Origin of the sequence: Thioalkalivibrio sp. AKL12, from assembly GCF_000377925.1 — a bacterium.
In the GTDB taxonomy this organism is placed as follows: Bacteria; Pseudomonadota; Gammaproteobacteria; order Ectothiorhodospirales; family Ectothiorhodospiraceae; genus Thioalkalivibrio; species Thioalkalivibrio versutus.
Window position 1 is genome coordinate 1 of record NZ_KB898904.1, and the last position, 55,715, is coordinate 55,715.

Here is a 55,715-nt window from a genome sequence, read left to right on the forward strand (position 1 = left end):
ACGTGCGCATAGTGACGAAGGTCGGATTCGTACTCGACGTGCGCGGTCGCAATCGTAATACCGCGCGCCTTCTCTTCCGGCGCGTTGTCGATCTGGTCAAATGCACGGGCTTCACTACCGTACTTCTTCCCCAACACCGCCGTCATCGCCGCCGTCAGCGTCGTTTTCCCATGGTCCACATGACCAATCGTACCCACATTCACATGCGGCTTCTTACGCTCGAACTTTTCCTTGGACATCTCTCGCTTCCCCGGATCGTGACGCTAAAACTCAACAGCGACGCAGGTTGTACGCTGACATTAATATGGAGCTCATGACCGGATTCGAACCGGTGACCTCTTCCTTACCAAGGAAGTGCTCTACCGACTGAGCTACATGAGCCGAACTACCGCCAGGGCCTCGCCCGACATCTTGCGGGCCAAATCTGGAGCGGGTGATGGGGATCGAACCCACATCATCAGCTTGGAAGGCTGAGGTTCTACCATTGAACTACACCCGCAGAACCCTGGCTTGCCGCACCACCGTCCGCTTCTGGCCGCTGGCTTGAAAAACCCGATGGTGGAGGGAGGAGGATTCGAACCTCCGAAGGCTGAGCCAGCAGATTTACAGTCTGCCCCCGTTGACCGCTTGGGTATCCCTCCTCGATCAAGCCGCGTATTCTGAACCAGCGCGAAGCACAGCGTCAAGCACCCGCTGAATTACCCCTCGAGGGGGCGAACCACAGCCTTGTCATTTGCAGGGTTGATTCCTATGATCGGAGCTCAGCAAGGGGCTCTCGGCTGCCTGGCAGCGCGTTTCCCTTCCGCCGCGGACGCACGTAGAGTGTGGCCCATCACTAGGTTTGTATACGCAGAGGCCCATGGCGAATACCACTACGGCACCGCGGCTACCCGGGCTGGCGAAGCGCCTGGTCGAGGCCGGCCTGATCGCGGAGGACATCGCCTCCCAGCTGGTCGAGGAAGCCCAGTCTCAGCAGACGCCGCTGATGACCCTGCTTGCCAGCAAGGGCCAGGTGGCGGAAGCCCGCCTGGTCGAGGCCGCCGCCGAGGAGTTCGGGCTCCCGGTATTCGACCTGGGGAGCTTCGATGCGGAACTGCTGCCCAAGGATCACCTCAACGAGAAGCTGATCCAGAAGCACCATGCCCTGCCACTGATGGCACGCGGCAATCGCCTCTACATCGGCGTCTCCGACCCGACCAACCTCGGCGCCACCGACGAGTTCAAGTTCGCCACCGGCATGCCCGTCGAGGCCGTCCTGGTCGAGCCACACAAGCTCGACCGCCTGATCGACACGGCACTGAGTGCCGCCTCGTCGCTGATGGACGACCTTGGCGACGACGGCCTCGACGGGCTGGCCATCGAATCCGGCGGGGAGGATGACAAGGATTCCTCCGACACCGCCGAGGGCGCGGATGACGCCCCGGTGGTGCGTTTCGTCAACAAGGTCCTGATGGACGCCATCAATCGCAAGGCGTCGGATATCCACCTCGAGCCCTTCGAGAAGGACTTCCGCGTGCGCTTCCGCATTGACGGGGTGCTGCACGAGGTCGCCCACCCACCCAATGCCCTTGCGCCGCGCATCACTGCGCGCGTCAAGGTGATGTCGCGCATGGACATCGCCGAACGCCGCGTGCCGCAGGACGGGCGCATCAAGCTTAAACTGTCGCGTACACGCGCGATCGATTTTCGTGTCTCGTCCCTGCCGACGCTTTACGGCGAGAAGATCGTGATGCGTATCCTCGATCCCAGCAGCGCGGCGATGGGCATCGACCAGCTGGGGTACGAGGAACATCAGAAGGAAGCCTACCTCAAGGCGCTCAGCCGCCCGTACGGCATGATCCTGGTCACGGGCCCCACCGGGTCGGGGAAGACCGTGTCGCTGTACACCGGGCTCGGCATCCTGAACACCGCCGACCGCAACATCTCCACTGCGGAAGACCCGTCGGAAATCAACATGCCCGGGGTCAACCAGGTCAACATCAACCCGAAGGTGGGTCTGACCTTTGCCAGCGCGCTGCGCGCGTTCCTGCGCCAGGACCCGGACGTGATCATGGTCGGGGAAATCCGAGACCTGGAAACCGCCGAGATCTCCATCAAGGCGGCCCAGACCGGTCACCTTGTGCTTTCCACGCTGCATACCAACGACGCCCCGCAGACGCTCACCCGGCTGGCCAACATGGGCGTCCCACCGTACAACATCGCCTCCTCGATCCTGCTGATCATTGCCCAGCGGCTGGCGCGGCGGTTGTGCCCGAACTGCAAGGAACCGGAAAAGCTCCCGGAAGAGGCGCTGCGCAAGGAAGGCTTTACCGACGCCGACATCCAGACCGGTGTGGTCTCCTATCGCGCGGTGGGCTGCGACCAATGCACCAACGGCTACAAGGGCCGGCTGGGGATCTACCAGGTCATGCCCATCAGCGACGACATGCAGCGCGGCATCCTGGAGGGCTACAACTCCATGCAGCTCGCAGAACAAGCAGAAAAGGAAGGCATCGAGGACCTGCGACGTGCCGGCCTCGTGAAAGTAATGGCGGGGCTGACCAGCCTCGAAGAAGTCAATCGCGTGACCAAGGACTAGTGCCGCAACCGGCACGGGTCACCAGCTACAGGGGGACAGGGGGATGGCCGACTCCGGGACGATCTACACCTGGGAAGGACTGAACAAGAACGGCGCCCGGATCAAGGGCGAGACTCCGGCCGACAACGAGGCCACGGCCCGTGCCGAGCTGCGCAAGAACGGCATCAACGTCATCAAGATCCGCAAGAAGCCAAAGTCGCTTCTCTCCGGTGGAAAAAAGAAGGTCGTCCCCGCGGACATCGCCTACTTCCTGCGCCAGATGACCACGATGCTGGAGTCCGGCGTGCCCCTGGTGCAGGCCTTCGAGATCGTCGGCCGCGGGAACGAGAAGCCCGCGATGCGCGATCTGGTCCTGAAACTGAAGGCAGACGTCGAGGGCGGCGAGACGTTTGCCCAGGCCCTGTCCAAGCACCCAAGACATTTCGACGACCTGGTCACCAATCTGGTCGAGGCCGGCGAGCAGGCGGGGACACTCGAGACCCTGCTGGACAAGGTCGCCACCTACAAGGAAAAGACCGAGGCCCTGAAGGGCAAGATCAAGAAGGCCCTGTTCTATCCGGCCGCAGTGGTTGTGGTCGCCATCGTGGTGACCGCGATCCTGCTGATCTACGTGGTCCCGCAGTTCGAGGCCCTGTTTACCGGGTTCGGTGCCGACCTCCCGGTATTCACCCGCATGGTGGTCGACCTCTCGGAGTTCACCCAGAGCTGGTGGTGGGCCATCCTCGGGGTCATGGTCGCCATCGGATTCGTCTTCGTTCAGGCCCGGCGGCGGCTGCCACGCTTCGCCCGTTTCCTCGACATCATGGTCCTCAAGGCCCCGGCTTTCGGCCCGATCCTGCGCAAGGCCGCCATCGCCCGCTTTGCGCGAACGCTGTCGACCATGTTCTCCGCCGGGGTCCCGCTGGTGGATGCCCTGACCTCGGTCTCCGGCGCCACCGGCAACGCCGTCTACCGAGAAGCCACCCTGCGCATGCGCGACGAGACCGAGGCCGGCGGCCAATTGCAGTGGTCCATGCGCAATACCGCCGTGTTCCCCAACATGGTGGTGCAGATGGTCGCGATTGGCGAGGAATCCGGCTCGCTGGATTCAATGCTGTCGAAAGTCGCGGATTTCTACGAGGAAGAGGTCGACAACGCCGTGGACAGCCTGTCCAGCCTGCTGGAACCGCTGATCATGGTGGTCCTCGGCGTGCTGGTCGGCGGCCTGGTCATCGCCATGTACCTGCCCATCTTCCAGATGGGTCAGGTGATCTAAGGGAGACACTGATCAATGTACACCCTCGCGTTGGCACCCCAGGTTTTCCGAGACAAGGCGCGTCGTGCAGCGGGTAGGGGTCCTACCCGCAAGCGGCGCAACGCAGGATCGGGGAACCTGGGGCGCCAACCCCACAAGCTATTGAATGTAGGGGCTCGGCCGCTTTTGCGCGGGAACGGCGTTGCGGCTCCCTTGTGCAGAAGACTGCACGGCGGTCGCCGCGCCTTGTTCGCACGCAAAAGCGACTCGAGCGCGAGCGTGTACATTAATCAGTGTCTCCCTCAGGGATGCTGACCGAGATCGGAGCCCAACTGGGCGGCTGGGCACTGCCGGTTGCCGGGGTGTTCGGGCTGCTGATCGGCAGCTTCCTGAACGTGGTGATCGCGCGCCTCCCGGTGATGCTGGAACGCGAGTGGGAGACCGAGGCGCGCGCGATCCTCGAGCACGCGCCGAACGACGAGCGCGAGCACTTCGACCTGATCCGCCCGCGCTCGCGCTGCCCGCAATGCCAGCGCCCGATCCGGGCGCTCGAAAACGTGCCCATTCTCAGCTTCCTGTTCCTGCGCGGTCGCTGCCCCGGGTGTGGCACCCGCATCAGCTGGCAGTATCCCGCAGTGGAGGCACTCACCGCGCTGCTCTTCGTGGTAACGGTCTGGCACCTGGGGCCCGGTAGCGCCGGGCTGCTGGCGCTGGTCTTCACGGCCGTACTGATCGCCGCCTCCGGGATCGATGCCCGGACGACGCTACTCCCCGATCAGCTCACCCTGCCGCTTTTGTGGCTCGGGCTGCTGGTCAACATCCCCGGTACCTTCACCGACCTGCAGTCCGCCGTGATCGGTGCTGCGGCCGGTTACCTGACCTTGTGGCTGATCTTCCACGGCTTCCGCCTGCTGACCGGCAAGGAAGGCATGGGCTTCGGTGACTTCAAACTGCTGGCGGCGCTGGGCGCGTGGCTCGGCTGGCAGGCGCTGCCGGTCATCCTGCTTCTGGCCTCACTGGTCGGCGCGGTGGTCGGGATCGCGCTGATCCTGCTGCGCGGGCGCGACCGCAACATCCCGATCCCGTTCGGACCCTATCTCGCCGCTGCCGGGTGGCTCGCCTTGATCTGGGGCGACGAGCTGCTGGCCCTCTATTTCCCGCAAGGGTTTTAGGCGAACGTCATGCTGCGGGTCGGACTCACCGGGGGGATCGGCTGCGGCAAGAGTCGCGTTGCAGGGCTCTTCGCCAGCCTCGGGGCACCGGTACTGGATGCCGACACCCTGAACCGCGAACTCCAGACGCCGGGACACGATCTCTACGCGGCCATCGTGGACCGCTTTGGCCCCGGCATACTCGATGCCCGCGGCCACCTGGACCGCGGCGCCTTGCGCAGCCGGATCTTTGCCGACCCGGCCGAACGCCAGGCCCTGGAGGCACTGGTTCACCCGGCGGTGGAGGCCGCTATCGAACAACGCCTCGCCGCGCTACCAGAGACCACACCCTATGCCGTGATCGTGGTACCCCTGCTGTTCGAGGCCGGGTGGGAGGCGCGTTTCGATCACGTCGTCGTGGTCCATTGCGAGCCCGGCGAACAGATCGCACGCGTAACCCAGCGGGATGGCCGCAGCAGCGCCGAGGTAGAGGCCATCCTCGAGGTCCAGATGAACCCCGCCGAGCGCCGCCGACGCGGGGACAGCGAGATCCTCAATACCGAACAGACGTCGGATGCCGAACTGGCGAACCAGGTAGCAGAACGCGACACTGCCCTGCGCGAGCTGGCCACCACCATCCGCTCGCGGGTGGAAAACCGCCCCCCGAATAGCTGATACTGCGGAAGTTCCTGGACCAGCATGCGCCTCCAGTCCTCCTGCCCAACGGGTCCGTCGTGAGCCAATCCCTGACCTTTGAACAACCGCTGCATGAACGTGTACGCCTCCTGCTGCGGCTGGAGGCCCTGAACGCACGCTTCGGGGATGCACTGGAGTCCGGGCGGGCCTTCGATCATCACGAGGCCCTGGTCTCGCTGGTGGACATCTATGCCTTGGTCACCCGGGTAGACATCAAGCGCGAGCTGATGGGCGAGATCGAGCGCCAGACGGTCAACCTGACCCGACTGGCCAACCAGCCGGGCATCGATGCCGATCGCTTTCGCGAGACCATGGATGCACAGAAGCGGTTGCACGACGCCCTGGAGGAACAGGCCGGCGCGCTCGATCACCGCGTGCGCGGCAGCGAGTTTTTCTCCAGCGTGCGCCAGCGCATGGCCCTGCCCGGCGGGGCCTTCGACTTCGACCTGCCGATCTACCACTACTGGCTGGCCCAGCCGAATCAGGCGCGTACCGAGCTTCTTCTGGAATGGTTCCAACCGCTGAACACCGTGGCCGAGGCAACCGCCCAGGTGCTGCGCTACATGCGCCACTCGGGCAACGCGGAGCCGGTGACGGCCGAGGACGGGTACTTCGAGCGCAATCTCGATACCGCCCACGCGTGGCAACTGATCCGGGTAACGGTAGACCCCGCGCTGGGGGTCTACCCGGAAATCAGCGGCGGGCGCCAGCGCTTTACTGTGCGCTTCTTCGCCCCCGGCGATTTCCGCGAACGCCCCGTACCGGCCCATGTCGACGTTCCGTTCCGGCTCTGCTGCTGCGCGATCTGATGCAGGGCCCTGGGCGCCTGGAAGGCCCGGATTCAGTCCAGCAAGCCCCGAATGGCCGCAATACCCTGCGCACCGGCCGCCCGCGCCCGGGGCAGGCTGACGACAGACATCCCGCCGAGCGCATAGACCGGCAGCGCCGCACCCCGCACCCAGTCCGCGAAACGCCCCCAGCCCAGCGCCTCGGCACCGGGGTGCGTTGCGGTCGCCTGCACCGGCCCCAGCACCACGAAATCCAGCCCCAGGGCCGCCGCCCGCTCGAGACCGGCACGGTCGTGAACCGAGGCGGCCACCCAGCCACCGGACGCCGGACGCGCATCCAGCTCGCGCCAACGCCGCTCGGGCAGATGCAACCCCACCCGCGGAAAATCCGCCAGCCAATCCGGTGGCGCATTCGCCAGGACCGGGATGCCCAGGGCATCGGCGGGCCCTGTGATCGCCGCGAGAAAGTCGCAATAATCGACCCGGCCCAAGTCCTGCGCACGCACCTGAACCATGTCAGCCTGGCCCGCACGCAGGGCCTGGGTTACTTGGCCGGCGATGGCAGCGGCCTGCGCGGCGTCGTCCGGTGACGGTGTGATCAGATAACGCTCGGGCAGGCGCAAGACGTTGAGCATCGGGCGATTCGCCGCCGGGAAATCCGCGGGGTCCAGGTCCAGCGGGGCACGCCACTCCATAGGCTGGGCCTCGCGGCCACGGGGCGCACCCGACCAGGCCGTCACGCGGAACACATGCAGACGAACCGCGCACTCCCCATAGTCGTGTTCGACCGTCAGACACTGAACCGCCGAATCGACGCCGACGCCAAGCTCCTCGTCGAGTTCACGCTGCAGAGCCACCGTGGGGGATTCGCCGCTCTCGACCTTGCCCCCGGGAAACTCCCACAGCCCGGCCAGGTGTTGCGCGTCCCTGCGACGCGTAACCAGCACGCGACCCTGGTTGTCGCGGATCAGTCCGATCGCGACCTCGACCGGAGGGGAAGACGCCGGCTCAGGACCGGTATTCGGCATTGATGCGCACGTACTCGTGGGAGAAGTCGCAGGTGTACTTGCGCGTCCGTGCGTCACCCCGGCCCAGGTCGATCCGGATGTGGATCTCCTCGGCGTCGAAGGCACGCTGGCCGTCGGCCTCGGCGTATTCCGGGGCACGCCCGCCGTCGCGGACAATCTCGACGTCATTCACACGGATCGCCACGCGCTCGATCACCAGATCCGGCACCCCGGCGCGCCCCACGGCCGCGAGGATGCGGCCCCAATTGGGGTCGGAGGCGAACAGCGCAGTCTTGACCAGCGGGGACAGCGCGACGGTCTCGGCGACCTGCGCCGCCTCCTCACGCGACCGCGCACCCACCACCTCGACGGTCACGAACTTGGTGGCACCCTCGCCATCCCGGACGATCGCCTGGGCCAGCTCCAGGCAGACCGCGTCCAGAGCCGCGGCAAAGGCGACCCGATCGTCCGCTGTGACGAGCCCCGCCCCACTCGCGCCACTGGCCATCACCACCACGGCGTCGTTTGTGGAGGTATCCCCGTCCACGGTGATCGCGTTGAAGCTGTCGCGATTGGCCTCGCGCAGCAGACCGTCCAGCGCCCGCGCCTCGATGGCAAGGTCGGTCCCGATAAACGCCAGCATGGTCGCCATATCGGGGTGGATCATCCCCGAACCTTTGGCGATACCGGTCAGGGTCACCTCGCCCTGCGACAGTGCGACCCGACGGCTGACACCCTTGAGCACGGTGTCAGTGGTCATGATCGCGCGTCCCGCCTGCATCCAGGCATTGGGCGCCAGGCCCGCGTGCAGCACGGGCAGCGCCGCGATGATGCGTTCCACCGGCAGCGGCTCGCCAATCACCCCGGTGGAAAATGGCAGGACTGCCTCCGCCGGGTCGCCCGTAACCGCGGCCAGGGCCTCGCAGCAAGCGCGCGCGGCGGCGAGCCCCGGCTCGCCGGTCCCGGCATTGGCATTACCGGCGTTGATCAGCAGCCAGCGTGCCCCGCCCGCTGCCTGGTGCTCCGCGGCAACCACGACCGGCGCGGCGCGAAAGGCATTGTTGGTATAAAGCGCCGCAACGGTCGCGTCGGGGCCGGCATCGATCAACACCAGATCGTCGCGCCCGGGATAGCGAATCCCTGCCGCGACCGCGGCCACGCGAATCCCCGGTACCGGTTGCAGTGCCTCCGGGGCGTTCAATCCTACGGCCATGGGCTCAGTGTCTCCCTACAGCTTGCCGTGGCAATGCTTGAATTTCTTGCCCGAACCACACCAGCAGGGCTCGTTGCGGCCCAGCTTGGGCTCGTCGCGTCGGTAGGGGGCCTCGCCGCTCGCAACCGGTTCGCGCGGCTCGGCGTCACCTTCGGCTCCAGCCTTCAGGGGGCTGTCGGGGTTCTGGTGCTGGAACTGCAGATCGTCCTCGGCGGGGGCCGCCTTCTTCGGCTGCAATGCCTCGACCTCCTCCGGTGAGCGCAATTGCATGCGCAGCAGGAACTTCACCACGTCGTGCTTGATGCGTTCCAGCAGGGACTGGAACATCGCGAAGGCTTCCTTCTTGTACTCCTGCTTCGGGTTGCGCTGGGCGTAGCCACGCAACCCAATACCCTGGCGCAGGTAGTCCATCGCCGCCAGGTGTTCCTTCCACTGGCTGTCCAGGACCTGCAGCATCACGTCGCGCTGCAGGCGGTTCATGGTCTCGTCACCCAGCTGCTCGCGCTTCCGGGTCAGCAGCGCGCGGGCATGCCCGATGATCCGCTCGCGCAACGGCTCCTCGTGCAGGTCGTCCTCGTCGTCCAGCCACTGCTGGACCGGAAGGTCGAGCCCGAACTCGCCGTTCAGGGCCTGCTGCAGGCCCTGGATGTCCCATTCGTCCTCGATCGATCCCGGCGGCATGTACGGGTTGATCAGGGCGTTGACCACATCCTCCACCAAGGTGTCGATGGTTTCGCTGATGTCCTCGGTGGTCAGCAATTCAGCACGCTGGTCGTAGATCACCCGGCGCTGATCATTGGCGACGTCGTCGTATTCCAGCAGCTGCTTGCGGATATCGAAGTTGTGCGCCTCGACCTTGCGCTGCGCGTTCTCGATGGCGCGCGAGACCCAGGCGTTCTCGATCGCCTCGCCCTCCTTCATGCCCAGACGCTGCATCAGGCTGCGCACACGCTCGGATGCAAACACCCGCATCAGGTTGTCTTCCAGCGACAGGAAGAAGCGGCTGGAGCCCGCGTCACCCTGGCGGCCGGAGCGCCCGCGCAACTGGTTGTCGATCCGTCGCGACTCATGGCGTTCGGAGCCAATGATGTGCAGACCACCGGCCTCGATCACCGTGTCATGACGGGCCTGCCAGTCGGCCCGGATTGCCTCCTGTTGGGCGCTGTCGTCCGGGTCGACTTCGGCCAGTTCGGCATCCAGCGCCCCCCCCAGCACGATATCGGTACCACGCCCGGCCATGTTGGTTGCCAGCGTCACCGCCTTCGGGCGACCCGCCTGGGCGATGATCGCGGCCTCGCGCTCGTGCTGCTTGGCGTTCAGCACCTCGAACGAGATCCCGGTCTTCTTCAGCGCTTCAGCCAGCCGCTCGGAACTCTCCACCGAGGCCGTCCCCACCAGGACCGGTTGACCGCGATCCACGCACCACTGGATCTCCTTGATGATGGCGGTGTACTTCTCCTCCTGGGTCAGGAAGACCAGGTCCTGCATGTCGTCGCGCACCAGCGGCTTGTTGCCGGGGATCACGACCACTTCCAGGCCATAGATGGTCTGGAACTCGTAGGCCTCGGTATCGGCCGTACCGGTCATGCCTGCGAGCTTCTCGTACAGGCGGAAATAGTTCTGGAAGGTGATCGACGCCAGCGTCTGGTTCTCGCGCTGGATCGGAACCCCTTCCTTGGCCTCGATCGCCTGGTGCAGTCCCTCCGACCAGCGCCGGCCACCCATGATGCGGCCGGTAAACTCGTCGATGATCTGGACCTTGTTGTCGCGCACCAGGTAGTCGACATCGCGGTGGAACAGCGCGTGGGCACGCAGGGCCGCATTCAGGTGATGCAGTACCGCGATGCTCGCAGAGTCGTACAGGGTCTGGTACTCCTCCAGCAAGCCGGCCTGGCGCAGGAGTTCCTCGGCCTTCTCGTGACCCTCCTCGCTGAGGAAGACCTGCTTGGCCTTCTCGTCGACGAAGTAGTCACCCTCGCTCTCTTCGTCTTCCTGACGGGTCAGCTGGGCCGGGATGGTGTTCAGCCGCTCGTAGAGCTCGGAGCTGTCGCCGCTGGGGCCGGAGATGATCAGCGGGGTCCGCGCCTCGTCGATGAGGATGGAGTCGACCTCGTCGACCACCGCAAAGTTGAGTGCGCGCTGCACGCGCTGATCGGCCGAGAAGGCCATGTTGTCGCGCAGATAGTCGAAGCCGAACTCGTTGTTCGTGCCATAGGTAATATCGGCGGCATAGGCCTCGCGCCGGGTCGCCGGACGCATCTGATCGAACCCGCCTTCTTCTGCGTGGTACTCCGGGTCAAAGAGATAGGAGGCGGAATCCACCCCCAGACCGCCGGAGCTATTCACCACGCCGACCGTCAGACCCAGTGCGTCGTACAGCCGCCCCATCCAGGCCGCATCGCGGCGGGCCAGGTAGTCGTTCACCGTCACCACATGCACGCCGTCGCCGGTCAATGCATTGAGATAGGCGGGCAGGGTCGCGACCAGGGTCTTGCCCTCACCCGTGCGCATCTCGGCGATGCGACCGTCGTTGAGAACCATACCGCCGATCAACTGGACGTCGAAGTGGCGCAGCCCCAGGACCTGGGCACTCATCGCGCGACAGACCGCGAAGGCCTCCGGCAGGAGCTTCTCCAGATTCTCGCCCTCGCCCAGGCGGCGCTGGAATTCCTGTGTCTTGTGACGCAGCTCGTCCTGCGACAACGCCTCGGTGGAGTCGGCCAGGGCATTGATGCGCTCGACCGCGCGGGTGTAGCGCTTGAGGATGCGATCGTTGCGACTACCGAAAATCTTCTGTACGAGCTGCTTGACCATGGGGATCCGAAAGGGTTGGCTGAAACCCGGCTAGGATAAACGATCCGTCAGGGAAACGCTGTGGCCAAGAGACGCGCAGCCGGTCATGCCCCTGCGGGGCCGAGAAGGACCGCGGAGGGTCAGTCCCGATCCTGGAGAAAATGATAGGGATTCAGGGCCTGGCCGGCGTCGACCACCTCGTAGTGCAGGTGGGTATCGGTCGCGCGACCGGTGCGCCCCATCTTCGCGATCACCTCGCCAGCCTCCACGCGCTGCCCGGGCTCGACCAGGATTTCCGCGTTGTGTGCGTAGCGCGTATTCAAGCCGCCGCCGTGCGCGATCTCGACGAGCTTGCCGTAGCTGCTCCGGCGGCCCGCGAATACGACCAGACCACCGCCCGCGGCGCGGATGTCCGAGCCTGGCCGCCCGGCAAAATCCATCCCCGAGTGGAAGCGGCGGTTCCCGGTGAACGGGTCTTCGCGATAACCAAACGCCGAGCTAATCCAGGCGTCATCCTCCACCGGGCGAAACTGCGGGGACAGCGCCTCGCGAGCCGCCTCCTGGCGTAGCTCGGAACCTACCGTCTCTACGGCGGCACTGCGACGACCCAGAAGGTGTTCCAGCGCCAGCAAGCGGTCATGGATCTCCAGCGGAGAACCCGGTCCGTCCAGCAGCGGGCCGCCCTGGCCGCCAACTTCCGGCTCCAGTGCGGCCACGTCCAGCCCCAGGGAGTCGCCAACCGAGCGGAGGCGCAGATCCACCCGCGTCAGCTGGCGTTCCAGCGCGACCACACGGTCAACCAGGTAGTTCAAACCTTCACGTGCTGCCTCGCGTTCGGCCGTCTCCACCACGATCGGATCCAGCGTGTTTGCGACCGGGATCCTGACCACCTCGCGCTGGCTTTGCCCCGCCACGTAGGCGGTCACAACCGCCGCCACCACCAGCAGCGCGAGCAGGGTGCCCGCCAGCGCCACGCCCCACAACGGAAGACGTGCACAAAGACCATCCGGACGTAGTACGATCAGCTGCATGCGATTCCTCTCACTCCTTCCGCCGCGGACTGCCGGAGTCCCTCGATGACGCCGCAGCGGATTACCCGCTTCATCGCCCGCGACTTTTCCGCGCACTCCAGCCGCGACCGCGGCGTGGAACGCGCCCTCGAGGGACTGGTCGGCAACGCCCTGCAGGCTGGCCGACTGGCGTTCACCCTGCGCGAGGACACCCTGGTCGCAATCTGCGCGAACCGCGGGCTGGCCACCGAACTGCGCTTCCAGCAGCGCGAACTGCTCAAGACCTTGCGTGCCGCGGGCTTCGAGGGCATCGAACAGATACGTATCCGGCTGACCAACACCCCACGCCCCCCCCAGCCCACCAGGCGACTGGAGCGCCGCGAGATCCCGGATGCGGCCCGCCGCATCCTGGCCGATACCGCCAGCAGCATCCAGGACCCCGGGCTGGCCGGCGCCCTCGAACGCCTCGCCCGGGCGGCCAGGCCGTCACCGAAGCGCGACTGACCTACCTCACCCTGGAACATGTGTTCCAGGGTGAGGTCAGCCCGCTGGAGTCGGTGCCAGCTGACCGAAGGAGATCGGCAGGCGTTCGCTCGGGTCCTCGAAGGTCACCTTCTCCCAGGCGGTCTCGTCGGCCAGGAGCTGACGGATCAGCTGGTTGTTCAGCGCATGCCCGGACTTGTGGCCAGTGAACGCACCGATCAGGCTGTGACCGAGCAGGTACAGGTCCCCGACGACGTCGAGGATCTTGTGCTTGACCAGTTCGTTGTCGTAACGCAGCCCGTTTTCGTTGAGGATCTTGTAGTCATCGAGGACCACGGCGTTGTCCAGGCTGCCGCCCAGCGCCAGCTGATTCGCCCGCAGGGCCTCGATGTCGCGCATGAACCCGAAGGTCCGGGCACGCGAGACCTCCTTCACAAAGGAGGTGGACGAGAAGTCCAGCTCTGCGCGCTGGCTTCCGTCGGTAAACATCGGGTGTTCGAAATCGATACAGAAACCGACCTTGAACCCCTCGTAAGGATCAAAGCGCACCCACTTGTCGTCCTCGCGGACTTCCACGCTGCGCTTGACCCGAATGAATTCCTTGGGCGCGTCCTGCTCCTTCAGCCCGGCGGACTGCAGCAGAAACACGAAGGGACCGGCACTGCCGTCCATGATGGGCACCTCGGCGGCGCTCACATCGACATGCAGGTTGTCGATTCCCAATCCGGCAATGGCCGAGAGCAAATGCTCCACGGTCGAAACCCGGACGTCTCCATTGACCAGCGTGGTGGACAGCCGCGTGTCGCCGACATTGTCGGCACAGGCGCGAATCTCCACGGACGGATCAAGATCGCAGCGATGGAACACAATCCCGGTATTCACCGGAGCCGGACGCAGGGTCAGCACCACCTTTTCTCCGGTATGCAGTCCCACTCCGGTCGCCCGAATGCTGTTCTTGAGCGTTCTTTGCCTGATCAACGAATTGAGCCTCTCTCTTCCAGGAGAGCGCATAAGGGGAGCCCGGGCCCTCCCGGGCTCCTCATGCACACAACGATTACCGCATTATTGCAGGATTCCGCTCGCCCTGCATGTACAGCCGTTCTCAGTCGGCTTGTTTACGCAGGAAGGCCGGAATATCCAGCACATCAATGCCTTGCTGCTGATTGTAGTCGACCGCAAGGTTGTCACCGCCGCGCCGCTTGACGGTCGGCTGGTCGAGGTCGACTTCGACATCGGAGCCGACGGCCCTCTTCGGCTGGGCATCGACCACTCGCACCTGCGGCCGTTCGGACTGCGTCGCTGGCGCGCCAAGCCCCGTGGCCACCAAGGTCACCCGCAGCTCGTCGGTCATCTCGGGGTCGATGACCGTCCCAACCACGACATTGGCATCTTCCGAGGCCAGGGCCTTCACCGCCTCGCCGACTTCCTCGAACTCGCCGATCCCGACATCCATGCCACCGGTCACGTTCACCAGGATGCCACGCGCACCGGAGATATCGATGTCCTCCAGCAAGGGGCTGGCGATCGCCGCTTCGGCGGCCTCGCGCGCACGATCCTCGCCGGTGCCGGTGCCGGTGCCCATCATCGCCATGCCCATCTCGCGCATCACGTTGCGCACGTCGGCAAAGTCGACGTTGATCAGACCCGGACGGGTGATCAGCTCGGCGATGCCCTGCACCGCGCCGAACAGCACGTCGTTGGCAGCCTTGAAGGCATCCAGCAGCGTGGTGTTCTTGCCCAGCACCGTCAGCAGCTTCTCGTTGGGGATGGTGATCAGGGAATCGACCTGTTCGGTCAGCGCCTTGATCCCGGACATCGCGACCTGCATGCGGCGCTTGCCCTCGAACGGGAACGGCTTGGTGACCACCGCGACCGTCAGGATATTCATCTCCTTGGCGATCTGCGCCACCACCGGGGCGGCACCGGTACCCGTACCACCGCCCATGCCGGCGGTGATGAAGACCATGTCGGCGCCCTGCAACAGATCCTGGATGCGTTCACGGTCCTCCAGTGCAGCCTCGCGACCGACCGACGGATCCGCCCCGGCCCCCAGGCCCTTGGTGATGTCGCCGCCCAATTGCAGCAGCGTCTTGGAATCCAGGCTCTTCAAAGCCTGGGCATCGGTGTTGGCACAGATGAAATCGACGCCTTCCAGCTGCGAGTTGACCATGTGCTGCACGGCATTGCCGCCGCCGCCCCCAACGCCGACGACCTTGATCGTCGCGTTCTGGCTATAGGTGTCCATCAGTTCGAACGTCATGATTGCGTCCTCTCGTTGCGTGTGTAGTACATAAACTTCTGTTTACCTGCGTCATGGCCGGAGAGCGGTCCGGCCTCCTAAAATTCCGGGGCCCCGATCATCAGAACTGTCCGGAAAACCAGCGCTTCATGCGCGCCCATACGCCCTGGAACCCGCTGCTCACGGGCCGGGCCTCCTGCTCCGCACGCGACTCGCGGGCGTAGAGCAACAGCCCCACCCCCGTCGCGTGGATCGGATTCTTCACAACATCCAGGAGCCCGGTGACGCGTTGCGGCACCCCCAGGCGTACGGGCATGTGAAAGACCTCTTCGGCGAGGTCCACCACACCTTCCATTCGGGACGAGCCACCGGTGAGCACCACTCCGGCGGCAATCATTTCTTCGGTGCCGCTGCGGCGCAGTTCCGCTTGCACCAGCTGCAACAATTCCTCGTAGCGCGGCTCGACCACGGAGGCGAGCGTCTGGCGCGACAGTCGGCGCGCGGCCCGATCGCCGACACCGGGCACCTCGATGCTCTCGCTCGGATCGGCCAGCGAGCGCAGCGCGCAGGCGTACTTGATCTTGAGTTCTTCGGCGTACTGGGTCGGGGTGCGTAGCGCGACCGCGATGTCGTTGGTGACCTGATCGCCGGCGATCGGGATGACTGCGGTGTGCATGATCGCGCCGTGGGCGAACACCGCGATGTCCGTGGTGCCACCGCCGACGTCCACTAGGCACACACCCAGGTCCTTCTCGTCCTCGCTCAGGACCGAGTAACTGGAGGCGAGCTGCTCGAGGATGATGTCGTCCACCCGCAGCCCGCAGCGTTCCACACACTTGACGATGTTCTGCGCGGCGGAGACCGCCCCGGTGACCAGGTGCACCTTGGCCTCCAGCCGCACCCCGGACATGCCGATCGGCTCGCGGATGCCCTCCTGCTCGTCGATGATGTATTCCTGCGGCAGCACGTGGAGGATGCGCTGGTCGGCCGGGATGGCGATGGCGCGCGCGGCGTCGATCACCCGGTCCACGTCGCCGGCGACCACCTCGCCGTCCTTGATCGCGACCACCCCGGTGGAGTTGTAGCTCTTGATGTGCGAGCCGGCGATCCCGGTATAGACCGAGTGGATCTCGCAACCGGCCATCAGCTCGGCCTCCTCCACCGCGCGCTGGATCGACTGGACGGTGGACTCGATGTTCACGACCACGCCCTTCTTCAACCCGCGCGAGGGCGAGGAACCGATGCCGATGATCTCGATCTCGCCTTCCTCGGTCAGCTCCCCGACCACCGCCTCGATCTTCGAGGTGCCGACGTCCAGGCCGACGATCAGACCGGGTTCCGACTTCTTTGCCATCATCTTTCTGCGTCCTGTCGTTCGTGTCATCGGGCGTTCCCCGCACCGTCTTCCGCCGCATCCGCCCAGGCCACGGCCAGCCCGTGGGGGTAACGCAGGTCGATCCGTTCCACCGGGGCCTCGCGATAGTCGCGAATCGCCGGGGCCGCGCGGACCAGTTGCCCCAGTCGTGCAAGATCGGCATCGCGCCCCATCAGCACGCGTACGCCGTCCGCCAGGTGGATGGTCCAGTCGTGGCGTTCGCCCTCTTCGAGACCGGCGACCTCGAGCCCGGCATCGGCCAGGCGTGCGGAGACCTCCAGGTAGCGATGCATCAGCACCACCTGCCGCCCGTCGGTCCCGGCGAGTGCCGGCAGGCCCTCCCAATCATCCAGCGCCACCGGGCCAAACAGGCGCCCGTGGCGATCGACCAGATGGTCCTCGCCCCACTGCGCCACCGGCACCGGCTCGTGAATCTCCACCACCAGGGTGTCCGGCCACTGACGCCGCAGGCGCACCGCGTCCACCCACGGCTGGCCCTCAAGCGCAACGCGCAGGCGCTCGAGCTCGACACCGATGAAGCCCGGCGCATGGGTCCGGACCATCTCGTGCACCGCGGCGACATCCGCATGCTGCGGATTGCCGGTCACCTCGACATGCTCGATCGGCAACCAGGCATCCGGGTCGAACTGCAACCAGGCCAGCGCGCCCAGCACCAGCACCGCGGCCAGCCCCATGCCCGACATCAGGCGCAGCCCCGGGCCGGCCATCCGGCGCAACGGCGACGGTCCCCGCGCCTGCGGGCGGCGCGCGGGTCGCGTTGTGCGGCGTGCGTTCAACGCAGTCCTCCACACTCAAAACTGGAATCGAGGATGCGCAGGCACAGCTCGTCGAAGTCGATGCCCGCCTGCGCGGCAGCCTTGGGCACCAGCGAGTGGTCGGTCATGCCCGGGATCGTGTTCACCTCGATCAGGAAGTTCTCGCCATGTTCGTCCTGCAGGATGTCCACTCGTCCCCAGCCGCAACCCTCCAGCGTCGCGAAGGCGGCGATGGCCATGGACTGCAACTCCAGCAACGCGCTGGAATCCAGCGGCGGCGGGCAGATGTAGCCGGTATCGTCGGCCTCGTACTTGGCGTGGTAATCGTAGAAACCGCCCGGGGTGCGGATCTCCACCACCGGCAACGGCTCGTTGCCGAGGATCGCGACGGTGTACTCGCGTCCGCTGATCCACTGCTCCGCGAACACCTGCCCCGGCTGCAGCCGCGCGGCCTCGAAGGCGGCCGGCAGATCGGCCACCCGATCCACCCGTGTGATCCCCAGGCTGGAGCCGCCGCGCGCGGGCTTCACGATCAATGGCAGGCCCAGTGCATCGGCCACCGCGTCGGGGTCGAACCCCGGCGTGAGCAGACGATAGGGGGCGCTCGGCAGATTGCTCCCCGCCCACAGCCGCTTGCAGGCCAGCTTGTCCATGCCCAATGCGGAACCGAGCACGCCGGTCCCGGTGTAAGGCATGCCCGCCATGTCCAGACAGCCCTGCAGGGTCCCGTCCTCGCCGCACTCCCCGTGGAGCACGATGAAGACGCGGTCGAAGTTCTCCAGGGCCAGGCAGCGCGCCGTCTCGCGGGTCAGGTCCAGGGGATGGGCATCGACACCCTGGCGCTGCAGTGCCGCCAGCACCGCCTGACCACTGTGCAGCGAGACTTCGCGCTCGCCAGACCAGCCACCCATCAGGACCGCGACACGGCCATAATCTTGTGCACTTCGCTTGCTCATGCCGTTCCCTCGCTTGCCTCGTGCGTAGCCCCTGGCCGACCCAGGACCCGGACCTCGGGCTCCAGGTGCACCCCGAACTGCCGCTGCACCTCGTCCTGGGCATGACGCAGCAACCATTCGATATCGGCGGCGCGCGCGCTGCCGTCGTGGGTGATGAAATTCGCGTGCTTGGGGGAGATCTCCGCCGCCCCGTGGCGCAGTCCCTTCAGACCGGCGGCCTCGACCAGGCGCGCGGCGTGATCGCCCTCCGGGTTGCGGAACACCGACCCGCAGGATGGCAACCCCAACGGCTGCTTCGCGGATCGTTCGCGCAGCAACTCGCGGATGCGCCGGGTCCCGACGTCAGGGTCACCCGCGGCCAGCTGCAACACGCAGCCGGTGAACCACTCCGCCTCGGGGCCGTGGACACTGCGGTAGCCGATCGTGTAGTCCGCGGGGGTGCGGGTATGCAGTTCGCCGCGCGCATCCACCGTGGAGACCGCCTCCACCAGGGGCCAGATCTCGCCACCCCAGGCGCCGGCGTTCATCCGCAGCGCGCCGCCCACAGTCCCGGGGATGCCGGCCAGGAACTCGGCCCCGACCAGCCCCTCGCGGGCCCCGAAACGCGCGGCCTGGGCGCAGGCCAGCCCGGCCCCAAGCAGCAGGCGATCGCCGTCCAGGCGCCGGCGTTCGTTCAGCACTCCGGAAAGATGCACGACCAGGCCGTCCAGCCCGCCGTCACGAATCAGGACGTTGCTGCCCAGGCCGAGGAAGGTCACGGGCATCTGCGGCGCGTGGGTCGCGTGATCGCGCAGGGCAGCGACCAGGTCGTCAAGGTCCGCCGGCTGGAACAGCCAGTCGGCCGGGCCGCCTGCGCGCCAGGAGGTCAGCCCGGCCAGCGGAACCTGCGCCTGCAACCGGCCACGCGTGGCCTGCGCGAACGGAGTCATCGACGAGTCCACAGCGCGGGCGGCCATCATGATTCCTCCTCGCCGGCGGTCCCCAGCTGCTGCGGGAGCAGCCCGGCCAGACGGCCAATATCGCCGGCACCCTGGGCGAGCACGACATCGTCCGGCCGCAGCATCCCCGCGAGCACACCGATCACATCCTCTGCGCGCTCGACAAACACCGGCTCCACCCGCCCGCGCAGACGAATGGCGCGCGCCAGGCTGCGGCCATCGGCGCTGGGGATCGGGTCCTCCCCGGCGGCATACACCTCGAGCAGGATCAGGACGTCGGTCTCGGACAGGGCCTCGGCGAAGTCCTCGAACAGATCACGCGTGCGGGTATAACGATGCGGCTGGAAGATGGTGATCCGGCGGCGGCCCGGCCAGGCATCGCGCGCGGCCGCCTGAGTGGCAGCAATCTCGCGCGGGTGATGGCCATAGTCGTCGACCAGGGTCAGGGCCCCCTGTGCGGTCCGCAGCTCCTGCACCTGGAAGCGCCGCCCAATACCCTGGAAGCGCGCCAACGCGGCCTGGATCGCCTCGGGGGCGACCTCCAGCTCGTGCGCGACAGCCGCCGCCGCCAGGGCATTGAGCACGTTGTGGCGCCCGGGCAGGTTCAGCGTCACCGGGAACGCAGCCTGACCGGGCAACGCGAGGTCGAAGTACATGCGCACGCCTTCCTGGCGCACATTCAGGGCGCGCACGTCGGCGTCCTGTTCGATGCCGTAGGTCAGGCGCGGGCGCTCCAGTTCCGGGTACAGATCACGCACCTGCGGGTCGTCGGCGCACAGCACGGCAATGCCGTAGAACGGCAGGTGGTGGAGGAATTCCAGGAAGGTCGCCCGCAGCTGGCCAAAGTCGTTGCCATAGGTCCCCAGGTGATCGGCATCGATATTGGTCACGATGCTGATCATCGGCTGCAGATGCAGGAAGGACGCGTCACTCTCGTCGGCCTCGGCCACCAGATAGTCCCCGGCGCCGAGATTCGAGTGGCTCGCCGTGCTGTTCAGGCGTCCGCCAATCACAAACGTCGGGTCCATCCCGGCCTCCGCCAGCACACTGGCGACCAGGCTGGTGGTCGTGGTCTTGCCATGGGTCCCGGCGACCGCGATGCCATAGCGAAAGCGCATCAGTTCGGCCAGCATCTCGGCGCGGCGCACGATCGGGATGCCGCGCCGACGCGCCTCCTGGACCTCGGGGTTGCTCGGATTGATCGCACTGGAAACCACCAGCACGTCGGCAGCGGCCACGTTCGATTCGGTATGGGCCGCCACCACCGGGATACCCATGCCCTTCAGGCGTTCGACCATCGCCGACTGCCCGAGATCGGATCCGGAGACCTGATATCCCAGTTGATGCAGGACCTCGGCGATCCCGCTCATGCCGGACCCCCCGATCCCCACACAATGGATCCGGCGGATACGACGCATCGCATGGCGTGGCAGGCGCGGGGCATTCATGACGATCCCTCCCGGCGGGCGCCCGCCATTTCCATGCAGGCATCGGCCAGGTGCCGTGCGGTGTCGGGGCGGGCCTGTGCGCGGGCCAGCAAGGCACGCGCACGCAGGGCCTCGCGGTCCAGCGGGGCGACCAGCTCGTAGACCCGCTGAGCGTCCAGCTCGGCATCCGCGACCCGCCAGGCGGCACCGGATTGCACCAGGGCCTCGGCATTCGCGGTCTGATGATCGTCCACCGCATGTGGATAGGGCACGAAGATCGCCGGCACGCCGGCCGCGGCCACCTCGGCCACGGTGAGCGCCCCGGCGCGGCAGATCACCAGGTCCGCCCAGGCATAGGCCGCGGCCATGTCTTCGATAAAGGCGCTGATCTCCGCCTCCAGACCTGCCTCCGCATAGGCGGCCTGGGCCTCGTCGAGGGTGCGCTCGCCCGCCTGGTGACGGATGTTCAGCGGCTGCTCCACGGCCACGCGCGCCAGTCCCGCGGGCAGCGTGCGATTGAGCGAACGGGCGCCCAGGCTGCCGCCCAGGACGAGGAGGTTCAGGGCGCCCTCGCGCTCGTCGAAACGCGCCTCCGGCGCCGGAAGTTCCGCAATCGCGGCGCGCACCGGGTTGCCCACCACCGTGACCGCCACCCGCTCGGGGAAACTGTGCTCGAAGCCGGCGTAGACCCGGTCCGCCACCTTCGCCAGCCAGCGATTGGTGAGACCGGCCACGGCGTTCTGTTCGTGGATTGCCAGCGGCCGGCCCATGGCGGCCGCCATTAGTCCCCCGGGGCCGGCGGCAAACCCACCAAAGCCAATCACGGCGTCCGGGCGCAGACGCGTCATCAGACCCAGGGCGGCCCACAGCGAAATGCCGAGCCGCCAGGGTGCGAGTGCCAGCCCGACCAGGCCCTTGCCGCGGATGCCGGCGATTGGAAGCGTATGCAGTTCGATCCCGACCGCCGGCACCAGCCGCGATTCCACGCCGCGGGCCGTGCCCAGCCAGCGCACCTCGGCACCGCGTTCCCGCAGCAGGGTGGCCACTGCCAGGCCCGGGAACACATGGCCCCCGGTGCCGCCGGCCATAATCAGGATGCGCGGGGCCCTCATGCGGCACCCCCACGCCGGCGGCGCGCCGGGGGTGCGGCGCGCGGGGCCGGCACCTGGGCCTCGCGGTACACGCGCATCACCAGGCCGATAGCCGCCAGCGAGACGATCAGCGAACTGCCGCCGTAACTGAGAAACGGCAGGGTCAGGCCCTTGGTCGGAAGCAGCCCCATGTTCACCGCGAGGTTCAGGAACGCCTGCAGGCCCATCCAGATGGCCACGCCAAAGGCCAGATGCGAGCCGAAGGCATGCCCTGCGCGCTCGGCGTACAAACCGATCTGGATGCAGCGCCAGACCAGGACTCCGAACAGCGCGATGAGGGCCACCACACCGACGAAGCCGAACTCCTCGGCAAACACCGCGAACAGGAAGTCGTTGTGCGCCTCGGGCAGGTAAAAGAGCTTCTGCACACTGTTGCCGAGCCCGGCCCCGAACCAGCCGCCGGAGCCGATCGCGATCAGCGACTGGGTCAGTTGGAAACCGGTGGCAAACGGATCCTGCCAGGGATCGAGGAACGCCGTCAGGCGCGCCACGCGGTATGGCGCCGCGACCGCGACGACCGCCATCCCCGCCGCGATGGTGCCCGCCAGCGCGGCGAACTGCCAAAGCTTCGCACCGGCCAGGAACAGCATGCCCATGCCAATCGCCAGCATGATCGCGGCGCCGCCGAAGTCCGGCTGCAGCAACAGCAGGATGGTGCCCACCCCAAGCACGATCAGCGGGCGGATAAAACCGAGGAAGTGCAGGCGGAGCGTCGAATAGTGACGCACGATGTAACCGGCGAGGTACATCACCACCAGCAGCTTCACCAGCTCGGCGACCTGCAGGTTGAACATCCCCAGCGGGATCCAGCGGGTCGCGCCGTTGACCGTGCGCCCGACACCCGGGATCAGCACTGCGATCAGCAACGCCATCACCAGGATCAGCAGCCACGGCCCGGCGCGTTCCCAGCGCGCCAGCGGGACCACCCAGAGGAAGGTCGCCACCGCAAGCCCGATGGCGGCGAAAATGACCTGGCGCTGGAAGAAGTGCCAGGTGTTGCCGAAATAACGTTCGCCCAGCCCCATGGAGGCGGACGCGACCATCACCAGGCCGATCCCCAGCAGGATCGCCGCGACGGCGAGCAGGGGCAGGTCCACATGGTCGCGCAGGCCGGCGACGAGGCCGCGATCCGGGAGTCCGAGGCGGGTGCTGGAGATACTCATGCTGCCAGTTCCCGCACCGCGTGCGCGAAGTCGTCGCCGCGCGCCTGATAATTCGGGTACATGTCCAGGCTGGCGCAACCGGGCGACAGCAGGACGGTATCCCCGGGTTCCGCCCAGGCAGCGGCCTGCGCAACCGCGGCGGCCATATCGTCCACGCGCTGGACCGGAACCACGGAGGCCAGGGCCCGGGCGATCATTGGCGCGTCCTCGCCGAGCAGCACCACACCACGGACCTTGCCCGGGACGTAATCGGCCAGCGGCGTAAAGTCCTGCCCCTTGCCCTGCCCGCCCGCGATCAGCACCAGCGGCCCGGGCGTACCACGCAGGGCCGCCAGGGTCGCGCCGACATTGGTGCCCTTGGAGTCATTGATGTAGGCGACACCGCCCACTTCGGCAATCCACTGCGAGCGATGCGGCAGACCGGCGAACTCGGCCAGGGCCGCCATGGCGCGTGCGCGCGGCTCGCCCGCCTCCAGCCACGGCCAGACAAGGGCAAGCGCGGCCAGGGCGTTGGCCCAGTTGTGCTGTCCACGCAGACGCAGATGGCCGGTCGAGAGAAGGACCTGGTCACCGCGCACCAGGTCCGGAGCATCCGCGCTGGACGGGCGCACTCCGAAATCGTCCGCGCCGACCGGCGCATCGAGACCGAAGGAGATCACCTTCAGACCCGGCGGCAGGGTGATCTCGCGCAGCCAGGCGTCCTCGCGGTTCAGCACACCACGCTCGGCGCGATCCAGGATGCGGGCCTTGGCACGCACATACGCATCCAGATCGGCGTAGCGATCCAGGTGATCAGGCGAGATATTCAGGATGGCGGCGGCCGCTGGCGCCAACATGTCGCTGCGCTCCAGCTGGAAACTGGACAGCTCCAGCACGTACAGGTCCGGGGCCTGCTCCAGCAGGTCCAGCGCCGGGGTGCCGTAGTTACCACCCACCGCCACCCGCAGGCCGGCGGCGCGCAGCAACTCGCCGACCAGCGCGGTCACCGTGCTCTTGCCGTTGGAGCCGGTAATCGCGATGACTGGGGCGCCCGCCTGCTCGGCGAACAGGTCGATGTCTCCGGTCAGGCGGGCACCGGCGGCACGCGCCCGTTGCAGGACCGGGTGCTCCAGTGCGACCCCGGGCGAGACGATGATGCGGGCAAAGCCCGCGGCGTCCAGTCGATCCAGCGGCCCGACCCAGGCATCGGCCAGCCAGGCCTTGGCACCCTCGGTCTCCAGCGCGGCCGGCGCCACGCGGGTATCGGTGATCGCGAACGGCTCACCCTGCGCGCGCAGGAAGCGGGCAACCGACACGCCGGTCGCCCCCAGGCCCACGATCAGGTTGTTGTCGCCGGTTCGCGTCATGGGATCAGCGCACCTTCAGGGTCGCAAGACCGACAAGGACGAACACCACGGTCAGGATCCAGAAACGCACGATCACGCGCGGCTCCGGCCAGCCCTTGAGTTCGAAGTGATGGTGCAGCGGCGCCATGCGGAAGATTCGCCGCCCAGTGAGCTTGAAAGAGGCGACCTGGAGCATCACCGAAAGCGTCTCCAATACGAAAATGCCCCCCATGATCAGCAACACGATCTCCTGACGGGTGATGATCGCCAGCATGCCCAGGGCCGCGCCCAGCGCGAGCGCCCCGACGTCGCCCATGAAGACCTGCGCCGGGTAGGTGTTGAACCACAGGAATCCCAGCCCGGCGCCGACCAGGGCGGAGGTAAAGATCACCACCTCGCCCACGCCGGGTACCGCCGGAATACCGAGATAGTCGGCGAATACCGCATGGCCCGCCGCGTAGGCGAACACGCCCAGGGCGCCGGCCACCAGCACCGCCGGCATGATCGCCAGGCCATCCAGCCCATCGGTCAGGTTCACGGCATTGGAGGACCCCACGACCACCAGCCAGACCAGCGGGATGAACAGCCAGCCCAGGCTGAACTGGATGTCCTTGAACACCGGCAGGTAGAAGGTCGTCTCCACCGGCCCCTGCGCGGTGTACATAATCACCCCCGCGGCGACCAGGGCGAACAGCGTCTGCCACAGGAGCTTGGCGCGCGCCGACAGACCCTTGCTGTTGCCGTAGCGCAGCTTCAGGTAGTCATCCCAGCCACCTACGGCGCCGAACGCCAGGGTGGTCAGCAGCACGAGCCAGACGAAGCGGTTGGTCAGATCGCTCCACAGCAGGGTCGCCGCCGCCACTGCCACCAGAATCAGGGCACCACCCATGGTCGGCGTGCCGGCCTTGGTCAGGTGCGACTCGGGACCGTCATCGCGGATCTGCTGGCCGACATTGCCGACCGTCAGGCGGCGGATCATCGCCGGCCCGATCAACAGCGCGATCGCCAATGCGGTAACCACCCCGAGGATGGCGCGAACGGTCAGGTACTGAAAGACCGTGAAGCCGGAATAGAACTGGCTCAGGTATTCAGTCAGCGCGAACAGCATTCGCCACCTCCGGCGCTGACGAGGCCAGGTCCAGCCCCTCGATGATCTGTTCCATGTGCTGGCTGCGCGAGCCCTTTACCAGGACCGTGGTGCCCTCCCCCAGGAGGTCCTCCAGGCGCGAGCGCAGCGCGGCGTGGTCGGCAAACCACTCGCCGCCGTCGCCAAAGCCCTCGGCGCTGTCGCGCGCGGCATCGCCCAGCGCCAGGCAGTGTTCGATACCCACCGCGCGGGCCAGGTGCCCGGTTTCCCGGTGCAACGCCGGCGTGGCGGCGCCCAGTTCACCCATGGCACCCAGCACCAGGATGCGCCGACCGGGCATCGCCGCCAGCACCTCGAGCCCGGCCCGCAGCGAGTCCGGATTGGCGTTGTAGCTGTCGTCCCAAATCCGCGCGCCGCTGACGTGCCACAGCTCCTGCAGACGGCCGCGCACCGGCTTCCAGCGGGTGAGCCCGTCGACGATTCGGTCAATCCCGATACCGACCGCGTTCGCCGCGGCCGCGGCCGCCACGGCATTGGCTGCGACGTGGCGACCGGGGCCGGCCAGGCGCAGATCGCGGACGGCGCCGAGGATGGACAGACGCAGCCGGTCCGGGGCCTGCCACATGCCTTCCACCTCGCCGCCACCCTCCAGCGAGAAGCGCTGGCAGTGGTGATGCTCGTTCAGCGACAGCCAGTAGTCGGCAAACGGATCATCCAGATTGATGACCGCGGTGCCGCCCTGGGCCGGGAGACCGGAGTAGATCTCGGCCTTGGCATGGGCGACGCCCTCCAGGCTGCCGAAGCCCTCGAGATGGGCCCGACCGGCATTGGTGATCATGGCGACCTGCGGTTCGACCCAGCGCGCCATGCGCCCGATCTCACCGGCATGATTGGCGCCCAGTTCGATGACCGCGTAGTCGACTTCACAGGGCATCGCCAGCAATGTCAGCGGCGCGCCGATCTCGTTATTCAGGTTGCCCGCGGTGGCATGCACCGACCCAACCCCCTCAAGGATGCAGCGGAGCATCTCCTTGGTCGTGGTCTTGCCATTGGAGCCGGTCAGGGCAATCACCCGCGCGCGGCTCTGGCGCCGCCAATGGCGGCCCAGGCGGCCCAGGGCCTCGCGGGTATCGGCCACGATGATCTGCGGCTGTGGCACATCGAGCGCCCGCTCCACCAGCAGCACGGCCGCCGGCAGGTCGGCACCGACCTGTGCGTGGGCATCGAAATTCGGCCCCTTCAACGCGATGAACAGCGCTCCCGGGCGCGGCTCGCGAGTGTCCGTAAACACGCCCTCGAAGGCCGTGTCGGGCACCCCTTGCAGGCGCCCATGGACCGCCTCGGCCAGTTCCTGGCTGGTCATTCGAATCATTGTCCCTCCCCCCTGATCGCGCGGTCCTGGCCACGCATGTCCTGCGGGTGCCGGCACGCCCGGGCCTGCACCTGTTCGCGGTCGCTGAACGGATAGCGCTGGCCGCGGATCTCCTGGGTCGTCTCGTGACCCTTACCGGCCACCAGCACCACATCCCCGGCAACGGCCTCGGCCAGCGCACTGGCAATCGCCGTTGCGCGATCGCCAATCTCGTGGCATTCGGCGGAATCGGCGCAGCCGGCAAGGATCTCGGCGCGGATCTCGGCCGGGTCTTCTCCGCGCGGGTTGTCATCAGTCACGAAGATCACGTCGGCCTCCCGGCAGGCCACCTGGCCCATTGCCGGGCGCTTGCCTCGATCGCGGTCGCCGCCGCAGCCGAACACCACGCTCAGGCGCCCGCGTACATGGGGTCGAAGCGCCTGCAATGCAGCCTCCAGGGCCTGGGTGGTATGCGCGTAATCGACCACCGCCAAGGCCCCGTTAGCGAGCGGGAAGCGCTCCATGCGGCCGGGCACGCCGGGGAGTTCGGCGACTGCCGCGATCGCCTCCTCGCGCTCTACCCCGAGGCCCTGCAAGGTGGCGAGGGTCGCCAGCAGATTGCCGACCTGGAACAGGCCGAACAGGGTGGAACGAACCGGATAGGCCCGGCCGTCGGCCTCGAGGGTGAAACGCAGCCCTTCGGCCGTGGCCTCTACGTCTCGGGCGCGCAGATCGGCGGGTGCACCCAGGGCACTGTAGGTCAGGGCCTGAACGCCCGCCGGCAGATGCTCCACGACCTGGCGTCCAAAGGCATCATCGATATTCAGGACCGCCGTTTGCAGGCCAGGCCAGACAAACAGCCGCGCCTTGGCTGCCGCATACGCCTCCTGACTACCGTGGAAATCGAGGTGATCGGAGCTCAGTCGGGTGAGCACCCCGACGCTGATCGGGGCCCCGGCGAGGCGCCCTTGTGCCAAACCGTGCGAGGAGGCCTCCAGCGCCACGGCACCACAACCGGCCGCGGCCAGCTCGGCCAGGTGGCGATGCAGGTCCAGTACACCCGGGGTCGTGTGTCCGGTATCCACCAGGTGGCCCGGTCGCCCGACGCCGAGCGTGCCGATCAGACCGGTGGGCCGACCCAGGGTCTCCAGGGCCAACGCGATCAGGTGCGTGACCGAGGTCTTGCCGTCGGTACCGGTCACCGCCACCAGCGGGGCCGCCTCCGGCCAGCTACCGAACAATCCGCGCGCAATCTGCGGCAGCCGTTCCCGCAGGCCCGGCACATGGAGCATCGGCACAGCAGGGAATGTTTCCGGGGTTCCGGCCTCGTCCCACAGGATCACGCCGGCACCCCGTGCCACGGCATCGGCAGCATGCGCTAGCCCATGGCCGTGCGTGCCGGCCAGGGCCACAAAGGCGGTGCCGGGCGCGACCCGGCGGCTATCCTGAACCAGGTCGGCGACCGGCAAGTCCGCCAGGTCGGGGCGCAGGAGATCCGCCGGCAACAAATCGCCCAGCACCGGTCCGGCCCCGCCTCGGGTATCACGGGCGGCCATCATGGCGTCCCCTCGTGATCCGCGGCCAGGCGCATGGGGACCTCCGGCATCGCGTCCGGGCGCACGTTGAACATGCGCAGGGCCGAACCGACGACATTACGGAACACCGGCGCGGCGACCGCCCCACCGTAGTAGACGCCGGCATCCGGCTCGTCGATCACCACGGCCATGACAAAACGCGGATCGGAGGCCGGGGCCAGGCCGACGAAACTCGAAAAATAGCGGTCCTCGGTATAACCGCCCGGACCGCTCTTGCGGCTGGTACCAGTCTTGCCGGCCACGCGATAACCGTCGATCGCCGCCTGGCGCGCGGTGCCCTCGGTACCGATCACATGTTCCATCATTGCCAGCACCTGGCGGGCAGTACGCGGAGTCATCACCTGCGCCGACTCGCGCAGATCGTCGGCGGTGCGCACCAGACGCACCGGCACCCGCTCGCCGTCATTGGCAAAGGCGGTGTAGGAGGCCGCCATCTGCAACGGCGACAGCGACAGCCCGTAGCCATAACCGAGCGTGGCCTGTTCGACCTCGCGCCAGGTGGTGAAATCGCGCAGACGCCCCGTGGCCTCGCCCGGGAAATGGGTACCCAGCGCCTGCCCGAAGCCCGCCTGATGCAGGGTCTTCCAGAAACGATCCGCGGGGGTATCCAAAGCCAGCTGTGTGGCCCCGACATTGCTCGAACGGGCGATCAGGGTGGTGAGGTCGATCGTCCCGTAGTCGCGCAGGTCGCGCACGGTCAGGCGCCCCACCCGCATGGTGCCCGGGCCGGTCTCCAGGGTGGCGTTGACGTCCACCACCCCGGCATCCAGGGCGGCCGCCACGGTGAACGGCTTCATCACCGAACCGGGCTCCAGGGTATCGGTGATGGCCCGGTTGCGGGCGCGATCGGAACGGATAGCACCGCGATTGTTCGGGTTGAATCCGGGCTGATTGACCAGCGCCAGGATCTCGCCGCTGCGGGCGTCCAGAAGGACAGCGGAGCCGCCACGGGCATTGTGTTCGGCGACCGCGGTCTTCAGTTCGCGGTACGCCAGATATTGCAGGCGCTGATCCAAGGTCAGGGCCAGGGTGTTGCCGTCACGCGCGGGGCGGATACTGGCGACATCACGGATGCTGCGGCCATAACGGTCGCGCAGCACCCGCTTGGCGCCCGGATGACCGGACAACCACTGGTCAAAGGCCAGTTCCACGCCCTCCTGGCCCTGATCGTCGATATTGGTATAGCCCAGCACATGCGAGGTGGCCTCGCCATGCGGGTAATAACGCCGGAATTCGCGGGTCAGGCCGACGCCCTGGATGCGCAGGGCCGCTACGCGCTCGGCCTGATCCGGCAACATTTGGCGGCGCAGGTAGATGAATTCGCGCGAGGCACGCGCCTCGATACGCTCCGCCAGCCAGTCCGGCTCCACCTCCAACGCCGCGGCCAAATCCGGCCAGCGCTCGCGCTGGCCCATCAAGTCCTGCGGGTTGGCCCAGGCGGTCTGCACCGGGGCCGAAATGGCCAGGGGTTCGCCGTGACGGTCGGTAATCATGCCGCGGTTCGCGGACTCGGTCAGGGTGCGCACCTGGCGCTGCTCGCCCTGCTTGGTCAGGAAGTCGCGCTCCAGGACCTGCAGATCGACGGCGCGCAACAGCAACGCGGCGCTCGCGACGGCGAACACGGCGATCACGACCTTCAGACGGCCACCACTGATCTGCCGCTTCAGCGCGCCCACGAGCTACCCCCGATCACCACGATGCGATCCGAATCGGGCTGAATCATGTCGAGACGCTCGCGCGCCTGCTCCTCGACCCGGCCCTGGGTCGCCCAGGTCGATTGCTCGATCTGCAACTGCGTCCACTCGAGATTCAGGACATCGCGCTGGCTCAATGCCTGCTGCTGGTCGATAAAGGCCTGGCGCGACTCATGCTTGGCCGCCACCACCCCAACCGCCGAGGCAAACACCCCGGTTGCCAGCGCCACCGCCAGGAGCCCGCGCGCAACCATCAGAGTCGCTCCCCGACACGCAGCACGGCCGAGCGCGAACGCGGATTGATGCGCTGCTCCTCGCGATCGGCATGGATCGGCTTGCCGACCGGGCGCAGCTTGCGCTCCGGCTCCTCCGGCATCACCGGAAGGCCGCGCGGCAGGCGCACGCTGGACACCGGCTTGCGCAGGGCCTGCTTTACCAGTCGGTCTTCCAGTGAATGGAAGCTGATCACCACCAGCCGCGCACCAGGCGGGAGCACATCGGGGATCGTCGCCAGCCACTGCTCCAGCTCGGACAGCTCCGCGTTCACGAAGATGCGCAGCGCCTGGAAGGTTCGAGTGGCCGGGTGCTTTCCGGGCTCGCGTTTCGGGACCGCACGGCGAACGATCTCGGCCAGTTCGCCGGTGCGGCTAAGCGGTGCCTCGGTGCGTGCAGCCACAATGGCCCGGGCAATGCGCCGCGAGTGGCGCTCCTCGCCGTATTGATAGATCACATTCGCGATCTCGGTCTCGTCGGCCCGCGCCAGCCACTCCGCCGCGCTCTCGCCGCTGTTCGGATCCATGCGCATGTCCAGCGGGCCGTCGTGCTGAAAACTGAATCCGCGCTCGGGCGTATCCAGCTGGGGCGAGGACACGCCCAGGTCCAGAAAGACGCCGTCCGGACCCCGGTCCGGCGAACGCCGTTCCAGCGTGGCGGCCATGGTCGAGAACGGCGCGGCCTCGAAGGCAAAACGCGGATCATCGGCAAACGAGGCGGCCGCCGTGGCGGCCTCCGGATCGCGATCCATGGCCAGCAGCCGGCCGTCCGGGCCCAGGCGATCCAGGATCGCCCGGCTGTGTCCACCGCGGCCGAAGGTGCCATCGACGTAAAAGCCGTCAGCGCGCACGGCCAGGCCCTCCAGCACCGCGTCGCGCAGCACCGGGATGTGGGAGACGGCTTCCATGTCCGTCACAACGCGATGGACTCGAGCGCTTCATCATCCACGTCACCCCCCAGCACCTGGGCGCAGGTCTCCTCCCAGGCGGCCTCGCCCCAGATCTCGAACTTCTTGCCCTGGCCCAGCAGCACCACCCGCTTTTCCAGGCCGGCGTACTGACGCAGGGGCGGAGGCAGCAACAGGCGGCCGCTGCCGTCCAGCTCGCACTCGGTGGCATGGCCCACCAGCAGGCGCTGCAGATTGCGCACCTTGGGATTCATGTTGGGGCGGGACATCAGGTTCTGCTCAATGCGCTCCCACTCGGGGAACGGGTACAAGAGCAGGCAGCGGGAGGGATCAACCGTGATCACCAGCTGACTGTTGCAGCTCGCAGCGAGGTCGTCGCGATACCGCGCCGGCATGGCCAGGCGGCCCTTCGCATCCAGATTGAGCTGGCTAACGCCTCGAAACATCGCTGATAACGGTGGTTACCCACCTTTCCCCACTTTGACCCACTTTCCGACACTATAGGTACGGGCATCCTCCAGAGTCAAGAAAATCGACCCCGAAAAACGAAAAATAAGCGTTGAATCACAGAGACTTAGCGCACCCACCCCGAGGCGGACGAAAGAGCGGGGAGAAGGGTATTAAAAGCCTCGCGTTGAGGCTCAAACTTAATGCATCACCTTACAAGTTTGCCGCACACACAGCCGTGCACGCGCAGACCGGGGCGGCCGCGGGGGCTTGATCGTGGGAAAAAGTGGGAGCCGGCCGTAAGCCGGGTTCTGTCGAGGACAGTCATTCATCTGGGACGTCCGTCACCGGACGCCTCGAGCAGCCTACCCGGGTGCGATGCGGGCCACACCATGCACCCCTATTTGGCCTTGCTCCGGACGGGGTTTACCCTGCCACGAACTGTTACCAGTCGCGCGGTGCGCTCTTACCGCACCATTTCACCCTTACCTGTACCCGGCGAACCGGACCATCGGCGGTATATTTTCTGCGGCACTTTCCGTCGGCTCGCGCCGCCCAGGCGTTACCTGGCGTCCTGCCCTATGGAGCCCGGACTTTCCTCCACATCCGAGGATGCAGCGACTGCCTGGCCGACTCCCGCGCTCCTTGTACGCCGCTGCGCGCGCGAACGCAAGACTCCGCAAGGGCTTGGCCGGCACGGGCCTTGCTGGCCGCGAAGCGCACGAAGGCACGAAGGCACGAAGAAGGGCAAAAGCGATGTACAGAAAACCCGAGAGACCGGAAGAAAACTGAGCTCGGCCACTAACAGCATTATTCGAGCGATACGGCAAGCACCCGACCACCCCCGCCCACGATTAGTTGCTTCCCGCCCGCCCCGCCTTCCCGTCGATGGCTTTTGACCTTGGCCTTCTTCCTGCCTTCGGGCGCGGCGTGGCAAATGAGAATCCCTACCCGCCCGCGTCCTTGAGGGCCAGGGCGCGGGCGTAGACGCGGTTACGCGGCAGGTCGGTGGCATCGGAAAGCAGGCGGGCCGCACGCTTGAGAGGGAGTTCATGCAGCAGTGCCGCGAGCAGGCGCTCGTGCTCGTCGGACAGGGGCATGTCGGCCTCGCCCCCCGTGTCGGGCGCGGGCGCCGGGGCCAGGATCAGCACGAACTCGCCGCGGGTGCGGTTGCTGTCGGCATCCAGCCAGGCCGGCAGTTCGCCGGCGGGGCCGCGATAGTGTTCCTCGAACTGCTTGGTCAACTCCCGCGCCAGGAAGACCTCCCGCCCCGGTGCCAGCTGCGCCAGGTTGGCGGCGGCCGCGCGAACACGATGCGACGATTCGAACAGGATGGTAGTGACCGGCTGGACCAGCAATGCCTCCAGCCGCCGTTGGCGCGCCCCGGCGGCATGCGGCAGGAAGCCCTCGAAGCAGAAGCGGTCGGACGGCAGCCCGGCAACCGCCAGCGCCGCCAGAGGCGCACTGGGACCCGGTACGGCGCGCACATCCAACCCGGCTTCGCGCGCCGCCCTCACCAGCCGAAAACCCGGGTCCGACACCAGCGGCGTGCCGGCATCGGAAATCAGCGCGACGGACTCCCCCGCCCTCAGCGCCTCCAGCAGCAAGGGAATACGCTCTGCCTCGTTATGCTCGTGCAGGCTGACCAGCGGCGTGTGCACGCCCAGATGCGCCAGCAGCCCGGCGCTGTGTCGCGTATCCTCCGCCGCAATGCGCTGCACCCGACCGAGGACCTCGCCCGCCCGCGGGCTCATATCTCCAAGATTACCAATCGGGGTAGCCACCACCCACAACGTGCCCCAGTTCGTTGACACGGCCTGATGCGCTTTCAATACTGACTCCTCATTCGCTGACGAACCGCTATCGTGACCCGAATCCCCGAACGCGCCGGGCATACCCGGCCCCTGTCCCGTCTTGCCCTGTTGCTGCTGGCCACGGCCATCGTGGCGGGCTGTGCCACGCCGCGCCCGGCCCCGGAGCCGACCCCGGACGCCGAGGTCCGGCCGGACCTGGCCGAACTGCCTCCCGAGGTGCGCGCCAGCCTGCTGCTGAGCGAGGCCCGCTCGCGGCCGGAGCCCGACCTGGTGCGCCGCGCCATCGAGGCCGTGCTGGCGCTCGATCCCGCGACGCCGGACCAGCTGGACCGGGCCGAAGCCCTGTGGGCCGAGCTTCCCGGCGCCGCGCGTGACACCCAGGAAGCCCGCCTTCTAGGCGCGCGACTCGCAGCAGCGCAACGGGATTGGGAGCTCGCCCGCGAACGACTGGGTGCAGACGACCCGGACGACCCCACGCGAACCCCGGAGGTCTATCGCCAGGGGCTTGCCCTGCACGCCCGGATGCTGGAACAGGAGAGCCAATGGTATCAGGCCCTGGACACCCGGCTGCGCCTGGACCGCCTGCTGATCATGGAGCCCGACACACACGCCGAGAATCAGCAGCGCATATGGGGGCTGCTCGCAGCCCTGCGCCCGGCCCAGCGCGACCGGATCGTGGGCAACCACCCGCCGGATGGGGATGCCTGGGTCAGCCTGTTCCGACTGCTGCGCGCCGCCGATACCGAGGAACAGGCGCACCTGGCCGCCGGATTGTGGCGCGAGCGCCATCCCGCGCATCCGGCCAACAGCCTGCTACCGGAACTCGTCGCCAGCCACCCGCTGGTCGCGGACGCGCCTGGGGACACCCTGGTGCTGCTGCCACTGTCGGGCGACCTGGCCGCACTGGGCAACGCCATACTCGACGGAATCACCCGCGCCTACTACGCGGAGGGTGGCGGCAACGGCCGGCTGATCGTGCGCGACACGCGCGGCGAGCCGGACGGCGCGGCCGCCCTGTACCGGCGTGGCGTGGACTCCGGCGTCGCGCGCATCATCGGTCCGCTGCGGCGTGAGTCGGTAAGCCAGGTGGCCGCTAGCGATCAGACCCTCCCGACCATCCTGCTGAACCGCACGGAAGTCTCGACCCCCAGCGAACTCACAACGCTGGCCTTGAATCCGGAAGAGGATGCCCGTGCGGTGGCCGACCGGGCGGCCCGCGCCGGCTGGCATCACCCGCTGGTGCTCCTGCCGGAAGGGGCCTTCGGCGATCGCGTGGCAAGTGCCTTCCGGGCGGCATTGGCCGACGAAGACCGGCGCCCGCGAGACGTCATTCGCATCCAGCCCAGCGCCGGGGAGCTGAACGCCACCATTGGCAATGCACTCGGCATCCAGCAGAGCGAGGCGCGCATTCGCGATGTGGCACGCCGGACCGGGCTGGAACTGGAAGGCGACCCTCAGGTGCGCGCGGATGTGGACCACATCTTCATTGCCGGCACGGCGCCGCAAGTTCGGCGCATCGTGCCGCATCTCCATTTCCACCGGGCCAGCCAGCTCCCGATGATGGCCACGCCCCATGTCTATTCCGGACGCCCGAATGCCAATCGCGACGCCGATCTCAACGGGATCGTGTTCCCCGATACCCCCCGGCTGTTCGACCGGGTGAGCCCACTGGCGGACGACGAACAAGCACGCGACGAGGCACTCCCCCGGTTTGTCGCCCTGGGCATGGACGCGATGCGCCTCAGCCTGCGCCAGGACGGGATTCGCAACGCCCCCCATCATCAGCTAACCGGCGGCGCTGGCACCTGGAGCCTAAACCCCTTCAACCACGAGTGGGTGAGAGAACCGGCCTGGGCGCGCTTCGAGGGCGGCGAGCCCCGACGCATCGACGTACACCCCGGAGAATCCTGAGTGTTTCGCCCGGGTGCCTCGGGGCAGGCCGCCGAGAAGCGAGCCGCGGACTACCTGGAGGCACACGGGCTGCAGATCCGTGCGCGTAACGTCCGCCGCCCTTACGGCGAGCTCGACCTGGTCGCACTCGAGGACGATACCCTGGTGCTGGTGGAAGTACGCAAGCGGAGCCACCCGAGCTTTGGGGGCGGCGCAGAGAGCATCGACCGGCGCAAGCGTGAACGCCTGTTGCGGGTGGCCGAGGCGTACCTGCAGGAAAGCGCCTGGAACGGCCCGGTCCGCTTTGATGTGATGACCCTGGATGGCCAGGACCGGATCGAATGGCTGCAAGACGCCATCCAGGCATCCACCCCGTGAGCGCCCACCGATGACCCCTCTGGCTCGCGAACTGGAACAGCTCCTGGCGCCCGGCGATCGCCTACTCGATCCCGCGGACTGCTGGACCTACGGTGCCGACAACTCGAAGCTGCATGCGGTGCCCGACGCCGTCGCCTTCCCACGGGACGCCGATATGGTGCGCGAGCTGGTGCGCCTTTGCCGGCGCCTCGGCGTGGCCCTGACCAGCCGCGGACGCGGCACCGGCACCACCGGTGCCGCGGTCCCGGACCATGGCGGGCTGGTGGTGTCATTCGAGCACATGAACCGCATCCTGGAGGTGGATCCGGATAATCGCTGGCTGATCGCGGAGCCGGGCGCCACCAACGGCGAGATCCAGCAGGCGGCAGGCGCCACGGGCTTCTTCTGGCCGCCGGACCCCACCAGTAGCGCCTATTGCACGCTCGGTGGCAATCTCGCCTATAACTCCGCCGGCCCGCACGCGGTCAAATACGGCACCCCGCGTGACAACACCCTGGGCCTGTCCGGCGTGGCCGGAACCGGCGAGGCATTCCGCACCGGCGTCCATACCACCAAGGGGGTGGTGGGCTACGACCTCACCCGTCTGCTGATCGGATCCGAAGGGACCCTGGCCGTGCTCACCGAGGCCACGTTGCGCCTGACACCCAAGCCGGAAGCGACCCGCCTGATCCAGGCGGTCTACCGCGATGTCGACGCCGCGGCCCGGGCCGTATCGCGGCTGATGGCGCGCGCCGAGGTCCCGTCGGCGCTGGAGTTCATGGACCATTCCGCGATCACGATGATCCGCGCCTACGCGCCGGATTGCCCCCTGCCCGCCGCTGCCGGCGCGATCCTGATGATCGAGACCGATGGCACCGAAGCCGGCATCGAGGCCACCACCGCCGGCATCCGGCGCGCGGCCGAGGGCGAAGGCTGCGTGCAGACCCTCAGCGCCGACACCCCGGAAGAGGCCCAGGCGCTCTGGGCCGTGCGCAAGGCCCTGTCACCGGCGTTACGCACGGTGGCGCCGAAAAAGATCAACGAAGACGTGGTCGTGCCGGTCTCGCGCATTCCCGACCTGATTGCCGGGCTCGACCGGCTGGCCGCGGAACACGCCATCAAGATCGTGAACTTCGGCCATGCCGGGAACGGCAACATTCATGTAAACCTGCTGGTGAACCCGGATGACCCGGCAGAACTCGCGGCGGCGGAGCGTTGCCTGGACGGCGTCTTCACCCTGGTGTTGTCGCTGGGCGGGACGCTCTCGGGCGAACACGGCATCGGGCTGGTGAAGCGACCCTATATCAGCCGGGAACTGGACCCGGTGGCACTGGGACTGATGGCCGGCATCAAGCGAACGTTCGACCCGGACAACATCCTGAACCCTGGCAAGGCGCCCGGACCCGCCTAGCCAGGTACCGGGCAAGGGAATCCCCTCCCCAGCAGGGCCCGGAAAAGAAAAGGGCCCCCGTAAGGGGCCCTACTTCACGACCTTCAGTGCCGGCCCCTTGCGCTTCGGGGTCGGCGAATCCTCCCCGCCCCCGTCATCACCAGAGCCGTCCGGAGGCGTGCCCGGACCGTCGTCGTCGGGGCCGGGCCCCGGCTCGCTGCCGAACATCATCCCCTGACCGTTCTCGCGCGCGTAGACCGCGAGCACCGCTTGCATCGGCACAAAGACATCCATCGGGCTGCCCGCGAACCGGGCCGAGAAGGCCACCGCCTCGTCACCGATGTTCAGGGCCTGCACTGCGGTCGGACCGACATTGAGCGTGATCTTGCCCTGGTCGACGAACGCCTCCGGAACAATCACCCCTTCGACTGTGGCGTCGACCAGGAGATGCGGCGTGAAGCCGTTATCCGTAACCCACTCCCACAGAGCCCGGAGCAGATAGGGGCGCGACGAAGTCACAGGCGAAGCTCGCGCTCGGCCTCGGTCAGACTCACCTGGAACGATTCACGCTTGCAGACGCGATCGGCATATTCCTGAATCGCCTGCGGCAACGCCGTCAGATCGATGCCCACGGCGGGAAGCCGCCACATCACCGGGGCGATGGCACAGTCCACGATCGAGAACTCGTCGCTCAGGAAATACGGCTTGAGCTCGAAGATCTCGGCCGAGCTGACCAGGCTTTCGCGCAGGATCTTGCGCGCCTTGGTCAAGCCGGAGCCTGAGGCCTGGTTGACGGCATCGAGACCCTCGTACCAGTCACGCTCCACGCGATAAAGCGCCAGCCGCGCGGCCGCCCGCGAGACTGGATCCACCGGCATCAGCGGCGGATGCGGAAAGCGTTCATCCAAGTACTCGGTGATGACGTGCGTGCCGTACAGGGCCAGGTCGCGATCCACCAGGGTCGGGACCTCGTTGTACGGGTTCAGGTCGGAGAGATCCTCGGGCAGTTCATCGGGCCCGAGATTGACGACATCCACGGCGATGTCCTTCTCCGCAAGGATGATGCGCACCCGGTGGCAACGCACGCAGTCGTGAGCAGAAAACAGGGTCATAACGGAACGACGGTTGGCGACCAGCGCCATGGCTTTCTCCCTAGGGAAACACTGATTGATGTACACGCTCGCGCTCGAGTCGCTTTTGCGTGCGAACAAGGCGCGGTGACTGCCGTGCAGTCATTCTGCACAAAGGAGCCGCAACGCCGTTCCCGCGCAAAAGCGGCCGAGCCCCTGCTTTCAATCGTTTGTGGGGTTGGTACCCCAAGTTCCCCGATCCTGCGTTGCGGCCCTTGCCGGTAGAACCACTACCGGCTGCGCACCGCTCCTTGTCTCGGAAAACCTGGGGTGCCAACGCGAGTGTGTACATTAATCAGCGTTTCCCTGGCCCGGCCGAACGGTTTCCGGTGCCGGGCAGACGGTCAATAACACCGGCGCGCGATCATCCCTGATCGGCGCGCCGGTTACGGTTCATGCCGCCTAGTGTACGTCTTTCCAGTACTCCTTTTTCAAGAAGTAGGCGAGAATCGTGAAGATTCCGAGGAAAATCAGTACGTACAGGCCAATTCGCTGACGATCCAGCTGCATCGGCTCGCCCATGTACGAGAGATAGGTCACGATGTCGCGCACGGCACGATCGTACTCGCTGGGCGTCATCTGGCCGGAGCGCACCAGTTCGAGACGCTCGTTACCATCCTCGTCGACGACCTTTTCCTGCCAGCCCTGCAGTTCCCACAGCACGTGGGGCATGCCGACGTTGGAGAACACGTCGTTGTTCGCGCCCAGCGGGCGCGACTCGTCGATGTAGAAGCTCTTCAGGAAGGTATAGACCCAGTCCTCGCCATTGATGCGCGTGGTCATGGTCAGGTCCGGCGGGACCACACCAAAGGCCTCTTCGCCATAGTCTTCGCTCATGGCGTTGGTCATCAGCGAACCAACGCCAACGGGATCACCGGCCTCGTCGGTGATGAAGATAAAGTTCTCCTCCACCTGCTGCTCGGTCAGGCCGATATCGCGACCCACGCGGTTGTAGCGCATGTACTCGGTCGAGTGACAGGCCATGCAGTAGTTCATGAACAGGTTGGCACCGCGCTGCAACGAGGCCTCGTTGGTCACGTCGATGTTGGCCTTTTCCAGGTCACCGTCGTACCCGGCCGCCGAGGCGGCCGGGACGGTGAACAAAGCCGCAGCGGCCAGGAATGTAGTTGCAATCAGCGTTTTCATTACGAAGTCACCCTTTCCGGAACGGCACGGTCACGGCCCAGGCCACGTGCGAAGGCAGGGACCACCATGGTCACGAACAGATACACGGTCGGAATCAGCCAGGACCACATCAGCAGGCCCGCGCTATCGGGGTCGAAGCGCAGGATGTCGTAGAAGGAGTAGATACCCACCACCACGGCAAACGCGATCAGGCTAAAGACCATGGACCGTTCCTTGCTGAGGAACCACAGCACGAAGAAGAACGCGAAGTAGACCGTGGAGAAGCGCAGGCTCATCTCGCTGACCTCGCTGGTGGCCTGCTGCAGGCCCAGCCATCCGAGGATCACGAAGGCCACCACGAACACCGCCAGGTTGAACTTGGCCGCGAACGAGCGATAGCGCATCGACAGGACCGGGTTGCGATCCAGCCAGGGGATGAAGAACAGCATCACCACCGCGGCGCCCATCGCCATCACACCCAGGAATGGATCCGGCACCGAACGCAGGACCGAGTACATCGAGGTGAAGTACCAGACCGGCGGAATCAGGTCCGGGGTCACCAGCGGATCGGCCGGGATCATGTTGTCGGCCTTCAGGAACAGGCCACCACCGGTCGGGAAGAAGAACATGATCACGGCGAAGACCATCAGGAACACGCCGACGCCCACCAGATCCTTCACGGAATAGTAGGGGTGGAACGGGATGCCATCCTTCGGGATGCCATTCTCGTCCTTGTGGTCCTTGATGTTGATGCCGTCCGGGTTGTTGGAACCCACTTCGTGCAGCGCGATGATGTGCGCGGCCACCAGCATGATCAGGACCAGCGGCAGGGCAATCACGTGCAGTGCGAAGAAGCGGTTCAGCGTGGCGTCGGACAGCAGGAAGTCACCGCGAATCCAGGTCACCAGGTCCGGCCCGATGTACGGGATGGTCTGGAACAGGTTCACGATGACCTGCGCGCCCCAGTAGGACATCTGACCCCAGGGCAGCAGGTAGCCGGCGAAGGCCTCGGCCATCAGTACCAGGTAGATCAGCACACCGAAGATCCAGATCAGCTCGCGCGGCTTCTTGTAGGAGCCGTAGAGCAATGCCCGGAACATGTGCAGATAGACGACCACGAAGAACATCGAGGCGCCAGTGGAGTGCATATAGCGGATCAGCCAGCCCCACTCCACGTCGCGCATGATGTACTCGACCGACGCAAACGCGAGTTCGGCGTCGGGCTTGTAGAACATGGTCAGGAAGATGCCGGAGACCACCTGGATGACGAGCACCAGCAGGGCCAGGGAACCAAAGAAGTACCAGAAGTTGAAGTTCTTCGGTGCGTAGTACTGCGCCAGATGCTCGTTCCACATCTGGGAGAGCGGGAAGCGGGCGTCCACCCAGCCCAGCACACCGCCCTGGATCTTGGTATCAGGATTGCTGGCCATCAGATCGCCTCCCCGTCTTCATCTTCACCAATGACTAGCAAGGTATCGTTCCGATACATGTGCCGCGGGATCACCAGATTGGTCGCCGCGGGCATGTTGCGGTACACGCGACCGGCCAGGTCGAAGCGCGAACCGTGGCAACCGCACAGCCAGCCGCCCTGCCAGTCGGAACCCATCTCGGGATCGCCGATCTCCGGGCGGTAGCTCGGCGAGCAGCCCAGATGGGTGCAGATACCGATGACGACCAGGATCTCCGGCTTGCGCGAGCGGTACTCGTTCTGCGCATATTCCGGCTGCTGGCTTTCCACTTCGGAGTCGGGATCGCGCAGGCGATCGGCCACCTCGGCCAAACCGGCAACCATCTCGTCGGTGCGCCGCACTACCCAGATCGGCTGGCCACGCCACTCGACGCTGACACGCTGACCCGGCTCGACAGCGGCCACGTCGAACTCGACAGGGGCCCCGGCTGCCTGAGCGCGCGCGCTGGGCTGCAAGGACGCCAGGAACGGGGCCGCGACTGCGGCGACCCCGGCTCCGCCTACGACGGATGTCGCGGCGACGAGGAACCGGCGACGGCCTCGGTTTACGCCTTGGTTTGCCATGTTTGTCTCTCCAAACAACGTGTTGAAATCGTGTTCCCGCGGCCGCAAAGGAGGGCGCGGCTGGCACGCGAAGGGGCTTGCCGCACGCGCGAATACCCATCTGGGCGGGCTGTAAAATGCGATAGAATTCCCGAACACGCTAATAAGGTCAAGTAGATTGCCGCCTTAAGACCGAGCATTGCACTCGGTCTCACGCCCCCGAAAACCTTATAAGCAGTTGATTATAAATTTGCTTGTTCCGGGCGCTGCCAACGCCCCGAAACCGCACATTCTGCACCACAATCTCGCAGCGCGCGGCCCGTGAGGGCGACATCGCTCAGGCGGGATTGTCGATCTCGATGAACTCGTGTTCGAGGCCGAAACGCTCCCTGCACCACTGCCCCAGGGCCTGGGCCCCGTAACGCTCGGTCGCATGGTGTCCGGCGGCGAAGTAATGCACCCCAAGCTCGCGCGCCTCGTGGGTGGTCTGTTCCGAGATCTCGCCACTGACATAGGCATCCACCCCCAGGGCCGCCGCCTCGGTCAGTAGCGACTGCGCCCCGCCGGTACACCATGCGATGCGCCGGATCGGGTGATCACCGGCCTCCACGCAAAGGGCCTCGCGTCCCAGCACGTTGCTGATGTGCGCCTGCATATCCGGCGCCGATAGCGGTTGGGCGGGGGTTCCGATCTGGCCGACACCGTCCTCGCGCAGTACGCCGTCGATCGCGAACCCCAGGCGTCCCGCCAGCTGGGTATTGTTGCCGAGTGCCGGGTGGGCATCCAGCGGCAGATGGTAAGCCACCAGATTGATGTCGTGCGCGAGCAACTGCCGCAAGCGCTCCCGCTTCATGCCGGTCACCTCCTGCGGCTCGCCCTTCCAGAAGTAGCCATGGTGCACCAGGATCAGGTCGGCCCCGGTCTCCACGGCCGCCTCCACCAGCGCCAGCGACGCGGTCACCCCGCTGACGATCCGGTGGATCTCGCGCCGTCCCTCGACCTGCAGCCCGTTTGGACAGTAGTCGCGGAAGCGCTCCGGTTCGAGTTCCGCATTGAGTGCCTGCATCAGTTCGTCGCGATCGACCACGGCGGGATCCCCTGTTGAGCGATGATTCGGTATATTCGGCATATGGTGAATTTCTCCCGCTTCCTGCTGCAAGCTGCGCTGACCGGTATCGCCCTGGCGGTGGTGATCGCAGTGTTCTTCCCCGAGATCCTCGGCCGCGGCGACCCAGGTGCCGAGCTGCGGGTCGCCGAGCCGGTGGCTGCGCCTGCCGCAACCGGCGCGCCGGCCAGCTATGCCGACGGCGTACGCCGCGCCGCACCCGCGGTGGTCAACATCATGACCTCGCGCACCATCGACCGCCCGTCCGGCTTCGGCCTGCACGAGTTCTTTGGCCAGCAACTGCCACCGGGCGAACAGGAACAGTCCAGCCTCGGCTCCGGGGTCATCATGACCGATCAGGGGCACGTGCTCACCAATCACCACGTGATCGAGGAGGCCGATGCCATCGCCATCGTGCTGCCCGGCGGCGAGGCCCATCCCGCCGAGATCATCGGCATCGACGCGGACACCGACCTCGCCGTGCTGCGCGTGCGGGTGCCGGATCTGGCCGTGGCCACGGTGGGTCACTCCAGCGACCTGCAGGTGGGTGACGTGGTCCTGGCCATTGGCAATCCGTTCGGGGTCGGCCAGACCGTGACCCAGGGCATTGTCTCCGCCACCGGACGCAACCAGCTCGGCATTAACACCTTCGAGGACTTCATTCAGACCGACGCGGCCATCAACCCGGGCAATTCAGGCGGCGCGCTGATCAATGCCCGCGGCGAGGTCATCGGCATTAACACGGCGATCTTCTCGCGCTCCGGCGGCTCCCACGGCATCGGTTTCGCGATCCCCGTGGACCTGGCGCGCAGCGTGATGACCGACATCATCGAGCAGGGCTTTGTCGCCCGCGGCTGGCTGGGGATCGAGGTCCAGGCGATGAACCGCGAACTGGCCGAATCCTTCGGCCTGGATGCCCCGCGCGGCGTACTGGTGGCGGGCATCCTGCGCGAAGGCCCTGCCGAAGACGCCGGCATCCGCCCGGGGGACGTCATCACCCACCTCGACGACAGCAGCGTGAACACCCCGCGCGAGGCCCTCAACGCGATCGCCCGCACCGCGCCGGGCGCAACCCTGGACATCCGCATCCAGCGTGAGGGCGAGGACATCGAACTCTCGGCGACTGTCGTCCAGCGCCCGATCTAGGCAACACCCACCCGGGGTCTTTCTCAGCCGTTGGCCGGCGAGCTGACCGTGGTCAGTACCGCGGTCAGCAGCAGGATCAACGCCACCAGGGCACCCTCCAGCGCAATGCTGCGCCGCAGACGCCGCGGTGCTCCCGCTTCGCCGCGCTCGAAGGCCGGTACCAGCCGCCACTTGTTCGCGGCCGCCAGCAGCAGGAGCAGTGCGACGATCAGCACCTTGCCGATCAGGAACTGGCCATAGCCGGTGGTCAGCAACGGCGTGATGCCACCCAGCAACCACCAGGCGAGAACCACCCCCGCTAACACCAGCAATCCGACCCCAACCATCGCGACCTGCCCGAAACGGGCCAGGATGCGCGCGGCATCCGCACCCTCGGGAGGATGCCCGGCCAGCCGGTACAGTGGCGCCAGCGACGCAACCCAGAAGGCGGCTGCCAGCAGATGCACGATCAGCAAGCCGGCCAACAGAAGACGAGGCTCGCCCACGGTATGCCCCACCTGCACAAAGGCGAACATCACCAACAGCACCCCGGCCAGGCTCAGGCCATAGCCCACCCCCGGCAGACGCCGGGCATCCAGCAGGATCGCCTGAACCAGTAACAACCCGGTTACCGCGAGGATCAGCCGGGTCCCCTGCGCGCCCTCGAACACCATGCGGAGCAGCATCGGATCCATCGCGGAGGCGACGTTGCCACCCCCTAGGTACCCGGCCTGCAACGGCCACTGCAACATGGCCAGGGCGATTGCCACCCAGGCCGCGACCGCCCCCGTCCGGGCGAGCACCCGGCGATCCGGATCGGGCAGATCCGGAAACGCCAAGCGAAAAAGCACCGCCCCGGTCGCCAGCAGGGCCCCAAGGTAGAGCCCGGCCGTCACGAGGATCATCGCGACGGTCCAGGCCTCCACCCCGGCGAGTGCCGACATCCAGGCCATGAATCAGTCCTCCACCGTGAAGCGGAAGCCATCGGACATCATGTGCCCGTCGCGCGCCAGACCGCGCCAGCGCACCTGATAGCTACCGGCCGGAAGCGGCTCCGCAGGCTCCACGAAGTAGCGCTCGGTCGGCTCGTTGCCCGGCCGATTCGCCATCCTCACACGGCCGTTGGGGCCGGTCACGTCGAACTGAGTAATGCGCATCGCGCCATCGAACTCGATGCCGATCGCCTCCGGCGAGCCCTGCACGGTGGCGCCGTCCTCCGGCGTGCTGCCCAAATCGCCCTCATGGGCCAGCAACGGCATGGCCAGGGCCAGCAGCAGGGCCGCCAGGGCGGCTCGGGTGGTGTTGTGAATCGTATTCTTGGTCTGCATGTCGTGTCCTCTTGCTGTTTAGCCGTGTGGCAAACGTTGTTTGAAACAGGTGTGGGTAACACGGAGGGTCCGACTGGACCCTCCGGCCGGTTTTCCATACCGGAGACTAGTGGTCGTGACCTCCATGCCCCCCGTGACCACCATGGCCGTTCGCGTCGCGGCTGGGGGTCGGCAGCGCATCCGAGCCCTCGCCGGCCAGCTTGCCGCGGCGAACCGGATTGCCGAAGTCCGGGTCATCGCTGACCATCCAGGCGACCTCGCCCTCCGGATGCCAGTACCAGCCCGGGTCACGGAAGTCGCCCGGCTCCAGGTCGTCACGGACCTTGATCAGGGTGAACATCCCGCCCATACCGATGCTGCCGAAGGGCCCCTGTCCCATGGCCATCGCCAGGGTGTTCTCCGGGCCGGTCATGTGACCACTGTCGGTATGCTCCTGATGATCGGCCATGCCGTGCTCGCCCATCGCCATGTAACCGGGGAGGATCGAGCGGATCTCCTCCTCGATACCGGACTGATCCACGCCTAGCGGGTTGGCAATGCCGTGGCCCATCGGGTTCATGGTGTGATGCGACATGTGGCAGTGGAACGCCCAGTCGCCCGGCGGTGCGACGAACTCGATATCGCGGGTCTGGCCGACCGCCACGATCTCGGTGGTCTCCTTGCGCCACTGGCTGCGTGGCCAGCGCCCGCCATCGGAGCCGGTCACCTCGAACGACACCCCGTGCACGTGCATCGGGTGGTTCCACATCGACAGGTTGCCCATGCGGATACGCACCCGCTCGCCGGTCTTCGCCACCAGCGAGTCGATGGCCGGGAACACCTTGGAGTTCATCGACCACAGGTCGAAATCCACCATGATCGACGGATCCGGGGTGCGCGTACCGGGATGCAGTCCCCAGTTGTGCAACAGGATCGCGTAGTCGCGGTCCACCGGCTCGATCTCGCCGTCCTTCGGGTGGATGATGAACATACCCATCATCCCCATCGCCATCTGCACCATCTCGTCCGCATGCGGGTGGTACATGTGCGTGCCGTGCTGGTTCAGCTCGAACTCGTAGACGAAGGTCTCGCCCGGGTGGATCGGCGGCTGGGTCACACCCTTCACCCCGTCCATGCCCGAGGGCAGGTGGATGCCGTGCCAGTGCACCGAGGTGTATTCGGGCAGCCGGTTGGTCACGTAAATTCGGACCTTGTCTCCTTCGACCGCTTCGATGGTCGGCCCCGGCGTGGTGCCGTTGTAGCCCCAGCACTTGGCAACCGAACCCGGCGCGAACTCGTGCTCGATCTCCTCGGCCACCAGGTGAAACTCCTTCACCCCGTCGTTCATCGTGTAGGGCAGGGTCCAGCCATTAGGCGTGTGCACCGGCATGTAGCCCTGCTCGGTGCGTTCGCCCGGCGTTTGATCGCCCTGGTTGTGGTGCTCGTGGCCGGTTTCGGCCATCACCCGCGTCAGGGTGGTCGCCGGCAGCAGGGCGCTGGCGGCAATCAGAAAGTTACGGCGTTTCATCAGTGATGCCCTCCATGCCCGTGGTTGGAATGATCGCGGTGGTCCTGGTCCTGCTGACCGTGGTCATCGTGATCCATGCCGGAATGGCCCTCGTGACCTTCATGACCTTCATGGCCTTCGTGGCCTTGGCCGTGATCCATATCGTCATGGGTCCCGTGATCCCCGTGGTCCATACCGGAATGCCCGTCATCGCCGTCGCCATGATCCATGCCGGAATGGCCCTCGTGACCTTCGTGACCTTCGTGGCCTTGGCCATGATCCATATCGTCATGGGCCCCGTGATCCCCGTGGTCCATACCGGAATGCCCTTCATCGCCGTCGCCATGATCCATGCCTCCATGGCCTCCGTGATCCATGGCACCGTGATCGCCATGCCCCATGGACCCGTGATCCATGGCCGTCGGCTCGTGCTCCAGCTGGGCGGTCGCGAAGGTTCCGGCGCTACCCGGCTCGCCGCCCGGCAACTCGCCGGCCACGGCATGCGCCAGCGCGGCGCGGGCCTGCCAGTAGTCACCCAGGGCCGCGACGGTCTTCTGCCAGGCGGCCAGCTCTTCCTGCTTGATCGCGAGCAGGTCGAACACGTCGTCGAACATGAAGTTCACGCGCTCCTGGAGCCGCTCGGTCGCCAGCTCGCGAGCCGGCAGCAGGTCGTCCTGCAGCACGCCGAAACGGTTGCGGTGGTGGGCCAGACGCTCGAAGTGCTGGTGCACATCATTGGTGACCGCCTGCACGAGCGACTCGCGCCGCGCCTCGCCGTCCGCCAGCCGGGCCTCGGCGCGGCCAATACCGGCCTGGTTCTGGTTGAAGATGGGCAGCGTGAACGAGATGCCCCCACCCCACAGGCGGGTCCCGTCACCCTCACGCTCGAACTCCAGCCCCGGTTCGATATCCCCCATCCAGCGGTAACGCCGCACTAGGGCCACGCCCTCGGTCAGCCCATCCAGGGCATGATCCAGGGCGCGCAGATCCAGGCGCTGTTCCAGCGCCTGGTCCACCAGGGCCTGACGCTCCTCGACCTCTGCCAGCGGCAGCGGCAGCTCTTTCGGAAGCTCCCAGTCATCGACCTCGCCAGGCAGCCCCATCAAATGCGCCAGACGCAGCCGCGCCTCGCGCTCGCGCTGGCGGGCATCCTCGAGCTTAAGCCGTGACTCGGCCGCCCGGATGCGCAGGTGGGCGCGCTGCAGGTCCGAGATATTGCCGGCGTCATAGAAGCGCTCGCCCAAACGTGCGCCCAGATCCGCGGCCCGGCTCTCCAGGCGTTGCACCTCGGCACGCTGGCGCGCGGCCACCGCGTCATACCAGGCGCGTTCGGTGTCACTGGCCAACGCGACCATCCCCTCGGCCAGTTGCAGACGGGTGGATTCCCAGTGAGACCGCGCCATCTCCTGGCGCGAGCCGCGCATCAGCAGCCCGGAGATCCCCCAGGCCAGGCCAACGCCGTACTCGTTGCCACCGCCACCCTCGGGGCGCATGACCGACAGCGACAGCGATGGATTGGAAAACTGGGAGGCCTCGACCACGTCGGCCGCAGTCAGATCCAGCTTGGCATAAGCCTGCTGCATGCGCGGGTTGCGCCAGATGGCCTGGTGAATGGCCTCGTCGAGCGTCAGCTCGCCGGAGGGTCGGGGCATCTCCGACTCGGGCAGGTCGATCCCCTGCACCGAGAGGTCCTCCATCAGATCGGACCGGTCCAGCTCGGGCGCGGTAACCGCACAACCGGCGAGAAACAGTACCGACACCACGGGGAGCAGCAATCGGGTTGCTCGCATCGTGAAAATCTCCTTGATTCCGTACTCGATTCCGAACCGCGCGCAAGCGCACGACACGGCCATACTGCCCGCTGCCGGGGGGCACCCAGGCAGCACACGGGCAGGAACCGGCCAAACGGCCGGCATTACGGGATCAGGAGAGGATTGGAGGGCGGTGCAACGCGGCCGTGGAAGGACCGCTCTGGAAGGAATGCAGGCTTGCGCCCGGCGCTTCGGTCGCCACGACACTCATGCCGGTGATGGACGGCATGCCCTGACAGTGGCTACAGGCGGCACATGCAGCCAGACAAGCCGCATCCACGCAATCGGCATGTGCAAGCAGCTCGCTGGCCTGGGAATGTCCCGACGAAGACGCATGGTCCGAACCATGATGCGGCGACGCGGCGTGGCCCGCCCGGTCGCCATGCGCATGGTGAACATGGGCAGCGTCGTGCCCGTGATCGTGGGCCCCGTGCTCGGCGTCGCCCTTGGACTGGGCACTATGCATCGTGTGCCCGGCGTGACCGTCTTCCATACCCACGGCCGCGGCCAGCGCCGGCAGGCCGGCAATCGCCAGCACCAGCATCCAGCACAGCAGTCGGTAGAAGACTCGCTTCACGTCGGTCCGAACCTCGTCTCGAGGGGCGTCGCGCCCCCTATAACCTGACATCAACCTACCACAACCCACAGCCACCTGCGGACGCAACCCCGACGTTCGAACGGACCCGCACCGGGACCGCCCACGGAGATCGCCGCGTCGCCTTCGGCTCCTCGCGATGACGAGCTTCCAGCCCCGTCGTTGCGAGGAGCCGAAGGCGACGCGGCAACCCCCGGACCAAGCCCCGGCGCCGGATCGGCGAGGGGGCTGGCCTCCTACGCCAGCGCGCGTTCGATTACGTCGCGTAGGTCGCGCGAGACTTCGAGCGCGGCGAGGCGCTCGAGTTCCGCGCGCATCTGCTCGCCACGGGCGGTGTCGACCTTGCGCCAGCGGGTCAGCGGCTGGGCCAGGCGTGCGGCGGTCTGCGGGTTCATCGCGTCCAGCTTCTCGACGAAGCCGCCCATACGGCGGTAGCCCTCGCCGTCGTCCTGGTGGAAGTGGCGTTCGTTGCGCGCCATGAACGGCCCCAGCACCGCGCGCACGCGGTTCGGGTTGGTCCAGCGAAAGCCGGGGTGCTCAAGCAGCGCGTCCAGGCGCTCGAAACCGCCGGCGACCTGGCTGCCCGCCTGCAGACCGAAGTACTTGTCCAGCACCAGCGGGTCGTCGCGGTAGCGCTTTTCGAAGTCCGCCAGCAGCACCTGGCGCGCCTCATGGTCCAGCTCGTTGACCGCGTTCAGTGCGCCCATGCGCATGGTCTGGCTGCGGGCCTTCTGGTACTGCGCCAGGGCCTCCGGCACCGCGGCCTGGTCGCGCGCGGCGACGCGCAGCGCCAGCAACCGGTTGCGCAGCTGGCGCCGGCCCATGGCCTCGGCGGTGAACGCACCGTTGTCGACGTCATCCAGCTTCGGCTGAATCTGCTGCATCGCCTCGGTCAGCGGCATGTACAGGCGCTTCTCCAGGTCGTCGCGCTCGTTGCGCAGACGCACCGGGTCCACGCGCTCGAACAGCTCGGCCAGCTCGCGGGTCGGCGGCAACTGCAGGATGGTCGCCAACAGCACCGGCTCGATCGCCTCGTCGCGCAACAGCGCTGCCAGGGCATGCTCGATCGCCGCCTCCAGCGCGGTGTCGGCGGCATCGTGCTCGATGCGTGACCGGATCGCGCGGCGGAACAGCGTCTGCGCCGCCTCCCAGCGGGCAAAGGCGTCGTCGTCATAGGCCAGCAGGTGGGCCAGCTCGTCCACGCCCTGGTTGGCGTTCAGGATCACCGGGGCGGAGAAGCCGCGCAGCCAGGAGATCGCGGCTGGCGAGTCGGACAACTCTTCGAAACGGAAGGTCTGCTCGCCTTCGCTGAGCTCCAGCACCCACTCGTCCTGCACCTCGCCACCCTTCTGGTGAGCCGTGATGCGCCGTCCTTCGGCATCCAGAAAGGCCACCCGCATCGGGATCACCACAGGCTCCTTGTGCTCCTGCCCCGGAGTTGGCGGCGTCTCCTGCGTGAGCGTGATGCGCGCCTGGCCACCGGGGCCGTCAAACGACGTCGCGGCCGTGACCCGCGGGGTGCCGGCCTGGGTGTACCAGCGCTTGAATGGCGTCAGGTTGCGACCACTGACCTCGGCCATCACCGCCACGAAGTCGTCAGTGGTCACCGCCTGACCGTCGAAGCGCTCGAAGTAGACGTCCAGTCCGCGGCGGAAGGTCTCGCGGCCGATCAGGGTGCGCAGCATGCGGATCAGCTCCGCGCCCTTTTCGTACACGGTCAGGGTGTAGAAATTGTTGATCTCGGCGTAGTGGTCCGGACGCACCGGGTGCGCCAGCGGGCCGGCGTCCTCCGGGAACTGGAAGGCGCGCAGCATGGCCACGTCGTCGATGCGCTTCACGCCAAACAGGGTGCAGTCGGTGGTGAACTCCTGGTCACGAAAGACCGTGAGCCCCTCCTTCAGCGACAGCTGGAACCAGTCGCGGCAGGTCACGCGGTTGCCCGACCAGTTGTGGAAATACTCATGGGCAATCACCGACTCGATGGCGACGAAGTCGTCGTCGGTGGCGGTGTCGGGGCTGGCCAGCACGTACTTGGCGTTGAACAGGTTCAACCCCTTGTTCTCCATCGCCCCCATGTTGAAGTCGTCCACCGCGACGATCATGTACACATCCAGATCGTATTCGCGGCCGAAGGCCTCCTCATCAAAGCGCATGGCGCGCTTCAGCGAGGCCAGCGCGTGATCGCAGCGATCGGCGTTGTGTGCCTCCACGTACAGCTCGAGCTGAACCTCGCGCCCGGACATCGTGGTGAAGGTGTCGCGCTGGCAGGCCAGATCCCCCGCGACCAGCGCGAACAGGTACGACGGCTTGAGGAACGGGTCCTCCCACACGGCGTAATGCCGGCCACCGTCCAGTTCGCCGGCCTCGACGCGGTTGCCGTTGGCCAGCAGCACCGGGTACTGCGCCCGATCCGCCTCCAGGCGCACGCGGTAGGTGGTCAGCACATCCGGGCGATCGGGGAAAAACGTGATGCGGCGAAAGCCCTCCGGCTCGCACTGGGTGCAGAGATTCCCGCTGGAGGCGTACAGCCCCTCAAGCTGAGTGTTCTGCTCCGGGTGGCAGCGGCTGACGATCTCCAGCCGCGCGGCCTCCGGCAGGCCGTGGAGCAGCAGCCCCTCGGCGTCCTGTTCCAGCAAACCCTCGGCCGGCTTGGCGCCGTCCACCGTGAACGAGACCAGTTCCACGCCATCGCCATACATGCGCAGCGGCGCATCCGGCTCCACCGCCTCCGGGTTGCGCCGCACCGCCATGCGCGTCGTCACCTCGGTGGCTGCCGCCGCCAGATCAAAGTCCAGCTCCAGGCTCTCCACCACAAACGCCGGCGGCTGATAGTCGTTCAGATAAACCGCCAGGGGGCTCGCATCACGCATTCCAAACTCCAAATCAAAAGCACTGCACAAGGTTTAACACGCCGGCGCGGCCTCAGCCCCAAACCCGGACCACCACCCCGTCATTGCGAGGCCCCGCAGGGGCCGTGGCAACTTCCATCCGCAACCCCCACGTTTCTCCGTCCCGGCGCGGGGGCCACCCCACAGATCGCCACGTCGCTCCGCTCCTCGCGATGACGTGCTCCCCGCCCCGTCATTGCGAGGCCCCGCAGGGGCCGTGGCAATCTACCGAAGAAACCCTCGGCGTTCGTCCGGACCAGCGCCGGGGCAACCCACGGCGATCGCCACGTCGCTGCGCTCCTCGCGATGACGCTGCTTGTTTCCCGGTCATTGCGAGGCGCCGAAGGCACCGCGGCAATCTCCCAAAGCTGGCAGAGCGATGGACTCGCCCTTCGGGCCGGCCTGCGGCCGTTCAACGCGCTTCGCGCTTTTGTGCGTGCCCCGTCGCCGACGGCCCCTCGCAATGACAGGCCCGGGAACTGGCACCACGCGTCCAATCCGTTAGCATACCGCGCATGGAATGGATCGATATCTGCTTTAACCTCACCCACGAATCGTTCAACAAGGAACGCGACGAGGTCCTCGAACGCGCCCGCGAGGCCGGTGTCTCCTGGATGCTGATCACCGGCGCCGACGCCCACCAGAGCGAAAAGTGCCTGGAGATCGCCGACCGCTATCCGGACTGCTGCCGCGCCACCCTGGGCGTGCACCCACATCTCGCCAAACAGTGGACCGACGCGATCGCCGCCCGGTTCAGTGACCTCGCCCGCGCGGACGCCAACGTGGTCGCCATGGGCGAGATGGGTCTGGACTACAACCGGGACCACTCGCCGCGCCCGCAGCAGCGCAGCGCCTTCGAGGCCCAGCTGGAGCTGGCCGCCGACCTCGGCCTGCCGGTGTTCCTGCACGAACGCGACGCCCACCACGACTTCGCCCAGATCCTGCGCCGCTGGCGCGACAAGGTGCCGGCGGCCGTGGTGCACTGCTTCACCGGCGAGGCCGACGCCCTGGCCGAATACCTCGACCTCGACTGCCACATCGGCATCACCGGCTGGGTCTGCGACGAACGCCGCGGCCACCACCTGCACCCGCTGGTCCCGCGCATCCCGCGCGGCCGCCTGATGATCGAGACCGACGCCCCGTACCTGCTGCCGCGCAGCCTGCCCAAGGGCACCGGCAAGAAGATCGGCAACGGCCGCCGCAACGAACCCGCCTTCCTCCCCCACATCGGCGAATACGTGGCCAAACTGCGCGACGAAACCACCGAAGAACTCGCCGCCCACACCACCGCGACCGCCCGAGCCTTCTACAACCTTCCGCCGGCATCAGGCGAGTAATACGGTGAGAGCATCCACCCGGCCAGCTGGTGACAGGAAACACAGCCAGGAACAAGCTATAAAACAGCAACCCCTCAAGGAAGAGGATCCGACATGACCCGGGAAGACGAAACCCCGATCGTCATTTACGAAGATGATGCCGACCACATCGTGGAAGTCCGACTGGACACCGGACGCGATACCGTTTGGTTGACGCAGCGGCAGATGGCCGAGCTCTTTGACACCTCAACCGACAACGTCGGTCTGCATCTCAAGAACATCTACAAAGACGACGAACTCGATGAACCGTCAACTACCGAGGATTCCTCGGTACTTCGACAGGAAGGCGCTCGCCAGGTCTCACGACGCATCAAGCACTACAACCTCGACGCCATCATCTCGGTTGGCTACCGGGTCAACTCCCGCCGTGCTGTGCACTTCCGCCAATGGGCCACCCGCGTGCTGCGCGAACACCTGACCCGGGGCTGGACCCTCAACCGCCAGCGCTTCGAGACCAACGCCCGGGAGCTGGAAGCCGCACTGGAGCTGGTGCGCCGTACCGCCCGCAGCCCGGAACTGGGCGTCGAAGCCGGTCGTGGGCTGGTCGACATCGTCACCCGCTACGCCCAGACCTTCCTGCTGTTGCAGCGCTACGACGAGGGCCTGCTGACCGAGCCCAGGGCCGAGAGTGGGGGCACACTTCCAACACCCGACGAGGCGCGCAGCGCCCTCGCCACGCTAAAGAAAGACCTGGTCGCAAAGAAACAGGCAACCGAACTCTTCGCCCAGGAGCGCGGCGACGGCTTCGAGTCGCTACTGGGCAACCTGGACCAGTCCGTATTCGGCGAACCGGCCTACCCCACGGTCGAGTCCAAGGCGGCGCACCTGCTGTACTTCGTGATCAAGAACCACCCGTTCTCCGACGGCAACAAGCGCAGCGCCGCCTACCTGTTCGTCGACTTCCTGCATCGCAATCACCGTCTCATCAGCCCCGCCGGCGAGCCCGTGATCAACGATGTAGGCCTGGCCGCCCTGACCCTGCTGGTGGCGGAATCCGACCCCGACAACAAGGAAACGATGATCCGCCTGATCATGAACATGCTCGCGCACGAGACCGAAACCGCATGACTCATGTCGCCCCGCCTATCGCGCCAGCCGTGGGCAGCAAGGCTCACCCGTGACCTTGAATGTCTGAGCACACGCCCCGTCAAAGTCATTCTCGGGTCGCGCTGGTCACCGGCGCGGCGCGCGGCATCGGCCTCGGCATCGCCGAGCGCCTGGTGCAGGATGGCTGGAAGGTCGTGCTGGCCGATATCGATGGCCCCGAATGCAAACAGGCGGCCACGCGCCTGGGCCGCGCCGCCCGGGCCATGACCCTGGATGTCCGCAACGAGGATCAGGTACGCGCAGTGATCTGCCGCACGGATGAATGGCACAGCGGCCTCGATGCCCTCGTCAACAACGCCGGCATCAGCGACCCGCACTCCGGCCCCCTGGAAGAACTGGAGCTCGTCGACTGGCAGCGCTGGCTGGACACCAACCTGACCGGTGCCTTCCTGCTCGCCAAGCACGCCCTGTCCCTGCTGCGTCGCCGCCATGGGGCCATCGTGAACATCAGCTCCACCCGCGCCCTGCAGTCGGAACCGGATACCGAGGCCTACGCCGCCAGCAAGGGCGGCCTCGACGCCTTCACCCACGCCCTGGCCATCAGCGCCGGGCCGGACGTCCGCGTGAACGCCATCCGCCCCGGCTGGATCGACGCCCGCAGTCCCGACCATCAACAGGCCGAGCCCCTGTCCGCACAGGACCACGCCCAGCACCCGGCCGGGCGCGTCGGCCAGCCCGCCGACATCGCCGCCCTCACCGTCTTCCTGCTCGGGCCGGACGCCGGCTTCGTCACCGGCCAGATCTGGACCGCCGACGGCGGCATGACCCGCCGCATGATCTACACCGACTGACCGTTTTTTGGGCAGATACACAAACCCTAAGCCCGTAATCGACCTTCCACGCACGCCGTTTCTCCGGGATATTCGGCAATTACCGCGGCCCGACCCCGTTATGCGGCTCGCGCTGGTCTCGAGAGACTTCCACCCGAGTCAGCTCGGACCGCAGGCTGGAAGCGGGTACCTCGAAACGCTCGAGCGAAGCCCCCCAGCGCAGGTGCTCCGCAAAATCCACGTCAGTTAGCCGATAGGCCCGCCCGAATCGTTCGGTCGGCATCACCCGCTCGGCAACCTCAAGCTCGTTATCCAGCACGGCCAGAACCTGCATCAACGCGTCGCTCGTCGCGTCTCGAAATATGTAGCCCTCGCGGAAACCGAAAAGCTGACGGGCCTGCCCCTGGCTGCGCGCTTCCCAGATATCGACCGCCCGATCGACATACGCCCGGCGATGCACCGCATGCTTCGCCCGTTCCTTGGGGTCGGTCATCCCCTCCGCCTTCAGGCGATCCCGCAGCGCTTTCGTCTTCTCGCGGTGCACGAGCAACGTGCTGACCACCCCAAGGTTCTCCCAGTGGTGCCGGCCGATCTGATAGGCCCAGTCGGCAAAATATTTGGTTCATCGAAGGATACCGGGGAGGTGTTCGTCCGCTGAAGTGTCGACTTCCCCGGATTAGGTCCACGCATAACTAGAGGTTTCCGGGGTGTGTAACTGCCGGTATTCGACCGGCGTCAGGTCCCCCAGCG

Annotated in this window: 50 protein-coding genes, 3 tRNA genes and 1 other RNA gene; 14 read left to right on the forward strand and 40 right to left on the reverse strand. The window is 66.7% G+C overall.

Features of this window, described 5'->3' with window-relative positions:
* The 4 genes from D579_RS14280 to D579_RS0112015 form a co-directional block, all read right to left on the reverse strand.
* Positions 1-239, reverse strand: a 239-nt coding sequence (locus tag D579_RS14280) for a GTP-binding protein (RefSeq protein WP_018952150.1), incomplete at its 3' end; no start/stop codon positions are given.
* A gap of 66 nt (positions 240-305) precedes the next feature.
* A tRNA-Thr gene (locus D579_RS0112005) sits at positions 306-381 on the reverse strand.
* 44 nt (positions 382-425) lie between these two features.
* Positions 426-499, reverse strand: a tRNA-Gly gene (locus D579_RS0112010).
* Between the two features lie 57 nt (positions 500-556).
* A tRNA-Tyr gene (locus D579_RS0112015) sits at positions 557-641 on the reverse strand.
* 218 nt (positions 642-859) lie between these two features.
* Here D579_RS0112015 and pilB point away from each other — a divergent pair.
* The 5 genes from pilB to zapD all read left to right on the forward strand — a co-directional run bounded on the left by pilB (position 860) and on the right by zapD (position 6,468).
* Positions 860-2,578: a type IV-A pilus assembly ATPase PilB gene (gene pilB, locus D579_RS0112020; protein ID WP_018952151.1), complete on the forward strand. Its 1,719-nt coding sequence runs from the start codon at positions 860-862 to the stop codon at positions 2,576-2,578.
* 43 nt (positions 2,579-2,621) lie between these two features.
* Positions 2,622-3,833, forward strand: coding sequence for a type II secretion system F family protein (locus tag D579_RS0112025; RefSeq protein WP_018144450.1), 1,212 nt, complete (start codon positions 2,622-2,624; stop codon positions 3,831-3,833).
* A 287-nt stretch (positions 3,834-4,120) separates the two neighbouring features.
* Positions 4,121-4,984, forward strand: coding sequence for an A24 family peptidase (locus D579_RS0112030; protein WP_018952152.1), 864 nt, complete (start codon positions 4,121-4,123; stop codon positions 4,982-4,984).
* 9 nt (positions 4,985-4,993) lie between these two features.
* Positions 4,994-5,638, forward strand: coding sequence for a dephospho-CoA kinase (gene coaE / locus D579_RS0112035; protein ID WP_018939033.1), 645 nt, complete (start codon positions 4,994-4,996; stop codon positions 5,636-5,638).
* Positions 5,639-5,697: 59 nt separating this feature from the next.
* Positions 5,698-6,468, forward strand: coding sequence for a cell division protein ZapD (gene zapD, locus D579_RS0112040; protein WP_018939032.1), 771 nt, complete (start codon positions 5,698-5,700; stop codon positions 6,466-6,468).
* Positions 6,469-6,500: 32 nt separating this feature from the next.
* Here zapD and D579_RS0112045 read toward each other — a convergent pair whose 3' ends face one another.
* The 4 genes from D579_RS0112045 to D579_RS0112060 form a co-directional block, all read right to left on the reverse strand.
* Complete coding sequence (locus tag D579_RS0112045; protein ID WP_018952153.1) at positions 6,501-7,475, reverse strand: Nudix family hydrolase; 975 nt, start codon at positions 7,473-7,475, stop codon at positions 6,501-6,503.
* On the reverse strand, positions 7,456-8,667 hold the full coding sequence (gene argJ / locus D579_RS0112050; RefSeq protein WP_018952154.1) for a bifunctional glutamate N-acetyltransferase/amino-acid acetyltransferase ArgJ: 1,212 nt from the start codon (positions 8,665-8,667) through the stop codon (positions 7,456-7,458). Before argJ ends, D579_RS0112045 begins: the two co-directional genes overlap by 20 nt.
* A 15-nt stretch (positions 8,668-8,682) precedes the next feature.
* Positions 8,683-11,481, reverse strand: coding sequence for a preprotein translocase subunit SecA (gene secA, locus D579_RS0112055; RefSeq protein ID WP_018168220.1), 2,799 nt, complete (start codon positions 11,479-11,481; stop codon positions 8,683-8,685).
* 119 nt (positions 11,482-11,600) lie between these two features.
* Entirely contained in the window at positions 11,601-12,491 is an 891-nt protein-coding gene (locus D579_RS0112060; RefSeq protein WP_018952155.1) for a M23 family metallopeptidase, read from the reverse strand.
* A gap of 45 nt (positions 12,492-12,536) precedes the next feature.
* Here D579_RS0112060 and D579_RS0112065 point away from each other — a divergent pair, with 45 nt between their 5' ends.
* A complete protein-coding gene (locus D579_RS0112065) occupies positions 12,537-12,974 on the forward strand; it encodes a DciA family protein (protein ID WP_018952156.1) in 438 nt (145 codons plus the stop codon).
* 36 nt (positions 12,975-13,010) lie between these two features.
* Here D579_RS0112065 and lpxC read toward each other — a convergent pair whose 3' ends face one another.
* The 19 genes from lpxC to rsmI form a co-directional block, all read right to left on the reverse strand.
* The gene (gene lpxC / locus D579_RS0112070; protein WP_231362625.1) at positions 13,011-13,931 is read right to left on the reverse strand and encodes a UDP-3-O-acyl-N-acetylglucosamine deacetylase; all 921 of its coding nucleotides are present in this window, start codon (positions 13,929-13,931) and stop codon (positions 13,011-13,013) included.
* A 124-nt stretch (positions 13,932-14,055) separates the two neighbouring features.
* The gene (gene ftsZ, locus D579_RS0112075) at positions 14,056-15,213 is read right to left on the reverse strand and encodes a cell division protein FtsZ (protein WP_018144460.1); all 1,158 of its coding nucleotides are present in this window, start codon (positions 15,211-15,213) and stop codon (positions 14,056-14,058) included.
* 100 nt (positions 15,214-15,313) lie between these two features.
* A complete protein-coding gene (gene ftsA / locus D579_RS0112080; protein WP_018168223.1) occupies positions 15,314-16,549 on the reverse strand; it encodes a cell division protein FtsA in 1,236 nt (411 codons plus the stop codon).
* 23 nt (positions 16,550-16,572) lie between these two features.
* Complete coding sequence (locus D579_RS0112085) at positions 16,573-17,295, reverse strand: cell division protein FtsQ/DivIB (protein WP_018168224.1); 723 nt, start codon at positions 17,293-17,295, stop codon at positions 16,573-16,575.
* Positions 17,296-17,360: 65 nt separating this feature from the next.
* The gene (locus D579_RS0112090; RefSeq protein ID WP_018168225.1) at positions 17,361-18,299 is read right to left on the reverse strand and encodes a D-alanine--D-alanine ligase; all 939 of its coding nucleotides are present in this window, start codon (positions 18,297-18,299) and stop codon (positions 17,361-17,363) included.
* Positions 18,296-19,258 (reverse strand): UDP-N-acetylmuramate dehydrogenase, encoded by a 963-nt coding sequence (murB, locus tag D579_RS0112095; protein ID WP_018952157.1) that lies wholly within the window; start codon positions 19,256-19,258, stop codon positions 18,296-18,298. The genes D579_RS0112090 and murB overlap by 4 nt, the downstream gene beginning before the upstream one ends.
* The gene (murC, locus tag D579_RS0112100) at positions 19,255-20,685 is read right to left on the reverse strand and encodes a UDP-N-acetylmuramate--L-alanine ligase (protein WP_018952158.1); all 1,431 of its coding nucleotides are present in this window, start codon (positions 20,683-20,685) and stop codon (positions 19,255-19,257) included. Before murC ends, murB begins: the two co-directional genes overlap by 4 nt.
* Entirely contained in the window at positions 20,682-21,776 is a 1,095-nt protein-coding gene (murG, locus tag D579_RS0112105; RefSeq protein WP_026289521.1) for an undecaprenyldiphospho-muramoylpentapeptide beta-N-acetylglucosaminyltransferase, read from the reverse strand. Before murG ends, murC begins: the two co-directional genes overlap by 4 nt.
* Entirely contained in the window at positions 21,773-22,978 is a 1,206-nt protein-coding gene (ftsW, locus tag D579_RS0112110; protein ID WP_018952160.1) for a putative lipid II flippase FtsW, read from the reverse strand. The genes murG and ftsW overlap by 4 nt, the downstream gene beginning before the upstream one ends.
* Entirely contained in the window at positions 22,975-24,324 is a 1,350-nt protein-coding gene (gene murD / locus D579_RS0112115) for a UDP-N-acetylmuramoyl-L-alanine--D-glutamate ligase (protein ID WP_018952161.1), read from the reverse strand. The genes ftsW and murD overlap by 4 nt, the downstream gene beginning before the upstream one ends.
* 4 nt (positions 24,325-24,328) lie before the next feature.
* Positions 24,329-25,411 (reverse strand): phospho-N-acetylmuramoyl-pentapeptide-transferase, encoded by a 1,083-nt coding sequence (gene mraY / locus D579_RS0112120; protein ID WP_018176146.1) that lies wholly within the window; start codon positions 25,409-25,411, stop codon positions 24,329-24,331.
* Positions 25,392-26,762, reverse strand: coding sequence for a UDP-N-acetylmuramoyl-tripeptide--D-alanyl-D-alanine ligase (gene murF / locus D579_RS0112125; protein ID WP_026289522.1), 1,371 nt, complete (start codon positions 26,760-26,762; stop codon positions 25,392-25,394). Before murF ends, mraY begins: the two co-directional genes overlap by 20 nt.
* A complete protein-coding gene (locus tag D579_RS0112130; RefSeq protein ID WP_018952163.1) occupies positions 26,759-28,300 on the reverse strand; it encodes a UDP-N-acetylmuramoyl-L-alanyl-D-glutamate--2,6-diaminopimelate ligase in 1,542 nt (513 codons plus the stop codon). Before D579_RS0112130 ends, murF begins: the two co-directional genes overlap by 4 nt.
* Positions 28,297-30,012 (reverse strand): penicillin-binding protein 2, encoded by a 1,716-nt coding sequence (locus tag D579_RS0112135; RefSeq protein ID WP_018939016.1) that lies wholly within the window; start codon positions 30,010-30,012, stop codon positions 28,297-28,299. The genes D579_RS0112130 and D579_RS0112135 overlap by 4 nt, the downstream gene beginning before the upstream one ends.
* Positions 30,000-30,284 carry a cell division protein FtsL gene (ftsL, locus tag D579_RS0112140; protein ID WP_018168234.1) on the reverse strand — a complete coding sequence of 95 codons (285 nt, stop codon included), beginning with the start codon at positions 30,282-30,284 and terminating at the stop codon, positions 30,000-30,002. Before ftsL ends, D579_RS0112135 begins: the two co-directional genes overlap by 13 nt.
* On the reverse strand, positions 30,284-31,210 hold the full coding sequence (rsmH, locus tag D579_RS0112145) for a 16S rRNA (cytosine(1402)-N(4))-methyltransferase RsmH (RefSeq protein ID WP_018168235.1): 927 nt from the start codon (positions 31,208-31,210) through the stop codon (positions 30,284-30,286). The genes ftsL and rsmH overlap by 1 nt, the downstream gene beginning before the upstream one ends.
* 5 nt (positions 31,211-31,215) lie before the next feature.
* A complete protein-coding gene (mraZ, locus tag D579_RS0112150; RefSeq protein WP_018144475.1) occupies positions 31,216-31,656 on the reverse strand; it encodes a division/cell wall cluster transcriptional repressor MraZ in 441 nt (146 codons plus the stop codon).
* Between the two features lie 286 nt (positions 31,657-31,942).
* Positions 31,943-32,294: RNase P RNA component class A (rnpB, locus tag D579_RS14385), an RNA gene on the reverse strand.
* 310 nt (positions 32,295-32,604) lie between these two features.
* Positions 32,605-33,441 (reverse strand): 16S rRNA (cytidine(1402)-2'-O)-methyltransferase, encoded by an 837-nt coding sequence (gene rsmI, locus D579_RS0112155; protein ID WP_081621725.1) that lies wholly within the window; start codon positions 33,439-33,441, stop codon positions 32,605-32,607.
* A gap of 81 nt (positions 33,442-33,522) precedes the next feature.
* On the opposite strand from rsmI, the gene D579_RS0112160 reads away from it, so the two are divergent.
* The 3 genes from D579_RS0112160 to D579_RS0112170 are packed head-to-tail and all read left to right on the forward strand — an operon-like array spanning position 33,523 to position 37,129.
* Positions 33,523-35,382, forward strand: a complete 1,860-nt coding sequence (locus tag D579_RS0112160) for a penicillin-binding protein activator (protein WP_018952165.1) — start codon at positions 33,523-33,525, stop codon at positions 35,380-35,382.
* Positions 35,383-35,739 carry a YraN family protein gene (locus D579_RS0112165; RefSeq protein WP_018952166.1) on the forward strand — a complete coding sequence of 119 codons (357 nt, stop codon included), beginning with the start codon at positions 35,383-35,385 and terminating at the stop codon, positions 35,737-35,739. It abuts the gene before it with no gap.
* Between the two features lie 10 nt (positions 35,740-35,749).
* Positions 35,750-37,129 carry an FAD-binding oxidoreductase gene (locus tag D579_RS0112170; RefSeq protein WP_018144479.1) on the forward strand — a complete coding sequence of 460 codons (1,380 nt, stop codon included), beginning with the start codon at positions 35,750-35,752 and terminating at the stop codon, positions 37,127-37,129.
* A gap of 69 nt (positions 37,130-37,198) precedes the next feature.
* Here D579_RS0112170 and D579_RS0112175 read toward each other — a convergent pair whose 3' ends face one another.
* From D579_RS0112175 to D579_RS0112200, 6 genes are all read right to left on the reverse strand, one after another.
* The gene (locus D579_RS0112175) at positions 37,199-37,627 is read right to left on the reverse strand and encodes a ClpXP protease specificity-enhancing factor (RefSeq protein WP_018938174.1); all 429 of its coding nucleotides are present in this window, start codon (positions 37,625-37,627) and stop codon (positions 37,199-37,201) included.
* A complete protein-coding gene (locus D579_RS0112180) occupies positions 37,624-38,250 on the reverse strand; it encodes a glutathione S-transferase N-terminal domain-containing protein (protein WP_018144481.1) in 627 nt (208 codons plus the stop codon). The genes D579_RS0112175 and D579_RS0112180 overlap by 4 nt, the downstream gene beginning before the upstream one ends.
* Positions 38,251-38,640: 390 nt before the next feature.
* On the reverse strand, positions 38,641-39,384 hold the full coding sequence (locus D579_RS0112185; RefSeq protein WP_018938175.1) for a cytochrome c1: 744 nt from the start codon (positions 39,382-39,384) through the stop codon (positions 38,641-38,643).
* Complete coding sequence (locus tag D579_RS0112190) at positions 39,384-40,793, reverse strand: cytochrome b N-terminal domain-containing protein (RefSeq protein WP_018168241.1); 1,410 nt, start codon at positions 40,791-40,793, stop codon at positions 39,384-39,386. The genes D579_RS0112185 and D579_RS0112190 overlap by 1 nt, the downstream gene beginning before the upstream one ends.
* Positions 40,793-41,395, reverse strand: a complete 603-nt coding sequence (gene petA / locus D579_RS0112195) for a ubiquinol-cytochrome c reductase iron-sulfur subunit (RefSeq protein ID WP_026287943.1) — start codon at positions 41,393-41,395, stop codon at positions 40,793-40,795. Before petA ends, D579_RS0112190 begins: the two co-directional genes overlap by 1 nt.
* A gap of 316 nt (positions 41,396-41,711) precedes the next feature.
* Positions 41,712-42,461: a Nif3-like dinuclear metal center hexameric protein gene (locus tag D579_RS0112200; protein ID WP_018952167.1), complete on the reverse strand. Its 750-nt coding sequence runs from the start codon at positions 42,459-42,461 to the stop codon at positions 41,712-41,714.
* A 42-nt stretch (positions 42,462-42,503) separates the two neighbouring features.
* Here D579_RS0112200 and D579_RS0112205 point away from each other — a divergent pair, with 42 nt between their 5' ends.
* Positions 42,504-43,625, forward strand: a complete 1,122-nt coding sequence (locus D579_RS0112205) for a S1C family serine protease (protein ID WP_018952168.1) — start codon at positions 42,504-42,506, stop codon at positions 43,623-43,625.
* A 23-nt stretch (positions 43,626-43,648) separates the two neighbouring features.
* Here the strand turns inward: D579_RS0112205 and D579_RS0112210 are convergent, their stop codons facing one another.
* From D579_RS0112210 to D579_RS15250, 5 genes are all read right to left on the reverse strand, one after another.
* The gene (locus D579_RS0112210; protein ID WP_018952169.1) at positions 43,649-44,557 is read right to left on the reverse strand and encodes a CopD family protein; all 909 of its coding nucleotides are present in this window, start codon (positions 44,555-44,557) and stop codon (positions 43,649-43,651) included.
* A 3-nt stretch (positions 44,558-44,560) separates the two neighbouring features.
* Positions 44,561-44,932, reverse strand: a complete 372-nt coding sequence (locus D579_RS0112215) for a copper resistance CopC family protein (protein ID WP_018952170.1) — start codon at positions 44,930-44,932, stop codon at positions 44,561-44,563.
* A 106-nt stretch (positions 44,933-45,038) separates the two neighbouring features.
* Complete coding sequence (locus D579_RS0112220; RefSeq protein ID WP_018952171.1) at positions 45,039-46,439, reverse strand: multicopper oxidase family protein; 1,401 nt, start codon at positions 46,437-46,439, stop codon at positions 45,039-45,041.
* A complete protein-coding gene (locus D579_RS0112225) occupies positions 46,439-48,193 on the reverse strand; it encodes a TolC family protein (protein ID WP_018952172.1) in 1,755 nt (584 codons plus the stop codon). Before D579_RS0112225 ends, D579_RS0112220 begins: the two co-directional genes overlap by 1 nt.
* Positions 48,194-48,341: 148 nt before the next feature.
* Positions 48,342-48,722 carry a hypothetical protein gene (locus tag D579_RS15250; protein ID WP_369772992.1) on the reverse strand — a complete coding sequence of 127 codons (381 nt, stop codon included), beginning with the start codon at positions 48,720-48,722 and terminating at the stop codon, positions 48,342-48,344.
* On the opposite strand from D579_RS15250, the gene D579_RS15480 reads away from it, so the two are divergent.
* On the forward strand, positions 48,612-48,854 hold the full coding sequence (locus tag D579_RS15480) for a hypothetical protein (RefSeq protein WP_338065499.1): 243 nt from the start codon (positions 48,612-48,614) through the stop codon (positions 48,852-48,854). The genes D579_RS15250 and D579_RS15480 overlap by 111 nt on opposite strands.
* 206 nt (positions 48,855-49,060) lie before the next feature.
* Here the strand turns inward: D579_RS15480 and pepN are convergent, their stop codons facing one another.
* Positions 49,061-51,694 carry an aminopeptidase N gene (gene pepN, locus D579_RS0112235; protein WP_018952174.1) on the reverse strand — a complete coding sequence of 878 codons (2,634 nt, stop codon included), beginning with the start codon at positions 51,692-51,694 and terminating at the stop codon, positions 49,061-49,063.
* 533 nt (positions 51,695-52,227) lie between these two features.
* Between pepN and D579_RS0112240 the strand changes: the two genes are divergently transcribed.
* The 3 genes from D579_RS0112240 (at position 52,228) to D579_RS0112250 (ending at position 54,986) form a co-directional block, all read left to right on the forward strand.
* Positions 52,228-53,049, forward strand: coding sequence for a TatD family hydrolase (locus D579_RS0112240; RefSeq protein WP_018952175.1), 822 nt, complete (start codon positions 52,228-52,230; stop codon positions 53,047-53,049).
* 93 nt (positions 53,050-53,142) lie between these two features.
* Positions 53,143-54,156: a RhuM family protein gene (gene rhuM, locus D579_RS0112245; RefSeq protein WP_018144494.1), complete on the forward strand. Its 1,014-nt coding sequence runs from the start codon at positions 53,143-53,145 to the stop codon at positions 54,154-54,156.
* Positions 54,157-54,215: 59 nt separating this feature from the next.
* Positions 54,216-54,986, forward strand: a complete 771-nt coding sequence (locus D579_RS0112250) for an SDR family oxidoreductase (RefSeq protein ID WP_018938185.1) — start codon at positions 54,216-54,218, stop codon at positions 54,984-54,986.
* A gap of 79 nt (positions 54,987-55,065) precedes the next feature.
* Here the strand turns inward: D579_RS0112250 and D579_RS0112255 are convergent, their stop codons facing one another.
* Positions 55,066-55,527: a hypothetical protein gene (locus tag D579_RS0112255; RefSeq protein ID WP_018952176.1), complete on the reverse strand. Its 462-nt coding sequence runs from the start codon at positions 55,525-55,527 to the stop codon at positions 55,066-55,068.
* Positions 55,528-55,715: the final 188 nt, after the last annotated feature.

Bases quoted from the DNA above. Each gene is read 5' to 3' on its own strand.
- pilB (WP_018952151.1), top strand. From the start codon at position 860: ATGGCGAATACCACTACGGCACCGCGGCTACCCGGGCTGGCGAAGCGC.
- murD (WP_018952161.1), bottom strand. From the start codon at position 24,324: ATGACGCGAACCGGCGACAACAACCTGATCGTGGGCCTGGGGGCGACC.
- murB (WP_018952157.1), bottom strand. From the start codon at position 19,258: ATGATGGCCGCCCGCGCTGTGGACTCGTCGATGACTCCGTTCGCGCAG.
- pepN (WP_018952174.1), bottom strand. From the start codon at position 51,694: ATGCGTGATGCGAGCCCCCTGGCGGTTTATCTGAACGACTATCAGCCG.
- petA (WP_026287943.1), bottom strand. From the start codon at position 41,395: ATGGCAAACCAAGGCGTAAACCGAGGCCGTCGCCGGTTCCTCGTCGCC.
- D579_RS0112065 (WP_018952156.1), top strand. From the start codon at position 12,537: ATGACGCCGCAGCGGATTACCCGCTTCATCGCCCGCGACTTTTCCGCG.
- rhuM (WP_018144494.1), top strand. From the start codon at position 53,143: ATGACCCGGGAAGACGAAACCCCGATCGTCATTTACGAAGATGATGCC.
- ftsW (WP_018952160.1), bottom strand. From the start codon at position 22,978: ATGAGTATCTCCAGCACCCGCCTCGGACTCCCGGATCGCGGCCTCGTC.
- D579_RS0112220 (WP_018952171.1), bottom strand. From the start codon at position 46,439: ATGAAACGCCGTAACTTTCTGATTGCCGCCAGCGCCCTGCTGCCGGCG.
- D579_RS0112205 (WP_018952168.1), top strand. From the start codon at position 42,504: ATGGTGAATTTCTCCCGCTTCCTGCTGCAAGCTGCGCTGACCGGTATC.
- D579_RS0112240 (WP_018952175.1), top strand. From the start codon at position 52,228: ATGGAATGGATCGATATCTGCTTTAACCTCACCCACGAATCGTTCAAC.
- D579_RS0112030 (WP_018952152.1), top strand. From the start codon at position 4,121: ATGCTGACCGAGATCGGAGCCCAACTGGGCGGCTGGGCACTGCCGGTT.
- D579_RS15480 (WP_338065499.1), top strand. From the start codon at position 48,612: ATGCGCATGGTGAACATGGGCAGCGTCGTGCCCGTGATCGTGGGCCCC.
- ftsL (WP_018168234.1), bottom strand. From the start codon at position 30,284: ATGGTTGCGCGCGGGCTCCTGGCGGTGGCGCTGGCAACCGGGGTGTTT.
- D579_RS0112250 (WP_018938185.1), top strand. From the start codon at position 54,216: ATGTCTGAGCACACGCCCCGTCAAAGTCATTCTCGGGTCGCGCTGGTC.
- D579_RS15250 (WP_369772992.1), bottom strand. From the start codon at position 48,722: ATGGAAGACGGTCACGCCGGGCACACGATGCATAGTGCCCAGTCCAAG.
- D579_RS0112180 (WP_018144481.1), bottom strand. From the start codon at position 38,250: ATGGCGCTGGTCGCCAACCGTCGTTCCGTTATGACCCTGTTTTCTGCT.
- ftsZ (WP_018144460.1), bottom strand. From the start codon at position 15,213: ATGACGTTCGAACTGATGGACACCTATAGCCAGAACGCGACGATCAAG.
- rsmH (WP_018168235.1), bottom strand. From the start codon at position 31,210: ATGGAAGCCGTCTCCCACATCCCGGTGCTGCGCGACGCGGTGCTGGAG.
- D579_RS0112185 (WP_018938175.1), bottom strand. From the start codon at position 39,384: ATGAAAACGCTGATTGCAACTACATTCCTGGCCGCTGCGGCTTTGTTC.
- ftsA (WP_018168223.1), bottom strand. From the start codon at position 16,549: ATGATGGCAAAGAAGTCGGAACCCGGTCTGATCGTCGGCCTGGACGTC.
- D579_RS0112130 (WP_018952163.1), bottom strand. From the start codon at position 28,300: ATGATGGCCGCCCGTGATACCCGAGGCGGGGCCGGACCGGTGCTGGGC.
- secA (WP_018168220.1), bottom strand. From the start codon at position 11,481: ATGGTCAAGCAGCTCGTACAGAAGATTTTCGGTAGTCGCAACGATCGC.
- argJ (WP_018952154.1), bottom strand. From the start codon at position 8,667: ATGGCCGTAGGATTGAACGCCCCGGAGGCACTGCAACCGGTACCGGGG.
- D579_RS0112210 (WP_018952169.1), bottom strand. From the start codon at position 44,557: ATGGCCTGGATGTCGGCACTCGCCGGGGTGGAGGCCTGGACCGTCGCG.
- D579_RS0112060 (WP_018952155.1), bottom strand. From the start codon at position 12,491: ATGCAGCTGATCGTACTACGTCCGGATGGTCTTTGTGCACGTCTTCCG.
- mraY (WP_018176146.1), bottom strand. From the start codon at position 25,411: ATGCTGTTCGCGCTGACTGAATACCTGAGCCAGTTCTATTCCGGCTTC.
- D579_RS0112190 (WP_018168241.1), bottom strand. From the start codon at position 40,793: ATGGCCAGCAATCCTGATACCAAGATCCAGGGCGGTGTGCTGGGCTGG.
- D579_RS0112170 (WP_018144479.1), top strand. From the start codon at position 35,750: ATGACCCCTCTGGCTCGCGAACTGGAACAGCTCCTGGCGCCCGGCGAT.
- murF (WP_026289522.1), bottom strand. From the start codon at position 26,762: ATGATTCGAATGACCAGCCAGGAACTGGCCGAGGCGGTCCATGGGCGC.
- D579_RS0112085 (WP_018168224.1), bottom strand. From the start codon at position 17,295: ATGGCCGGCCCGGGGCTGCGCCTGATGTCGGGCATGGGGCTGGCCGCG.
- coaE (WP_018939033.1), top strand. From the start codon at position 4,994: ATGCTGCGGGTCGGACTCACCGGGGGGATCGGCTGCGGCAAGAGTCGC.
- D579_RS0112045 (WP_018952153.1), bottom strand. From the start codon at position 7,475: ATGCCGAATACCGGTCCTGAGCCGGCGTCTTCCCCTCCGGTCGAGGTC.
- D579_RS0112025 (WP_018144450.1), top strand. From the start codon at position 2,622: ATGGCCGACTCCGGGACGATCTACACCTGGGAAGGACTGAACAAGAAC.
- D579_RS0112215 (WP_018952170.1), bottom strand. From the start codon at position 44,932: ATGCAGACCAAGAATACGATTCACAACACCACCCGAGCCGCCCTGGCG.
- murG (WP_026289521.1), bottom strand. From the start codon at position 21,776: ATGAGGGCCCCGCGCATCCTGATTATGGCCGGCGGCACCGGGGGCCAT.
- murC (WP_018952158.1), bottom strand. From the start codon at position 20,685: ATGAATGCCCCGCGCCTGCCACGCCATGCGATGCGTCGTATCCGCCGG.
- D579_RS0112090 (WP_018168225.1), bottom strand. From the start codon at position 18,299: ATGAGCAAGCGAAGTGCACAAGATTATGGCCGTGTCGCGGTCCTGATG.
- mraZ (WP_018144475.1), bottom strand. From the start codon at position 31,656: ATGTTTCGAGGCGTTAGCCAGCTCAATCTGGATGCGAAGGGCCGCCTG.